Source organism: Corynebacterium jeikeium, from assembly GCF_000738175.1.
GTDB classification, from domain to species: domain Bacteria; phylum Actinomycetota; class Actinomycetes; order Mycobacteriales; family Mycobacteriaceae; genus Corynebacterium; species Corynebacterium jeikeium_C.
Genome location: NZ_JFCH01000050.1, coordinates 1 through 57,671, shown reverse-complemented (window position 1 = coordinate 57,671; position 57,671 = coordinate 1). Strand labels below are relative to the sequence as shown.

The 57,671-nt window shown below is 62.9% G+C and carries 46 protein-coding genes, 1 tRNA gene and 1 other RNA gene (1 of these 48 running past the window's edge); 23 read left to right on the top strand and 25 right to left on the bottom strand.

What is annotated here, in order from left to right; genetic code table 11:
- From JQ46_RS08080 to ftsE, 6 genes are all read right to left on the bottom strand, one after another.
- Positions 1–2,536, bottom strand: the 5' portion of a protein-coding gene (locus tag JQ46_RS08080) for a DEAD/DEAH box helicase family protein (RefSeq protein ID WP_034987082.1). 188 nt of this gene lie to the left of the window's left edge; the window shows 2,536 of its 2,724 coding nt (coding positions 1–2,536); its start codon is at positions 2,534–2,536; the stop codon falls past the left edge of the window.
- 107 nt (positions 2,537–2,643) lie between these two features.
- Positions 2,644–3,026: a transfer-messenger RNA gene (ssrA, locus tag JQ46_RS11115) on the bottom strand.
- Positions 3,027–3,093: 67 nt separating this feature from the next.
- Complete coding sequence (locus tag JQ46_RS08075; protein WP_034987110.1) at positions 3,094–4,068, bottom strand: hypothetical protein; 975 nt, start codon at positions 4,066–4,068, stop codon at positions 3,094–3,096.
- Positions 4,069–4,132: 64 nt separating this feature from the next.
- Positions 4,133–4,687 carry an SsrA-binding protein SmpB gene (smpB, locus tag JQ46_RS08070; protein ID WP_005294317.1) on the bottom strand — a complete coding sequence of 185 codons (555 nt, stop codon included), beginning with the start codon at positions 4,685–4,687 and terminating at the stop codon, positions 4,133–4,135.
- 85 nt (positions 4,688–4,772) lie between these two features.
- Entirely contained in the window at positions 4,773–5,675 is a 903-nt protein-coding gene (gene ftsX, locus JQ46_RS08065; protein ID WP_034987079.1) for a permease-like cell division protein FtsX, read from the bottom strand.
- Positions 5,676–5,729: 54 nt separating this feature from the next.
- Positions 5,730–6,419 (bottom strand): cell division ATP-binding protein FtsE, encoded by a 690-nt coding sequence (gene ftsE, locus JQ46_RS08060; RefSeq protein ID WP_034964874.1) that lies wholly within the window; start codon positions 6,417–6,419, stop codon positions 5,730–5,732.
- A gap of 175 nt (positions 6,420–6,594) precedes the next feature.
- Here ftsE and JQ46_RS08055 point away from each other — a divergent pair, with 175 nt between their 5' ends.
- On the top strand, positions 6,595–8,217 hold the full coding sequence (locus JQ46_RS08055; RefSeq protein ID WP_192817255.1) for an AbgT family transporter: 1,623 nt from the start codon (positions 6,595–6,597) through the stop codon (positions 8,215–8,217).
- 165 nt (positions 8,218–8,382) lie between these two features.
- Positions 8,383–11,859 (top strand): bifunctional proline dehydrogenase/L-glutamate gamma-semialdehyde dehydrogenase, encoded by a 3,477-nt coding sequence (locus tag JQ46_RS08050; protein ID WP_034987077.1) that lies wholly within the window; start codon positions 8,383–8,385, stop codon positions 11,857–11,859.
- Positions 11,860–11,948: 89 nt separating this feature from the next.
- Here the strand turns inward: JQ46_RS08050 and prfB are convergent, their stop codons facing one another.
- Positions 11,949–13,082 (bottom strand): peptide chain release factor 2, encoded by a 1,134-nt coding sequence (prfB, locus tag JQ46_RS08045; RefSeq protein ID WP_034987074.1) that lies wholly within the window; start codon positions 13,080–13,082, stop codon positions 11,949–11,951.
- Positions 13,083–13,112: 30 nt separating this feature from the next.
- Here prfB and JQ46_RS08040 point away from each other — a divergent pair, with 30 nt between their 5' ends.
- Positions 13,113–13,982: an inositol monophosphatase family protein gene (locus tag JQ46_RS08040; protein ID WP_034987071.1), complete on the top strand. Its 870-nt coding sequence runs from the start codon at positions 13,113–13,115 to the stop codon at positions 13,980–13,982.
- 95 nt (positions 13,983–14,077) lie between these two features.
- A complete protein-coding gene (hisN, locus tag JQ46_RS08035) occupies positions 14,078–14,944 on the top strand; it encodes a histidinol-phosphatase (protein ID WP_034987068.1) in 867 nt (288 codons plus the stop codon).
- 86 nt (positions 14,945–15,030) lie between these two features.
- On the opposite strand, the gene JQ46_RS08030 is transcribed toward hisN, so the two are convergent.
- Positions 15,031–16,554 carry an NAD-dependent succinate-semialdehyde dehydrogenase gene (locus tag JQ46_RS08030; RefSeq protein WP_034987065.1) on the bottom strand — a complete coding sequence of 508 codons (1,524 nt, stop codon included), beginning with the start codon at positions 16,552–16,554 and terminating at the stop codon, positions 15,031–15,033.
- Positions 16,555–16,669: 115 nt separating this feature from the next.
- Here JQ46_RS08030 and pgi point away from each other — a divergent pair, with 115 nt between their 5' ends.
- Entirely contained in the window at positions 16,670–18,367 is a 1,698-nt protein-coding gene (gene pgi / locus JQ46_RS08025) for a glucose-6-phosphate isomerase (protein ID WP_034987062.1), read from the top strand.
- Between the two features lie 378 nt (positions 18,368–18,745).
- Entirely contained in the window at positions 18,746–18,994 is a 249-nt protein-coding gene (locus tag JQ46_RS08020; protein ID WP_034987059.1) for a hypothetical protein, read from the top strand.
- A 360-nt stretch (positions 18,995–19,354) separates the two neighbouring features.
- Here the strand turns inward: JQ46_RS08020 and JQ46_RS08015 are convergent, their stop codons facing one another.
- The 4 genes from JQ46_RS08015 to JQ46_RS08000 all read right to left on the bottom strand — a co-directional run bounded on the left by JQ46_RS08015 (position 19,355) and on the right by JQ46_RS08000 (position 27,639).
- Positions 19,355–20,086, bottom strand: coding sequence for a hypothetical protein (locus JQ46_RS08015; RefSeq protein ID WP_034987056.1), 732 nt, complete (start codon positions 20,084–20,086; stop codon positions 19,355–19,357).
- A 112-nt stretch (positions 20,087–20,198) separates the two neighbouring features.
- Complete coding sequence (locus JQ46_RS08010; protein ID WP_034987053.1) at positions 20,199–20,999, bottom strand: hypothetical protein; 801 nt, start codon at positions 20,997–20,999, stop codon at positions 20,199–20,201.
- A gap of 777 nt (positions 21,000–21,776) precedes the next feature.
- On the bottom strand, positions 21,777–22,622 hold the full coding sequence (locus tag JQ46_RS08005; protein ID WP_034987050.1) for a DNA-formamidopyrimidine glycosylase family protein: 846 nt from the start codon (positions 22,620–22,622) through the stop codon (positions 21,777–21,779).
- The gene (locus JQ46_RS08000; RefSeq protein WP_034987048.1) at positions 22,615–27,639 is read right to left on the bottom strand and encodes a DEAD/DEAH box helicase; all 5,025 of its coding nucleotides are present in this window, start codon (positions 27,637–27,639) and stop codon (positions 22,615–22,617) included. Before JQ46_RS08000 ends, JQ46_RS08005 begins: the two co-directional genes overlap by 8 nt.
- A gap of 34 nt (positions 27,640–27,673) precedes the next feature.
- On the opposite strand from JQ46_RS08000, the gene JQ46_RS07995 reads away from it, so the two are divergent.
- The 5 genes from JQ46_RS07995 (at position 27,674) to JQ46_RS07975 (ending at position 32,015) form a co-directional block, all read left to right on the top strand.
- Entirely contained in the window at positions 27,674–28,438 is a 765-nt protein-coding gene (locus JQ46_RS07995; protein WP_034987045.1) for a 3'(2'),5'-bisphosphate nucleotidase CysQ, read from the top strand.
- Positions 28,439–28,455: 17 nt separating this feature from the next.
- Entirely contained in the window at positions 28,456–29,382 is a 927-nt protein-coding gene (locus tag JQ46_RS07990; protein ID WP_034987043.1) for a lipase family alpha/beta hydrolase, read from the top strand.
- Positions 29,372–30,382, top strand: coding sequence for an esterase/lipase family protein (locus JQ46_RS07985; RefSeq protein WP_034987039.1), 1,011 nt, complete (start codon positions 29,372–29,374; stop codon positions 30,380–30,382). The genes JQ46_RS07990 and JQ46_RS07985 overlap by 11 nt, the downstream gene beginning before the upstream one ends.
- A 121-nt stretch (positions 30,383–30,503) precedes the next feature.
- Positions 30,504–31,325, top strand: a complete 822-nt coding sequence (locus JQ46_RS07980; protein ID WP_034987036.1) for a thymidylate synthase — start codon at positions 30,504–30,506, stop codon at positions 31,323–31,325.
- A complete protein-coding gene (locus JQ46_RS07975) occupies positions 31,326–32,015 on the top strand; it encodes a dihydrofolate reductase (RefSeq protein ID WP_034987031.1) in 690 nt (229 codons plus the stop codon).
- Between the two features lie 32 nt (positions 32,016–32,047).
- On the opposite strand, the gene glnA is transcribed toward JQ46_RS07975, so the two are convergent.
- The 4 genes from glnA to JQ46_RS07955 all read right to left on the bottom strand — a co-directional run bounded on the left by glnA (position 32,048) and on the right by JQ46_RS07955 (position 35,747).
- Positions 32,048–33,484, bottom strand: a complete 1,437-nt coding sequence (glnA, locus tag JQ46_RS07970) for a type I glutamate--ammonia ligase (protein WP_034987029.1) — start codon at positions 33,482–33,484, stop codon at positions 32,048–32,050.
- A 15-nt stretch (positions 33,485–33,499) separates the two neighbouring features.
- Entirely contained in the window at positions 33,500–34,660 is a 1,161-nt protein-coding gene (locus JQ46_RS07965; RefSeq protein WP_034987027.1) for a tyramine oxidase subunit B, read from the bottom strand.
- A gap of 600 nt (positions 34,661–35,260) precedes the next feature.
- The gene (locus JQ46_RS07960) at positions 35,261–35,623 is read right to left on the bottom strand and encodes a hypothetical protein (protein ID WP_034987025.1); all 363 of its coding nucleotides are present in this window, start codon (positions 35,621–35,623) and stop codon (positions 35,261–35,263) included.
- 51 nt (positions 35,624–35,674) lie between these two features.
- Positions 35,675–35,747, bottom strand: a tRNA-Arg gene (locus JQ46_RS07955).
- A 164-nt stretch (positions 35,748–35,911) separates the two neighbouring features.
- Here JQ46_RS07955 and JQ46_RS07950 point away from each other — a divergent pair.
- Positions 35,912–37,441 carry a hypothetical protein gene (locus JQ46_RS07950; protein WP_034987022.1) on the top strand — a complete coding sequence of 510 codons (1,530 nt, stop codon included), beginning with the start codon at positions 35,912–35,914 and terminating at the stop codon, positions 37,439–37,441.
- Between the two features lie 12 nt (positions 37,442–37,453).
- Here JQ46_RS07950 and JQ46_RS07945 read toward each other — a convergent pair whose 3' ends face one another.
- Together JQ46_RS07945 and JQ46_RS07940 are read right to left on the bottom strand one after the other, a co-directional pair.
- Complete coding sequence (locus tag JQ46_RS07945; RefSeq protein ID WP_034987019.1) at positions 37,454–38,248, bottom strand: enoyl-CoA hydratase; 795 nt, start codon at positions 38,246–38,248, stop codon at positions 37,454–37,456.
- A gap of 67 nt (positions 38,249–38,315) precedes the next feature.
- On the bottom strand, positions 38,316–39,173 hold the full coding sequence (locus tag JQ46_RS07940) for an aldo/keto reductase (protein WP_034987015.1): 858 nt from the start codon (positions 39,171–39,173) through the stop codon (positions 38,316–38,318).
- 158 nt (positions 39,174–39,331) lie between these two features.
- Here JQ46_RS07940 and JQ46_RS07935 point away from each other — a divergent pair, with 158 nt between their 5' ends.
- From JQ46_RS07935 to JQ46_RS11520, 3 genes are read left to right on the top strand one after another with little or no spacing between them, the layout of a single operon-like run.
- Complete coding sequence (locus JQ46_RS07935) at positions 39,332–40,213, top strand: ABC transporter ATP-binding protein (protein WP_034987012.1); 882 nt, start codon at positions 39,332–39,334, stop codon at positions 40,211–40,213.
- Positions 40,210–41,160, top strand: a complete 951-nt coding sequence (locus JQ46_RS07930) for an ABC transporter permease (protein ID WP_237744784.1) — start codon at positions 40,210–40,212, stop codon at positions 41,158–41,160. The genes JQ46_RS07935 and JQ46_RS07930 overlap by 4 nt, the downstream gene beginning before the upstream one ends.
- Positions 41,157–41,420, top strand: coding sequence for a hypothetical protein (locus JQ46_RS11520; protein ID WP_237744783.1), 264 nt, complete (start codon positions 41,157–41,159; stop codon positions 41,418–41,420). Before JQ46_RS07930 ends, JQ46_RS11520 begins: the two co-directional genes overlap by 4 nt.
- Positions 41,421–41,471: 51 nt before the next feature.
- On the opposite strand, the gene JQ46_RS07925 is transcribed toward JQ46_RS11520, so the two are convergent.
- Complete coding sequence (locus tag JQ46_RS07925; RefSeq protein ID WP_034987009.1) at positions 41,472–41,831, bottom strand: FKBP-type peptidyl-prolyl cis-trans isomerase; 360 nt, start codon at positions 41,829–41,831, stop codon at positions 41,472–41,474.
- Positions 41,832–41,953: 122 nt separating this feature from the next.
- Positions 41,954–43,231, bottom strand: a complete 1,278-nt coding sequence (locus JQ46_RS07920; protein ID WP_034987007.1) for a citrate synthase — start codon at positions 43,229–43,231, stop codon at positions 41,954–41,956.
- A 361-nt stretch (positions 43,232–43,592) separates the two neighbouring features.
- On the opposite strand from JQ46_RS07920, the gene serC reads away from it, so the two are divergent.
- From serC to JQ46_RS07905, 3 genes are all read left to right on the top strand, one after another.
- Positions 43,593–44,750 (top strand): phosphoserine transaminase, encoded by a 1,158-nt coding sequence (gene serC, locus JQ46_RS07915; RefSeq protein WP_034987005.1) that lies wholly within the window; start codon positions 43,593–43,595, stop codon positions 44,748–44,750.
- Between the two features lie 136 nt (positions 44,751–44,886).
- On the top strand, positions 44,887–46,059 hold the full coding sequence (gene sepH / locus JQ46_RS07910) for a septation protein SepH (protein ID WP_034987105.1): 1,173 nt from the start codon (positions 44,887–44,889) through the stop codon (positions 46,057–46,059).
- Between the two features lie 21 nt (positions 46,060–46,080).
- On the top strand, positions 46,081–46,995 hold the full coding sequence (locus JQ46_RS07905) for a DUF6928 family protein (RefSeq protein ID WP_034987002.1): 915 nt from the start codon (positions 46,081–46,083) through the stop codon (positions 46,993–46,995).
- A 6-nt stretch (positions 46,996–47,001) separates the two neighbouring features.
- On the opposite strand, the gene JQ46_RS07900 is transcribed toward JQ46_RS07905, so the two are convergent.
- The 3 genes from JQ46_RS07900 to JQ46_RS07890 all read right to left on the bottom strand — a co-directional run bounded on the left by JQ46_RS07900 (position 47,002) and on the right by JQ46_RS07890 (position 50,334).
- Positions 47,002–47,883: a TrmH family RNA methyltransferase gene (locus JQ46_RS07900; protein WP_034986999.1), complete on the bottom strand. Its 882-nt coding sequence runs from the start codon at positions 47,881–47,883 to the stop codon at positions 47,002–47,004.
- A gap of 2 nt (positions 47,884–47,885) precedes the next feature.
- Positions 47,886–49,388 carry an NCS2 family permease gene (locus JQ46_RS07895; protein ID WP_034986987.1) on the bottom strand — a complete coding sequence of 501 codons (1,503 nt, stop codon included), beginning with the start codon at positions 49,386–49,388 and terminating at the stop codon, positions 47,886–47,888.
- A 202-nt stretch (positions 49,389–49,590) separates the two neighbouring features.
- Complete coding sequence (locus tag JQ46_RS07890; RefSeq protein WP_034986985.1) at positions 49,591–50,334, bottom strand: DUF3027 domain-containing protein; 744 nt, start codon at positions 50,332–50,334, stop codon at positions 49,591–49,593.
- 225 nt (positions 50,335–50,559) lie between these two features.
- Here JQ46_RS07890 and JQ46_RS07885 point away from each other — a divergent pair, with 225 nt between their 5' ends.
- Both JQ46_RS07885 and JQ46_RS07880 read left to right on the top strand, forming a co-directional pair.
- Complete coding sequence (locus tag JQ46_RS07885) at positions 50,560–51,255, top strand: glutaminyl-peptide cyclotransferase (RefSeq protein WP_237744782.1); 696 nt, start codon at positions 50,560–50,562, stop codon at positions 51,253–51,255.
- 72 nt (positions 51,256–51,327) lie between these two features.
- Entirely contained in the window at positions 51,328–51,921 is a 594-nt protein-coding gene (locus JQ46_RS07880; RefSeq protein WP_034986983.1) for a DUF2771 domain-containing protein, read from the top strand.
- 58 nt (positions 51,922–51,979) lie between these two features.
- Here the strand turns inward: JQ46_RS07880 and JQ46_RS07875 are convergent, their stop codons facing one another.
- The gene (locus tag JQ46_RS07875; RefSeq protein ID WP_034986981.1) at positions 51,980–52,363 is read right to left on the bottom strand and encodes a cold-shock protein; all 384 of its coding nucleotides are present in this window, start codon (positions 52,361–52,363) and stop codon (positions 51,980–51,982) included.
- A gap of 429 nt (positions 52,364–52,792) precedes the next feature.
- On the opposite strand from JQ46_RS07875, the gene JQ46_RS07870 reads away from it, so the two are divergent.
- On the top strand, positions 52,793–53,419 hold the full coding sequence (locus JQ46_RS07870; RefSeq protein ID WP_034986979.1) for a resuscitation-promoting factor Rpf1 domain-containing protein: 627 nt from the start codon (positions 52,793–52,795) through the stop codon (positions 53,417–53,419).
- 177 nt (positions 53,420–53,596) lie between these two features.
- On the opposite strand, the gene JQ46_RS07865 is transcribed toward JQ46_RS07870, so the two are convergent.
- Entirely contained in the window at positions 53,597–53,785 is a 189-nt protein-coding gene (locus tag JQ46_RS07865) for a hypothetical protein (protein WP_005294448.1), read from the bottom strand.
- Between the two features lie 180 nt (positions 53,786–53,965).
- Here JQ46_RS07865 and JQ46_RS07860 point away from each other — a divergent pair, with 180 nt between their 5' ends.
- A complete protein-coding gene (locus JQ46_RS07860; protein ID WP_034986977.1) occupies positions 53,966–56,557 on the top strand; it encodes a helicase-associated domain-containing protein in 2,592 nt (863 codons plus the stop codon).
- 125 nt (positions 56,558–56,682) lie between these two features.
- The coding region (locus JQ46_RS07855; RefSeq protein ID WP_034986974.1) for a helicase-associated domain-containing protein at positions 56,683–57,671 on the top strand (989 nt) is incomplete at its 3' end.

Sequence of the window (57,671 nt, the reverse complement as noted above, 5' to 3'; positions counted from 1 at the left end):
CGTTCTCCCGGCGCGTACCGAGCACGTCCGGCACCGACTGGGCACAAAAGATTCCACGGATGCGAACCTGATGCGCGGGCGCAATGAGGTAGCGCGCGTTGCGGACCTCCCCAGACAACTGAGTCATGGCGTCCGCAAAAAGCTTCCTTTCGGCGAAGGTTCCGCCGGACAGGCGTACATTCGCGCCGATGGCGCCTTCGTCGACGATGGCCATGAGGTTGCGGGTTTCGATCATTCCGAGGGCGCTCAGCGTGCGCACCAGAGCCGTGGCCTCGGCTTTCAGGCGCTTGGTGGTATCCGTCAGCTGCTGGACCTTCCGCGCGCGCAGCAAGGCCGCCGCACCGCCGAGCAGTGCGAGCACCCCGAAAGCCAGCCACTGTCCCCCGACAGGGAGGTGCGGCAGGACGCGCCCCACCGCCAGCCCGAACATGACCGCGAGGAAGAAGATGTAGCCCAAAATAACGTCCAGGTAAGGCACCACCCCGGCCGATGCGGGCTTTTCAACGTCGATGTGGAACTGCATCTCGTAGGGCTGGCCATCCGGCACATTCCCCATGTCTAGGGCTTCTAGCCACTGGTTGCGCATTAGGTCCCGACGGAAGGCCCGTGCCAGCATCTGTTCGTTGGCGGCATCGATGCTGCGATAGGCGCGCAGGGGTGGCTCAGCGAAGCAGCGGTCGAAACCGTTCTCGATCACCGGCGCATCGGCGCGCGGCGCGACGAAAGCCTCGAAGCGCTTCTGCAGCGAGCGCACGTCGTGTGAGCCCAGCACGTCCAGGGACTCCCCCGCGCCGATGTTTAGCGCCTGTGCCCCGCTCTGTGCCACCTGGTCGAGCCACGTCCCGCGCCCGGCACCTTGGCTCGGTTCGCACGTTGCGATGTGCCAGATATTCGCGGTCTTATCAGGAACGGTGGGATCTACCCGGATCACCCGGCCGCGCATCTGGTTCGTCAGCATAAACGCGCGCACGGAGCTGGCGATGATGAGCGCGTTGGCGCAGGGCGAATCCCACCCCTCCCCCAGCAAGGCGGCGGTGCCCACCAGGATCGTGAACAATCCCTCCTGGAAGGCGCGGGTAATGGCGGGCACAGACACCCTCGTGCCGCCGGAAAAGCGCACCTCCACATACTCGTCATTGAGGTCCTTGGCGGAGGCGACTTCCCCGTCGAGGTGCGCCGCGAAGCGCTTCACCCGATCCAGCGCCGAGCGCGGGATGACGACCACCGAGCCGCTGATGGCGGCGATTTTTGTGGTGCCGCCTACGCGCCGTCGCAGTGCTTCGAAAATGGGGATGACGCCCAGGTGGACCAGGGCATCGTCACTGCCCACGCTGGACAGGTAATCCCGCTGAACGTAATCCGCGAGGATCACCATGCGCAGATTTTCGGACATCGCGGAGACTTCTTCTTCGGCAATGTCACCGACGGCGCGGATCTTGCCCGCGGAGTGGGTGAGGATCCGATTGACCTTCTTCTCTCCCGTGACGGAAATCTTCCCTTTGTTGAGCAGGTTGTTGGCCCGCAGAGAGGAGGTCACCGTCGGGCTGGCGCGGAAGAAGTCGGGGTGGTCGATGACGAACTGAAGCCCCAGCTCGCCGGAGAGTTCCGGGCGCTTTTCGCTGAGTATCGCCTGGATATGCGGCGCTATCGGGTGCCCAGCAGCAGCGAGAAGGATTTTAAGGGCGTAGAGATTCTCTTCGTCGTCGAGGGCAATCTGCAGCTGTTCGTCCGTGAGTTGGCCGAGGTCCTCTGCCAGTTGCGCCAAGATGCCCTGCCGTTGCAGGTCCATTAGCACTTCGTTGCCACGCCGACGCAGCTCGGCGATTTCCTGTTCTTCTTCCCGACTGGGCTTTGTAACGTAGACGTAGTCCTGATGCGGGCACAGGTTACCGGCGGCCACGAGTTCCGGGGCGAAGATCTCCTCGTCGATAGGGCCGCATAGCTGTTCGTAGCGCTGCCATTCGCTGGGGGTGGAATCATAAGGCGGAGTGGCCGTGAGCGCGATGGTGTTGAGCACTGCTTTTCGGCGACCCAACTGATCCATGAAGGCTGTCAGGGCGCGGTGCCACTGGGAGCGCAGATGGTGCGCTTCGTCGAGGCACACCGTTCCGATGTCGCGAACCGCTTCGAGAATGTCGAGGTCCGCGAAGTCCTCTCCCGTTTCCTCGTCGAGCGCCTGAGTATATGCGGAGTACAGCGCCTGGTAGGTGATGACCGTGAGGAAGGCTGGGTTGTGTAGCGAGGTGGAACACCATTCCCGCGGGTTCGATGTGTCGTTGTGTTGAAAGTGCACCGCGAAACGGTCGATCCACTGGTCGCGGATGGTGATGGTGGGAGCCAGGATCAGGGCTGGTTGGCCGAGGCGGCAGATGAGTTCCAGTCCGAGAATCGTTTTGCCTGACCCGGGAGCGGCGACAATGTGGATGCGGTGATCCTGCTTCAGGTCACCGAAGCGTTCGAGGATGCGCTGCTGATACGGCCGGAAGGTCCCGGCAAAGCGCCAGCTGGGTTGCTGTTGTGTCTCGGGCGCTACCATGCGGGCAAGTCTAACCGATCAGGTGTTACGCATGAGGAGGCTTAACGCCACCTCCAGGTTCAGACACAGAGAAACCCCAGCTCATTTCTGAGCTGGGGTACTGCTTTTGGTGGAGTTGCCGGGAATTGAACCCGGGTCCTTTGCGACCTCGCCAGGGCTTCTCCGTGCGCAGTTCGCACGTGACCTCTGCTCGGCCCTCCAGCGCTCACGAACCAGCCTGGATGATGGGCCCAGTTGCTCGAAAGGTGTCCCACACGGCCCAAGCAACAAAGCCGTGCGGCAAGTCCCTTAAGTCGATGCCAGCTACCGGGTCAGGGACATACCCGGGCTGACAGACACGCGGTCGCTGTAATTAGGCAGCGAGGGCGTAGTCGCGCTGAGTGTTCTCGGCGCTTATAAATTCGCAGCGACGCTTGAAATCGGTGGTCGTCTGCCTTCACCGGCACGCTTCCCCTGGCTCAATGCACAAAGTCGAAACCAAATCAACCCCGTGATTCCTGCTGCGGAAACGCTCGTACAACAGGAAATCTAACCTTACACCCGCGTGTGGCGCTAATTCAAGAATCCGTCTGCTCACTGTCTGCCTGGTCCTCTTGCCACTTCGCCTTGCGTTCCTTGGATTTTTTGTTGTTCTTCACCGCCATCAGGCCGACCGCAATGCCAATCACCACTGGCACCCATACCTTGCTGTAATCCGCCATGAATTCCACCACGCGCATAATCGGCTCCATCCATTCGGGCATGTGCCAGTCCGGCCAAGGAATCGACGGCAGATTAATGTCCGGCCACGGAATCGACGGCAAGTTGATCTCCGGCCACGGGATCGATGGCAAGTTGATGTCCGGCCAAGGAATATTGATGTCCCAGTCCGGCAGGAAGCTCAATAGCCATGCAATCAACTTGGAAACCAACGGCCCCAGCACGATCACTGCCAGCGCCCAACCGCCTTTCCCCAGCCCGGTAATCAGCGGGTAGAACCAGCGCTTGAACGGCGACTCCTCCATCGCCTCCCAGCGCCTCGCCGCCCGCGAGCCTTCTGGCGGATCGAAGACCACCACCCCTTCGTCGTCCTTTACCTTGACCTCGATCATCCAGCTATCGAGGAAGTTCGAGGTCCACCCCAGGTACGGCGCGCTGAGCGTCATCTCACCGCCATATTTTCCAGCCTTAACGGTCGTCTCGCTTTTACCCAGGTCAATCTTTTGATTCTCGAGGCTCTTGTACCTTGCGATCGTTACCCCGTCGCGACGCACAAGCAACTGCCGATCCCTATCGAGGTCGTCTAGTTTCTCTGCCAGCTTCTTGTGGGACTTCTCGCTGTCTTCTTTTGTGGACGCCCCCTCGTCCCCCGCGGCATCTTCAGTTACCTCTTCCGCCTCCGGCGCGGCACTGTTTTCCGCGTCAGTTTTCTTATCGGACGCGGGGAAGTCCGGGTCGATTCTCCGCAGTGCATCCGGCTCGCCGATAAAGAGCTCAAGCAGCCCGAACTCGGGATGCTTAAGGGACCAATGCTCGACGTCGTCATTTTTCACACGCCCGAAAAGTATCAAAGCACAAACCCCCGTTCAATAGAGGTCCCCTATGTGTTACCGCACCCTAGCCCTGGATCCCCTTGATTCGCCGACCCATCTCGCGCGTGATCTCACGCTCTTCTGTACGGCGTTTGATGTCCTGGCGCTTGTCGTATTCCTGCTTACCGCGCGCCAGCGCCAGCTCGACCTTCAACTTGCCGGCAACGAAGTACAGCTGCAGCGGAACCAAAGTGTTGTTTCCGTCGCGAACCTTGCCCATAAGCGAGTCGATCTCCCGGCGGTGCAGCAGCAGCTTGCGGGTACGGCGGGGGCTGTGGTTCGTCCAGTGCCCCATGGAGTACTCCGGGATATGAAGTCCGCGCAGCCAGACTTCACCTTCATCAATGGTGGCGTAGGCGTCAACAAGAGAAGCCTTGCCCTCCCGCAAAGATTTAACTTCCGTACCCACCAGCACCACACCGCACTCGTAGGTATCGATGATGTGGTAATCGTGGCGCGCCTTGCGGTTGGTGGCAACGACGATCTGGCCAGTCCCCTTCTGACCTGTGCCCTTCTGGGCCTTGTTCTTTTTCCCCTTCGATTTCCCCGAATCGGTGGGAGTGCTCTTTTTTGCTGCCATGACAGCCACACACTACCACCGGGCGCTCCCCCGAGCGAAAATACTTAAGCGCGCTAACCAGCGCTGGCTTAGCGAGGGCGCAGTGCTAGTTCTTCACATACCAGCGCAAGGTGACCTGCGCGGTGATAGCTGCCACGACCACGCCGACCAGCACCACAAACGGCGCGGCCAGCCACAGGTCGCTGTTCGTCACGCGCGCCACCAGCTGCTGGTCGTACACGGCCTTCAGAGCGCGGTCTACCACCAGGATCTTCGCGGCGAACATGCCGCCCACCGCCAGCACCGCACCGATCAGGGCGGCCATCATGGCCTCCAGGACGAACGGAGCCTGGGTATACCAGCGTGAGGCACCAACCATGCGCATAATACTGATCTCACTGCGGCGCGAGTAGGCGGTGATCTGCACCATGTTCATGATCAGGAAGATTGCAGCGATGGCCTGCACCGCGGCAACGATAAAGGAAGCGTTGCGGATGGAGTCCAGGTTGCGCATCGCGGCCTCCAGATTGTCGCCCTGATCCACGATGTTCGTCACGGCCGGATTATCCCGCAGCGCGTCGATGGGCGCGGAGTTCTCCGGATCGGCCAGGCGCACGTGGAAGGCGGCGGGCAGCGCATCTTTCTCCGTCTGCTCCACCAGTTGCGGGTCAGAGTCGCCGAACAGCTCCACGAAACGCTCGTAGGACTGCTCCTTGTTACGGAAGGTCACGGACTTCACCGCCTCGTCGCCCTCCAGCTGCTGCTTAATCTCGGAGCACTCCGGGGAGGCACACGTTGGGTCGGAGCCCGAAATTTCGTCGTCGAGCTGCACCATTACCTCGATGCGGTCGAAGTAGATGTCCTTCGTCCGCTCCGTCATCGCGCTCAGCAGAAAGCCGGTGGCCAGCAGCGCCAGCGCGATGGAGGTGGTGATGATCATCGCGATCGTCATCGTCATGTTGCGGCGCAGGCCCGAAAACGCCTCGCGGAACACAAAGTTGGTCTTCATTAATGTTTCCCTACTGTTCCCTACTGATCCGTACTGTTCCCTTGCAGTTCCGCTTTAGTGGCCCACGCCGTACATACCGAGCTCGTCATCGCGCACAAGCTTGCCCTTCGACAGCTCGATCACGCGCTTACGCATGGAGTCCACCGCCACGTCGTCGTGGGTGGACATCACCACGGTCGTACCGTTCTGGTTAATGCGGTTGAGCAACATCATGATCTCTGATGAAGTATCGGGGTCCAGGTTGCCTGTCGGCTCGTCCGCCAGCAGGACCAAAGGCTTATTTACGGACGCCCGCGCGATCGCCACGCGCTGTTGTTCGCCACCCGACAGTTCGTGCGGGAAGCGGTTTTCCTTTCCGTCGAGACCAACGGTCTTCAACGCCGCAGGCACCAAGTGCTGAATTTCCGCGCGCTTCTTGCCGATGACCTCGAGGGCGAAGGCAACGTTGTCGAAGACAGTCTTCTTCGGCAGCAGGCGGAAGTCCTGGAAGACATAGCCAATGCGCTGGCGCAGCTTCGGCACATCCCGCCCCTTAATCTTGTTTACGTGGTAGCCGGCGACGTGCAAGTCCCCCGAATCTAGCTTTTCCTCGCGCAGAATGAGCTGCAGAAACGTGGACTTACCGGAGCCGGAGGGGCCGATAAGGAAGACGAACTCGCCCTTTTCGATGTCCAGGGTGATGTTGTCCAGGGCCGGCCGCCCGGAAGACAGATAGCTCTTGGTTACGTTTTCGAAGGTGATCACGAGCACACAGTGTAGCGAAACCAGTGAGGCAAAGATAGTCCAAAGTGACTGTTGTTACTTTTGCAACTTCTTGTGCCTTGGTTGGTTTTGGGCTTCTCCTGTCTCGAGGCACCCCAGAATGTAAAGTCGCAACCCAACCCGATTGAAGAGTTAGGCGTCAAGAAGAGAAAAGCCCATGAGCGACACGAAGAGCAAAGAAGAGACTACAAAGAGCAATCAGCCCGGGGGCTTCCTCGGATTCATCGAGAAAGTCGGCAACAAACTCCCCGACCCGTTTTGGCTCTTCGTCATACTCGGCGGGCTAGTCCTTGTTTCCAGCTTCATCTTCAACAAGCTTGGCCTCAGCGCCACGAACCCAGAAGACGGCAAGAAGGTAGAGATCGTCAACCTGCTGAGCTCCGAGGGGCTCAAGGAGATCCTTTCGGGCGTGGTGGACAACTACGTGACCTTCCCACCGCTGGGTCTGATTATTACAGTCATGCTGGGTGTGGCCGTGGCAGAGCACTCCGGCCTGATTAGCGCGGTGGTGCGCGCAACCGTCTCTAGGGTCGGGCCGACACTTCTGACCTTTGTTGTGGCCCTGGCAGGTGTGACGGGCTCTGTGGCCTCCGATGCGGTGTACGTGATCCTCATTCCGCTGGGCGCAGTGTCTTTCCGCGCAGTGGGTCGCTCCCCGATCGTCGGCGCGATGGTGGCCTTTGCCGCATCCTCAGCTGGGTTTAACTCCTCGCTGATCCTAAACATCACCGACGTGCTGCTGGGTGGCATCTCTACCTCGGCGGCTCAGATCGTGGACGACGAGTACTTCGTCTCTCCGCTGGCTAACTACTTCTTCGTAGCCGTCAGCGCGGCCGTGCTGGCGCTGATCATCACGGCGGTGACGGAGCTGTACATGAAAAAGCGCGCCCTAGACCTTGTTGACCACGACGAGATCGACTACTCGGAGGTCACCTTCAACACTGGCCGCGACGGCGATGACGAGCTCGCCGGAGACGTACCGCAGGAAAAGATCACCGCTGCACTGAAACTCGATGTTGACGAGGCGCGCGCACTAGGGACCACCGCTATCGTCGCCGTAATCATGACAGCCATCTACTTCGCGCTGCTGTTCGTGCCAGGATCGCCGCTTCAAGGCGAAGGCGGCGAAGTGATGTCCAGCCCGCTGATCACCGCAGTAGCCGTACCCATCGGCGCTGCCTTCCTGATCCTCGGCCTGGTTTACGGTCTGGGCATCAAGTCCATCACGAAGGCCAGCGACGTTCCGGAGTTCATGGCGCGCGGTTTGAAGACCCTGCTGCCAATGATGGTGCTATTTTTCGCCGTCTCCCAGTTCCTGGCCTGGTTCAAGGCATCCAACCTGGGCGCGTGGACCGCCATTAAGGGCGCAGAGCTTCTACAGAAGGCCGATCTTCCACCGCTGCTGCTTTTCGGCGCCTTCGTGATCCTGGTGGCGCTGGTGAACCTCTTCATCACTTCTGGTTCCGCCCAGTGGGCGCTGATGGCACCGATCGTCGTGCCGATGTTCATGTACGTCGGGTTCTCCCCCGAAGTCACCCAGATGCTGTTCCGTATCGGCGACTCTCCCTCGAACATCATCACCCCGATGAGCCCGTACTTCGCCCTGGCTCTGACCTTCCTGCAGCGCTACTACAAGAAGGCGGGCATCGGAACGCTGATGTCGCTGGCGCTGCCGTACTCCGTCGCCATGCTGGTTGGCTGGTTCCTATTCTTCGCCCTCTGGTGGATGATCGGCCTGCCACTCGGCCCCGGCACCCCGATGGACTACCCGGCGCCGTAGCGCCCTAGCCCCAGCGCTGGTTCTGGGCTGGCGCACAGCACAGGTTCAGCCCCCGTGGTAGCCCTGCCCAAGCCTTATCGTTAGTGTGGAAAATGTACCCTGCACACCGCTTGGCCAGGGTTCCACATTGCGCCTTGGCCAAGGATCTAAGAATTGAGGTCGGCGTTGAACAGCCAGGCTAATACTCCTTTACCCAATAGCTCCGATGTCGAAGCGGTAGTCACCAAGGCCATCCACCGCGCCGAGCAGTGGCTCGAGATCGAAGAGACCTCTGCTTCCACGAAGCAGTTGGCAGACATGGTGCACGATCCCGACGGCGTGGAATTCACCTTCGCCTTCGTTGACCGCGTGGCCCGCCCCGAGGACAACCACGTTTCGGCCAAGGAGTTCGCCAAGATCGCCAACCCGTTTAAGCGCACCGAGCCGGTGCCGGGGTTCATGAGCCTGGTCGATTCCATCCTGGTTACCGCCGGTTCTATCGCGGCCCCGCTGCTGCCGAATATCGTCATGCCGATCGCGCGCTCCTACCTGCGCGCCACCGTTGGCCACCTGGTGCTGGATGCGGAATCCAAGGCGCTGGACCGCATGCTGGACGACTACCGCGAAAAGGGCTTCCAGCTGAACCTCAACCTGCTGGGCGAGGCCGTGCTCGGCGAGGCTGAGGCGCAACGCCGCCTGGATAACACCCTCGACCTGCTGAAGAACCCACGGGTGGACTACGTTTCCGTCAAGGCCTCCTCCGTGGTCAGCCAGCTGAACCACTGGGATTTCGAGGGCTCCATCGAACGCCTGAAGGATCGCCTGCGCCCGCTGTACCGCCAGGCTATGAAGCGCGACCCTCACCCCTTCATCAACCTGGACATGGAGGAGTACAAGGACCTCCACCTGACCCTTAAGCTGTTCACCGAGCTACTGGACGAGGAAGAGTTCCAGAGCCTGGAGGCCGGCATCGTTCTGCAGGCTTACCTGCCCGACACCTTCGACGCGCTAAAGGAGCTGGCGGAGTTCGCCGCGCAACGCCGTGCCAAGGGCGGGGCCAAGATCAAGGTGCGCCTGGTGAAAGGCGCCAACCTCTCCATGGAGCGCGTGGATTCTGAGGTTCACGACTGGCCGCAGGCTCCCTACCTGACGAAGGCGGAGGTGGACGCCAACTACATCCGCCTGCTGGATTGGGTACTGCAGCCCGAGCACGCAGATAACCTGCGCATCGGCGTGGCCTCGCACAACCTGTACCACCTGGCGCTCGCCCACGAGCTGTCCGTCGCCCGCAACGTGGAGCACCAGCTGGACGCTGAGATGCTGCAAGGCATGTCCCCCGCACAGTCCGCGGCCGTGCGCGAAGTCACGGGCAATATGATCCTGTACACCCCGGTGGTCAAGAAGGAAGACTTCGACGTAGCCATCAGCTACCTGGTGCGCCGCCTGGAGGAAAACGGTGCGAAGCAGAACTTCCTCTATGCACTGTTCACCCCGGAGGACGACGAGACCGACGTCACCGGCATGACCCCGATGCAGGGTCAGGAGCTGCGCTTCCGCAACTCCGTGCGCGACCGCTGGGAGACCTTCGCCGGTTCGCGTCGAACCCAGAACCGCCTAGAGGAAGAGGCCGAGAAGAAGGGCTGCCAGTCCGACGGCCTGCCCGGCAACTTCGTCAACGAGCCCGACACCGACCCGACGCTGCCCGCCAACCGCGAATGGGCACTGCAGATCGTCGATCCGTCGAGCGATCCTGGCCCCGCCCAGACCCCGGAGGTTACTGACCCTGCGGTTATTGACGCCGCCGTCGCCCGTTGCCGCGAGGCTTCCGCACAGTGGTCGCAGAAGACCGGTTGGGAGCGTGCAGAGCTGTTGGACCAGGCGGCAGATGCCCTGGCCAACAATCGTTCGAAGCTGATCTCGGCTGCAGTGTTCGAGGCGGGTAAAACCGTCGCCGAGACCGACCCCGAGGTTTCCGAGGCCATCGACTTCGCCCGCTACTACGCAGAGAGTGCCCGCCAGCTGGACCACGTGCGCGGCTCGGTGTTCACCCCGTACAAGTCTGTGGTGATTACCCCGCCGTGGAACTTCCCTATCGCCATCCCACTAGGCGGCATTTTCGCCGCGCTGGCTGCCGGTTCCTGCGCGATCATCAAGCCCGCGCCGCAGGTACTGCGCATCGCAGAGGTCTTCATGGAAATTCTGCGTGAGGCTGGCATTTCCGAGGACCTGGTACAGCTGGTCAACGCCGACGAGGCCGAAGCCGGCAAGCGCCTGGTGAGCCACCCGGATGTCGAGTCCGTGATCCTGACCGGCGCTTCCGAGACCGCGAAGCTGTTCCGCGGCTGGAAGCCGCGCATGGTCATTAACGCGGAGACCTCCGGCAAGAACGCGATCATCGTCACCCCGGCGGCGGACCCGGATCTGGCGGTGGCGGATATCTTCAAGTCTGCGTATGGCCACGCGGGCCAGAAGTGCTCTGCCGCCTCGCTGATCATCACCGTCGGTTCGATCGGCAAGTCCAAGCGCTTCATCAACCAGCTGGTCGATGCGGTGCGTTCCATGAAGGTCGGCCCGGGCTCCGACATCTCCACCTTTATGAACGGCGTGATCGAGGAGCCGGGCGACAAGCTGCTGCGCGGCCTGACCGAGTTGGAGAAGGGCGAGAAGTGGCTGGTCAAGCCCCGCAAGCTCAATGACGAAGGCACCCTGTGGTCCCCTGGCCTGCGCGATAACGTGAAGCCGGGCAGCTGGTTCCACACCCACGAGTGCTTCGGCCCGGTGGCGGGCATCATGCACGCAGAGACCCTGGACGAGGCCATCGAGTGGCAAAACTCCACGGGCTTCGGCCTGACTGGCGGCATCCACACCATCGACGTGGAAGAAACCGCTTACTGGCGCGAGCGCGTGGAGGTCGGCAACGCCTACGTGGAGCGCGGGATCACGGGCGCTATCGTGCAGCGTCAGTCCTTCGGCGGCTGGAAGAACTCCGCCCTGGGCAGCGGCGCGAAGGCCGGTGGCCCGAACTACGTCGCCCAGCAGGGCGTGTGGACCGAGGGCGACCTGAGCGAGCTGGCAGCGGGCACCCTGCCAACACACATCACACAGCTACTGCGCGAGATCCGCGGCCTGGGTTCCCCTGCCCTGTCCAAGGACGATCACGTGTGGCTGCGCCGCGCTGCGGAGTCGGATGCCTACGCGATGTCTACCGAGTTCGGCGTTGAGCACGACAAGACGGCCCTGGTTGTGGAGTCCAACGTGTTCCGCTACAAGCCGCTGCTCGAGCCGCTGCGCGTCCGCGTTTCCGAGGGCGCCAACCCGCGCGACCTGCTGCGCCTAAAGCTGGCCTCTGCTGCTACGGGCACGGAGCTGGATATTTCCGCCAACCCGGAGGTTGCCCGCGAGTGGGGCGAGCTCGGCGAGCAGATGCGTACTTCCTCCGACCGCGACTTTGCCGAGGAAATCGCCATCGCCCAGTCCGTGCGCGTCCGCTCGTTGGGCGAAGCCCCGGATGAGTTCTACGAGGCCGCTGCGAAGTCCGGCTCCGTGATCCTGGATCAGGATGTACTGCCCGATGGCCGCCGCGAGCTGCTGCCGCTGCTACTCGAGCAGGCGATCTCCACCACGGAGCACCGCTTCGGCTACATCCACGGCCTCACGCCTTAAGTCGCAGCGCTGAGCCTGGCCGGGCGCGTAGCCCTGGCTCGGCCGCCAGCCCGGTCGCGGCCCGGCGCGCTCGCGTACAGCTCGGCGCGCTAGGCCTGCGCTTCCTGCTGCTGCGCCATGCGCCAGCGGATGCCGGCCTCCAGGAAGCCGTCGAGGTCACCATCCAGCACCTTGCTGGGGTCGTTGACCTCGACGTTCGTGCGCAGGTCCTTCACCATTTGGTACGGGTGCAGTACGTAGTTGCGCATCTGGTTACCCCAGGAGTTAGAGCCGTCGCCCTTTAGCGCGTCCATCTCGGCCTGCTCTTCTTGACGCTTACGCTCCAGCAGCTTCGCCTGCAGCACCCGCATGGCGGATGCCTTGTTCTGAATCTGCGATTTTTCGTTCTGGCACGTCACCACAATGCCGGTGGGCACGTGGGTCAGGCGTACCGCCGAGTCGGTGGTGTTCACCGACTGCCCGCCGGGGCCAGAGGAGCGGTAGACGTCCACGCGCACGTCGTTTTCGTCAATGTCGATGTGGTCGGTCTTCTCCACCACTGGCAGCACCTCCACCTCGGCAAACGAGGTCTGGCGCCGCCCCTGGTTGTCGAAGGGGGAAATGCGCACCAGGCGGTGGGTTCCCTGCTCCACGGAGAGGGTGCCGTACATGTATTCGCCGTGGATGACGATGGTCGCGGACTTAATGCCGGCTTCCTCGGCGTAGGAGATGTCGTAGACCTCCACCTTGTGTCCGGCCTTCTCGGCCCAGCGGGTGTACATGCGCAACAGCATCTCTGCCCAGTCGGCAGCATCCACGCCACCGGCGGCACTGCGGATGTTCAGCACAGCTTCGCGCTCGTCGTACTCCCCCGACAGCATCGTCGTGACCTCGAGCGATTCGATTTCCTGGCGCAGCTCCTCGCGCTCCGCGTCGGCCAACTGCACGGCTTCCTGGGCGGCATCCGGGTCGTCCCCGGCTTCCTCCTCAGCCATGTCGTAAAGCACCGGCAGGTCATCTAGGCGTTGGCGCAGCCCCGTGACCTTCTTCAGCTTCGCCTGTACGCGGGAGAGTTCGGAAGTCACCTGCTGCGCGTGGTCCGGGTCGTCCCACAGTGAGGGATCGGCGGACTTTTCCTCCAGCTCGCGGGCGCGGTCGCCCAGCTCGTCGAGGTCCAGCACCTTCTCGATGGTGGTAAGGGTGCCGTCCAGGTCGCTTAGGTCTGCAGAAACTTCCGGTTGCATAATGCGCAAGTCTACCCGGCGGCATGCACAATGGAATGTATGGCTACTAACGGTTCTGATTCTTCTTCCCCGATCCCAGAGGACATGCTGAACGCGATCATCAAGACGTTCATCGTGGCGCATGTCGACGATTCCGACCACCACCTAGCTCAGGCATTGGTCTATAACGCGGGCCGACTTGCATGGCGTATGCGCCAGACGGGTCTGGATACGGAGCAGAAGACGTCCGTCAGCGATGTCGTGACCGCTGCGGATCGCGCAGCCGAGAAGTTCATCGCCGACGCATTGCGCGCCATCCGCCCCGAGGATGGACTGTTGGGCGAGGAGGGCACCGCCGTGGAGTCGAAGTCCGGTCGCACCTGGGTGATCGACCCGGTTGATGGCACGTACAACTTCACTACTGGTTCGGATTATTGGTGCTCGGCCCTGGCTCTGGTCGAGGGTTCCCCCGATGATCCGGACGCCCTGTTGTTCGGTGCCGTTCATCGCCCGGCGATGGGCTACACGTGGTTTGGTGGCCCGGATATTCCTACTACTCGTGACGCCGCCGAGATCAGCCTGCCGAACACCACCGCGGAACTGACCTGCCTGGGCGGCTACCTGCATCCCACTGACATCGCGGACGCCACCCGGTTGACCAGCTGGAAGGCCGTAAGCACGCAGTTTGCCACGTTGCGCATGCTGGGGTCTGCGTCCATCGATCTAGCCTGCGTGGCCGGTGGCGAGCTCGGCTGCTGGATGCAGCACAGCGTGGCCAGCTGGGACTGGCTGCCTGGGCGTGCTTTGGTGGAGGGCGCTGGGGGCGTCGCTAAGAAGGAAGAAAAAGACGGCACCACCTGGTTCATTGCCGGGGCGCCCGACGCGGTAGAGCAGGCCGTGAAGGCGCTGCGTGAAGCCTAGCGAGAAGGCCGCACCTCCCGCCCCTTGCCCCACTAGTCACACTAGCCACATTCTTCCCGTAGCTTTACGTGCGCCACGGGGTTATCATGTGTGTCATGACGGACTCGGTTTCCCCCTATGCAGATGACCTGACTCTGGCGCTGTCGCTGGCTGATGCGGCTGACGCGATCACCATGGCGCGGTTCGAGGCAAATGACCTAAGCGTTGAATCGAAACCCGACCTCACGCCGGTGAGCGACGCGGACACCGCCGTGGAGAAGGAACTGCGGGAACTCATCGCCGCACACCACCCGGAGGACGCACTGCTGGGCGAGGAATTCGGCGGCGACGTCACCTTCACCGGGCGACAGTGGGTCATCGACCCCATCGACGGCACCAAGAACTTCGTGCGTGGGGTCCCCGTGTGGGCCACGCTGATCAGCCTGCTCGTGGACGGCAAGCCCGTAGTGGGGGTTGTCTCCGCGCCCGCGCTGGGGCGCCGCTGGTGGGCCGCCGAGGGATCCGGCGCATGGCGACTGTTTAACACCCCGGCGAGCGTCGCCACCGCCGCCTCCGGAAGCGGCGGTGACACAGGCAACGCCGACGGCGGGGTGCCGTCGGTGGGTGCCCGCCGCCTGGAGGTGTCGAAGGTCGCGCAGGTCGCGGACTCCTCGATTGCGATTTCCTCCCTATCCGGCTGGGCGGACTGCGGCAAGCGCGAGCAGCTGATCAACCTGACGGATTCCGCGTGGCGCCTGCGCGGATACGGCGACTTCTGGTCCTACATGCTGGTCGCCGAGGGCGCGGTGGACATCGCCGCCGAGCCAGAAGTAAGCCTCTGGGATCTGGCGGCGCTGGCGCCGATCATCACTGAGGCCGGCGGGCGCTTCACCTCCCTGGACGGCCAGGACGGCCCGCACGGCGGATCTGCCGTCGCCACCAACGGCCTGCTGCACGAGGCCACGCTCCGCGCCCTCGACTAGCACGCCGGCCTAGCACCGAACTGCTGCCCGCGCCGCAGCTTCAGCACACTGACCTAGCGCTAACCGAGCCTGACCCTAGCCGGAACCTAGACGTCGAGCGCCAGGTATACGGTGTCGAGGTACTCCTCGATTCCCTCGAAGCCACCTTCGCGGCCCAGGCCGGACTGCTTCACGCCGCCGAACGGAGCCGATGCATCCGATAGCGCGCCACGGTTCACGCCGACCATGCCGGCCTCCATGCGCTCGGCGAAACGCAGAGTCTTCTTCATATCCTCGCCTATCACATAGCCAGCCAGGCCGAAGATGGTGTCGTTGGCGACCTTCAGGGCTTCCTCATCGCTGGAGACGCGCTGCACGGCCGCAACGGGGCCGAAGATCTCCTGGTTAGCGATCTCAAACTGTGGCGTCACGCCCGCAAGCACCGTGGCGGGATACCAAAAACCATTCGGATCCAGGTCGGGGTGCGTCTCCCCCAGCTTCTCCAAGGCCTCGTTACCGCCGAGGGCGACGTGCGCACCCTCCTCGACGGCCTTGGCCACCATGTCGCGCACTCCATCGCGCTGCTCCTGGCTAACCAGCGGCCCCATGGTCGTCTTCGGGTCGGTGCCCGGCCCCATCACGAACTCGCTCATCTTCTGCACCAGCCCAGCCTCGAACTCCTCGGCCAGTGACTCGTGAACAATGAAGCGGTTCGCGGCCACACATACCTGGCCTGCTCCACGCATCTTCGCCGCAATGGCCTGCTCCACGGCCTTGTCCACGTCAGCGTGCTCCAACACAACGAAAGGCGCGTTACCGCCGAGCTCCAGCGAAGTGCGGATCGTCTTCTGCGCCGCAGTGGCAGCCAGCGCCTGCCCGACCTCCGTGGAACCGGTGAAAGTCAGCTTGCGCAGACGATCATCGTCCAACAGGGCCGACACGCGGCGTGCCGAAGACGTCGGCAGCACCTGGAACACACCATCTGGAATGCCCGCGATGCGCCCCAGCTCCGCGAAGTAAAGCATCGTCAGCGGGGTCAGCTGCGCCGGCTTGGCAATCACGGTGCAGCCCGCCGCCAGCGCTGGCGCCAGCTTGCGGGTCACCATCGCCAGCGGGAAATTCCACGGCGTGATCGCCAGCACCGGCCCCACCGGACGGTGCGTGGTCACGATGCGCCCAGTACCCGCCGGAGCCACGCGATACTCGCCAGCGATAGCCGCTGCCCGCTCGCTGAACCAGCGCAGATACTCGGCGGCGTAGGTCACCTCACCCTTGGAATCCGGCAGCGCGCGCCCCAGCTCCAGGGACTGCAGAGCCGCCAGCTGATCCGCGTGCTCGTGCACCAGGTCGAACAGCCGACGCAGAAGCTCGGAACGCTCCCGCGGGGTGGATTCGGCCCAGTCCGCCTGAACCTCCACGGCCTTATCCATGGCCTCCCGCGCATCATCCTCTGTCGCCGCGGCGACATCCGCGAAGGGCTTCCCCGTGGCGGCGTCAATAACCGAAATAGTTTCACCGGCAGACCCGGCGCGCCAGGCCCCACCTAAGAACAACCCCGTGGGCACCTCGAAGGAAAGCCCCGCGGCCTGAAGAGTAGTGCTGAATTCAGAAGGAATGTTGAGTGAAGTCATACACCCACATATACGCGTCTTTCGGAAGCAGGCTTGCAGACCGCCACGAGCCTGCACCTTTTCCACTACCGTGGAAAGTGATAATTACAGCGACGAAAGGAGCCCAGCTGTGCCTATGCCACAACAACGCGAAGCCGCACATAAGACACGGGAATGGAAGAAGCTCACCGAATATGCCGACGCAACGCGCGGCACCCAACTGCGAGAGCTCTTCACCGAACAGCCGGGACGTTCCAGCGACATGACCTACAACATAGGCCCGCTGCACGTAGACCTGTCGAAAAACCTCATCGACGAGCGCGGACTGCGCCTGCTGCTGGACCTGGCGCGCGCCCGTGGCCTGGAGGACTACCGCAGCGCCATGTTCGACGGCGAGCACATCAACACCACCGAGGACCGTGCCGTCCTGCACACCGCGCTGCGTATTCCGGTCGACCGGGAGTTCAGCATCCCAGTCGGAGCCGACGAGACGCAGGACGTGGCCGCCGACGTGCACGCAGTGCTGGGCCGCATGCGCGACTTCGCCAAGGCGCTCCGCTCCGGCTCCTGGCAGGGCGTGACCGGGCACACCATCAAGCACGTAGTAAACATCGGCATTGGCGGCTCCGACCTGGGGCCGGCAATGGCCGCACAGGCGCTGCGCCCCTACATGACGGCCGGCATTACGCCGCACTTCATCTCCAACATCGACCCGGCGGACGTGGCCGGCACCCTCGACGGGCTGGATCCCGAATCCACCCTTTTCGTCATCGCCTCCAAGACCTTCACCACCTCGGAGACTCTAGCCAACGCCCACGCCGCGCGCCGCTGGCTGCTGCGCAACCTCGCCGATGAGGGCGTGGACGTCGAGGGGGAGGACGCCATCCGCGACATCACCGCCAAGCACTTCGTGGCCGTCTCCACCGCCGCAGAGAAGGTGCAGGAATTCGGCATCGACACGAAGAACATGTTCGAGTTCTGGGACTGGGTAGGCGGCCGCTACTCTGTAGACTCCGCCATTGGCCTGTCGCTGATGGCCGCCATTGGACCGCAGGACTTCATGCGCTTCCTGGAAGGCTTCCACGAGGTAGACGACCACTTCCGCACCGAGCCGCTGGAAATGAACATTCCGGTGCTGATGGGCATGCTGGGCGTGTGGTATACCGACTTCCTGGGTGCGCAGTCGCACGCGGTGCTGCCGTATTCCGAGGACATGGCGCGCTTCCCCGCCTACCTGCAGCAGCTGACGATGGAATCCAACGGAAAGTCCGTGCAGCTGGACGGCAGCCCGGTGGAGGTTCCATCCGGCGAGATCTACTGGGGCGAGCCCGGCACCAACGGTCAGCACGCCTTCTTCCAGCTGCTGCACCAGGGCACGCACCTGGTGCCGGCTGACTTCATTGGCTTCGTCAACCCGCATGACGATGCCGTTGCCACCGATGGAACCACCAGCATGCACGACATGTTGATGTCCAACTTCTTCGCCCAGACCCGCGTGCTGGCCTTCGGCAAGAACGCCGAAGAGTTGAAGGAGGAGGGTGTGGCCCCCGAGCTGATCCAGCACAAGGTGATGCCCGGTAACCGCCCGACCACCACCATCCTGGCCAACAAGCTGACCCCGAAGACGCTAGGTGCGCTGATCGCACTGTACGAGCACATTGTCTTCGTTCAAGGCGTGATCTGGGGCATCAACAGCTTTGACCAGTGGGGTGTGGAGCTCGGCAAGAAGCAGGCAAACGCGCTGTTGCCTGCGGTTACTGGCGCTGAGCGTAGTGACGCCGGTGACTCCTCCACCGACGACCTCATCGCCTACTACCGCCAGCACCGGGGCTAGCGGTTCACGCCGAAAGCTAACGCTGGGGAGGGCGCCGAGGCTAGCTGCTGTCGAGGCGAGCGGGCGCCGGTTTCTGAGCAAATGTCGCTAGAACGAGAATACGTTATTTAAACACATTTTCATCTATGCATAATGCCTGGTCAGAGAGTTTCGCGCGCCCTACGATTTAAAAACCGCCCGACGTATTCCCGTTCTAACGACATTTGCGCCCGAACTTTCACCGAAAGCTGTCAGTCGCAGCGTCGATCCAGCGCCAATCGCGCCTAAATCCGCCCCGAAGGCTAACGCTGGGGCCCGGTGATCGATTTCACTTACGAAACCCGCTTCCCCCATAGCTGGTTTTTGACTGCACGAATTCTCCAGAAAGGAACACTCCCCATGAAGATTCGCAAGCCCCTGGCAGTAGGCATCGCAGCGGCATCGATCTCCGCAGGCGTAGCTGCGCCGGCCCAGGCGGAGGCAACCACGCCGCAGACTGCGCAGGTGGCGCAGGCTGCCAATCCCGAACCGTACAACCCCATTACAGGCTCCCTGAGGATGGCACCCGTCTTTCTAGCTTCTCCCATAGTTCTTCCAGCCGTTCTGCTGTACGGGATTTGGGTTCGCCTGAACCCCGGCCTCGGTTAGGCCAGACTGCCTCTATCCCCGGCTCGTCCGGCCCGCCCCTGCCCCGGCTCGTCCGGCCTGCCCCGGCCCCGGCTCGTCCGGCCCTAGAATGTCGGAAACGTTGCACTTCCGTAAGGCAAATGTCGGAAAACTTGCAAAACGTTCTTGCAAACTATTTCCACCTACATATAAGGGCTGGTCAGGAGGATTTGGAGGCGGAACAGGTGGCGTCGATAAAAAAGAAATGCAACATTTCCGACATTTTGTCTTTGGCCGAGCGAATTCTAGATAACGAAACTAAGGCTCCCCGCTGATGCGGGGAGCCTTAGTGCGTTTAAACGGAGTTAGCCGTTCAGAGCAGGGATCCGTTCAGCGATCAGACTAGAACAGGCCCTTGGTCGGCTTGTGCATAACGTCGGTGGTGGTGACCTCACGGGAGTCGACGTTCTGGTCGTTAGAGGTGGACTTGTCCTCCTCCAGGCGACCGGTCTGGGTTACGGTGATGTAGTTCTCCAGGCGCCCCAGCTTGGTCTTGCCATCGCCGAAGTTCAGGTTCGCCAGCAGCTTAGACTCGCCCGGGTTGACCGGGTTGGAGAGGGTGACCTCGAAGCTGCGGACGGACTTTTCCTTGTCGAAGCCCAGGTCACGGGTGTATGCACCGTTAAACCAGCCCGGGGTGATCAGGCGGTCAACACCCTTCGGCCCCTTCTCAGTGTGCACGTCAATGCGGAAAGTGGTGGCCGGGAAGTCCTGGTAGTAGATCTCGGAGCCAACGTTCTTGGCAGAGATGGAGACCAGGCCTGCGAAGCCAGCGGACTTGCCAGCAGCGACGCGGATCTCCGGTTTCAGGTCGTACTTCTCGCCGGACTTCTCAGCCTCGTCCTTAGCGGGCTTCTCGGCTTCGTCAGTGGACGGCTTTTCGTCCTCGGCAGCCGGAGCTTCGTCAGCCTCGTCAGCGGAAGCGTCAGAGGCGTCCGCGTTCTCAGCGACAGCAACGTCCTGGTTGAAGCCAGGGTCAACAACTTCATCAGCGAAAGCGTTGCCAGCGCCCGCGAAGGCGGTGGTCACGCCAATGGCAGCAGCGAGGGTCAGGGAAGCTGCGTTCTTCTTCATGTGAGGGGTTCCTTACTTGGTAGGGGCGGGTGAAGGGGACATAGCCTGCGAAAGCTAGATAGAGGTGCTTCAGCCCCTTCGAACCTGCTGGATATTCTGCGAGAAAGGGGGTTTATGCCTCGGCGTTCTCAGCCGGCTTTGCTTCGTCAGCCGGCTTCTCGGCGGGCTTGTCAGCCGGCTTGTCGGCCGGCTTCTCAGCGTCCTCCGGCTTTGCCGGGACAGCGGAATCAGCCGGGTTGCCGTACAGCTTCACGTTGACCTGGTTCTTGATCGGGGTCAGCGCGGACCACGGGGTCGGGGTGGACCAGGTGCCGTTGGCCTTGCAGAACTGCTGGGTGCCGGTCATGTTGATGGTGCGGAAGCCGTAGGTGGCCTCGCCGGTGTGGCCGGCCGGGACGTCGTACGGGCCGACGGTCTGGCCAACATTCCAGCTCAGGGAGTAGGAGGCCTCCGCGCCGATGGTCTTTGCCAGCTCGTAGGCGATGCCAACGCTGCCCTTGGCATCCTTGGCAGAGCCTTCGCCGCCCAGGTTGACGCTGGTGGTCTCCGTGCGATCGCCCTTGATGCTGATGGAGATGGTCTGAGTCTTGGACAGCTCCTGCGTCAGCGGGATGGTGTTCTTCGACTGGTTGGTGGCAGAGATGGTGCCAGCCGGGGTGAACTTGTCGTCGACCTTGTAGACGACGGTGCGGTAGTCCTCACCGGAGTTGCATACCGGGTGCGGGTTCAGGATGTTGGCCTTGATGTGGTCGCTACCGTGGGTGGTGTTGACGATCGGCAGGGTCGGGTTGAGCTTCGGGGTCTCCGGGTAGTGCTCTTCCTTGGTGATGGCGGATGCGGGAGATGCGACGGCTGCCGCAACGATGACGGCCGCAGCAGCTGCGCTTGCGCCGTTCTTCCACAGGTTCTTCATGTTTTGTGCTCCTCTTGCACGCCACTGGCCGAAAAGGTGCACGAGCTGGATGTCTTCCGGCTCACGCGGACTAGGGCGCGTTGGTGATGCTGCGAGAATGTGCGCCGCCAGCCCAAGGGTTCTGCGAGATTTCGGCCAGGTGACTTTGGGTTTGAATCCGGTCTTAGGGGTGCCCTCTCCCGGGTGCTGCGCGACGAATTGCGAGAGCCGCGGTACACCCAGGCTCTGAGTGACGGAATTTAACTCTAGACCCTCAAAGCAAGGAATTGTTCGACAGTTTTGTGTCACCATGCACCGGATTCAACCCAGGGTTCACCAACAATTAAGCCGCAGTTCACCAAAGGATCCTTAGTCAACCCTTAAAGGATCACGCAACCACCGTCGAAACAGAATTCACCCTCCTGCAACCAGCCCCAGACCACCTACTTAGGTAACCCTTGCCCCGACCACTGAAAAACCCTGGAAGACTCAACGGTCACTTCACCCGAACATTCCCACCCTTAGAAAATAAGAATAGCCGACTCTTTTGCTGACAAAATGTGTAGAAAGTCGCCCATTTCTAACATGCACGAACCAGGTCTACGTGAACTTTAGGTAAACTCTCGCGACCTGCACTTTTCCTCGCGCCACGAACATAAACCACCCCCGTTCAGGGGAGTCATGGGCGCTAGCTTTAACCGTCTCGCCAGCGAGCTCACTAGCGAGCCGCCCGGTGAACTCACCCGCAAGCTCCCCGCCCCGCCGCTGTCCAGCTTTTAACCTGCCTCAGCAAGAATCTCAACGCTCCTGGCAGCTCGGGCACCACCAGATGATCCGCTCCAATTCCGCCGAATCCAAATCCGGATCCCCGCCAGCCCAGCGTCCTCCCAGCGTCGCCTGCTGAATCGCCGCCCCGCACCGCCGGCACGCCTTGCCCGCACGCCCAAACACCCAGTTTCCCTGCCCGGCCCGTCGGTCGCCGGTGAAGACGCGGTGCGGCTCAACGCGGTTGTCCCACATCACTCTTCGCGCCAGGTCTATTGTTCTTGTGACGCCCACTTCTCCCACCTGCCTCACCTTCACCTCCGGGTGCATTCCCACTAGGAACATCACCTCGGCGCGGTATTCGTTGCCAATCCCAGCTACGTTTTTCTGGTCCAGCAGCGCGGCGCCCAATGTTCTTTCCGGCCGTTGCATGATCCGCGCAATGACTTCTTCCCTGCCGCCAGACTCCCAATCTTCTGCCAGGATGTCCGGCCCCAGGTGCGCGATAACCTGCGGGTAGTCCGCGAACTTGAACACCCGCACGAAACCGAGGTCGTGCCCCACGATCTCGATCTCCTTGCCGCCGACGTGCTGGGGGCTAAAGCGCAGCACGATGCGTGCGCTATAGCCAGGTCTGCGCCAACGCTGCCCCGCGCGGTGGATCGCCCACACTCCCTCCATCTTCAGGTGCGTGTGGATCACCCGGTCGCCAATGTGCATGAATAGGTGCTTGCCGTAGGGCCACACTCGTCTGACTTCTTCGCCGTTGAAGCTCTCCGTGGCAAAGCGGGGCACCCGAATGTCGGTATGACGCACCGTCCGGCCCGTCATCCATTGCAGGCGGTTGGAAAGCTGGAGTACGGAGTCACCCTCAGGCACGGATGCTCAGCCCCTTCGGAGTCAGGCGTGCGCCGGCGGCCACCCAATCTGTCGTGGAGATGTCCATCACTGAGGAACCGTTGACTTTCTCGATGGTCACGGGGCTCAACCGTCCGGCGCGGATAGCTTCCTTGAGTGTCCTGACCACTAAATCGATCTGCTGGGCTGGGGCGCCGAGTTCGGCAGACGTGGCGTCACCAAAAACGGGCCGAGCAAAAAGAACCACGTTCTTACCACCGCGAGAGACATACGCCTCGGCACGACCAGTGGCAATGACGATCATCGCACCGGCGGTGCGCGTGGGTGCCATACCTTCTGCAGCCGAGTGTGAGACCTCCGGCCAGGGCAGCGTGGAGCCGAACGGGTTCGCGGGGTCCAGCACGGAAAGCAGCTGAGGCGCATTGTGGGATGTGGCCAGTTCGCCTGCGCCAGTGCCAACGCCAGCACCCGACCTGGCACCGCCGAGCCCGTTTTCGCGCCCGTCCTGCGCCCGCCGGAGCTGGGAAATTACATCCCGTGGGGCGAACTGCGCCCCGCCCAGGCCTTCGACGATGTAGCCGCGCAATACTTCGCCGGAATCCTCCCAGGCACTCAGCGTCCGATACGCCTCGGCGAAGCCACCGGCGGCTTTTTCCGCTACGACCGCCCCACGGGTGACCACGGCGTAGCGGTCGATCCAAGCTTCGGAGCGCACCAGGGCCAGCTCCGCGGCGTCGGCAGGGGCTTCTAGCTCCCCTGCAACACCAACCCCAGTGCCGTACACCGCCGACCAGCGCCCCGGCACCGAGGAGTGCGCGTTCAGCGTCAACCGCGCTGCTCGCGCAAATCCGCTGCGCCCCATCCGCACCCGGCGCGCCGACCCGCGCCCCCGGTTTCGCCTGGGCGCGCGGTGAGCCTGCTTGCCCGTGGTGCCGGCCTCTGCCAGCCGTGCCCGCAAGGCTGCGAAACTATCGGGTGAAACCAAACCGGCATCGAAGAGCTCCCACAGCGCCGCATCGACCTCCGCGTGCTCCGCTCCCGTCGCCGTCTGCAGCTCGGCCGCCAGAAACGCGCCACCATGCTGCAGGTGCTCGAGGATCTGTGTGGCAACCATGCCCAAGGTGGTCGCTGTTTCTTTATGGACGCCACGCTCCAGCCCCTCCCCGCCTTCCAGCAGGTACTCGGCCATGCCCGCGGGTATGAAACTCACCCAGGCATCCTTGGCACCGGCCTGCCCGGCACCGACCGCGAGCACCTCGCCGGTACTGAGCAACTCGTCCAGGTCGCCTGGCTGATAGTCCGGGATGCGCGCGGGCAGCACCAGGGTTTCCCACGCGCTGGCGGGGATCGGCACCCCGGCGAGTTGTTCCAGGGCGCTGGCAAGTTCCTCACGCTGCATCTGGCCCAGGCCGTGCCAGTCGGCTAGGAACTGTGCGTAGGTTTGCTGGGTCACTGGCTCCAGCGATCCTCGCGCGGCGGCGAGGGTTGCCGACCGGAGGCGGCGGAGCATCCCCGTGTCCACGTACTGGATCTCCTCCTGCGCATCCGCGCTGGTGGGTGCAGGGGCGCCACCAGTGTCGCTAGGACCATCAGGCCCGCTGAAAGAATCACCAAGGTAGACAAAGTGCCCCGCACTCAAGCGGCGCTGGTTGCCCTTGCTGCGCGTGCCCTGTGAGCCCTGCGTCCCCTCAGCCCAGCGAGCCAACAGCGCGTCGGCGGTCGCGCGCCCCAGGCCGAACTCAGCGGCGGCCTCGGCGGCGGTCGTGGGCCCGCGGTTCTTCATCCACCGCAGCAACAGTTGGTCGATGGCATTGTCCACCTGATCCACCTGTTCGGCGGCAATGGCCACACCGGGCGGCACGGGCACGCCCAGGCCGTCGCGCAGCAGGGGCATGTCCTCGACCGCGCCGAGTTTCAACTGCCCGCCGAAGTGCACCTCCAGCAGGCGCGTGGGAACCAACTCCCGCAGCTGCGCGAGACTATCCTCCACCGTCCCAGCCCAGGGTTCGATGCGCTCGCGCACGCCGTCCAGGCTCAGCGGCCCGAGGGCGCGCAGCATATCCACGGCTTGCTCCACGCTCGTAGCCTGTCGCCCCTCGGCCAGCCACTGGGCGGCGTCCACCACCCGGCGGACCGCAGCCGGGTCCAGGGCCATGCCCTCCTCCCGGGTGCCCAGCACCTTTGCCAGCAACGCGGGATCCACGGCCAGGGCGGCGGCGCGCTCGGCAGAATCGCCCTCGTACATGAACGCGCTGGTGTAGGTGAAAAGCAGCGATTCGGCAAACGCGCTCGGGGCCTCCGTGGTGACCTCTGCCAAGCGCACGCCCCGCTGCCCCAGATTCGCCACCAGGGCTTTCAGAAAGTCCAGGTTGTAGACGTCGTGCACGCACTCACGCATGGTCTCCACCATCACCGGAAACTCCGGATGATCCCGGGCAACATCCAGCAGCTGGGCGGCACGCTGGCGTTGCTGCCACAGCGGCTGGCGCTTGCCTGGGTTGCGGCGCGGTAGCAGCAGAGCCCGGGCGGCGCACTCGCGGAAGCGAGCCGCAAACAACGCGGAGGAGCCGACCTCCTCCATCACATCCCCCAGTGTCGCTTCCGCCCGCTCTGCACCGCTGTACCCCTCCCCCAGCAGCAGCTCCATCCCCGGCGGCTCGTCCGAATACGGCAAACGCAGCACCATGCCGTCGTCTCCGGCCACGGCCATCGCATCAATCCCCGTCCGGCGGTTCAGCTCCGCCCCCAGCGCCAGCGCCCAGGGCGCATTCACCCCGCGGCCGAAGGGAGTGTGCACCACCACGCGCCAGTCGCCGATGTCATCGCGGAAGCGCTCGATCAGCACGGTTCTCTCATCCGGGATGATCCCGGCGGTTTCCTTTTGCTCCTGGTAGTAGGCATCCAGGTTGGTGCGAGTGTGGGCGTCCAAAAAATCGGCCGAGCGAATGTCCGCCAACGTGCCAGAGCCCCAAGTACGGCGATGCTCGCCGATGGCCTGGCCGAGTTCCACAGGGCGGCCTGCAGCGTCGCCCACCCAGAACGGCAGACGACCGGTGTGGCCGGCGGCGGGCGCAACAATCACCTGGTCACGATTGATTTCCAGGATGCGCCAGCTGCTCGCGCCCAGGGTGAATACGTCGCCGACGCGAGACTCGTAGACCATCTCCTCGTCCAGTTCACCGACTCGCCGCGCGCCGTCGTTTTCCCCGGCGGCCAGGAACACTCCGAACATGCCGCGGTCCGGGATGGTTCCGCCGCTGGTCACGGCCAGGCGTTGCGCTCCGGGCCGGGCCTCCAGGGTGCCGGCCATGGGGTCGTAGATCGCGCGAGCCTTCAGATCCGCGAAGTCGGTGGATGGGTAGCGGCCGCTGATCATCTCGATCACGCCGTCGAAGGCCTCGCGCGGCAGCGTGGCATAGGGATGCGCGCGGCGAACGACGCGCCACCACTCCTCGACGTCCAGCAAACCCGCGCTAGCCTGCACGCTCGCCGCCACCGTTTGCTGCGCCAGCACGTCCAGCGCATTATGCACCACCTGCAGCGGCTCTAACTCCCCCTTCAGCAGCCGATCCACCACAACCACCGCGGCCTCGGCGTCCTGCTTATGCAGCGGGTAGATCGTCGCGCGGCTGGTCGCGCCCACGGTGTGCCCGGCGCGGCCACACCGCTGCACCGCCGAAGCCACCGACGGCGGCGCCCCGACCTGCACCACATGATCCACCAGCCCCATGTCGATACCCAGCTCTAGGGAGCTCGTCGCCACCACGCAGCGCAGCTCGCCGGACTTCAGCGCCGCCTCAATATCAGCGCGCTCGTCCTTGGAAACCGATCCGTGGTGCGCCCGCGCGACACCCGCCCCGTCCATCCCCTGCACAGCGTCGGACTGCGCCATCAGCTGCGCCGGGTCGCGCCTGGTCGGGGCGGCCAGTGCGTCGGGATCGTGCTCCTTAGCCCATTCCTCGTTCAACGCCCCGGTCAGCCTCTCCGCCGCGCGCCGGGAATTCACGAACACCAGCGTCGAGCGGTTCTCCATCACCTGCCGGTAGATCGCGCGTTGTACGTGCGGCCACACGCTCTTCTGCTGCGGCAGTGCAGATTCCTTATCCACCCCGCTCGCCACGCGCGCGCCCGACCCGGCTTGGGTGCTGCCGCCCACCCCTTCGCCGATGAGGCTAGGGCCGAGCAGTGCCTCGTCTATCGGTTCTTCTGTTTCTTTTTCTGACGCCCCCTCCGAATCCGCAACCTCATACTCCGCCAACGCGACGTCTTCTGTCGATGGAGGATCCTGGAAGTCCTCCACCACGCTGGTCACCTGCACATCCCAAGACTTCGGCTGCTCGGGGTTCACCACCGTCACCGGGCGATCGCCTCCCAAAAAGCTGGCGACCTTATCCACGGGGTTCACCGTCGCCGACAGGCCGATGCGCTGCACCGCCTGACCCGTCAGCATCTCCAACCTCTCCAGCGACAGCGCCAGGTGCGTGCCGCGCTTCGTGCCGGCCACTGCGTGCACCTCGTCCACGATCACGGTGTCCACATTCGCCAGCGTGGCTGCCGCCTTGCTGGTCAGCATCAGGTACAGCGACTCGGGCGTGGTCACCAGAATCTCCGGCGGGTTGCGCAACAGCTTGGATCGCTCCGACTGCGGGGTGTCCCCGCTGCGCACGCCCACTCGCACCGGGGCGGCAGTCTCCCCCATCGCGTCAGCCACCCGGGCAATGCCAGCCAGCGGAGCCGCCAGATTTCGGCTGACGTCCACGCCCAGTGCTTTCAGCGGGGAGATGTACAGCACCTTGGTGGGACTGGACTTTTCCGGCGTGGGGGCGTCATTAAAAAAAGATCCCCCAGAAAGTCGTGACAGCGACCATAAAAAAGCCGCCAGGGTTTTACCCGACCCCGTCGGCGCCACCACTAAAGCATTCTGACCTGCGGAGATAGCCCGCCACGCCTGCGTTTGCACAATCGTCGGCTCGGCGAAAACGTCTCGGAACCACGCTGCAACGGGGGCATAAAAGGAATCCAGCGGGTCATCAGCCATGTGACCATTTAAACAGACCGCTAAAGTATGAACTATGACGGCTGAACTCAATGATGCGACGCTGGCCCAGAGACTCGCGCAGGGCACCGGAGAGATCCTCAAAGGCGTAAGGAACGTAGGTCTGCTCCGCGGCACCGAGCTGGGCAAGGCCGGCGACGCGCTGGCGCAGGACTGGATCGCCCGCTCCCTCATACAACACCGCCCGAACGATGCAATGCTCTCCGAAGAGGCCGAGGACGACCTTGCACGCCTGGACAACTCGCGCGTGTGGATCATCGACCCGCTCGATGGAACCCGGGAGTACGCCGGTGGCCGCCAGGACTGGGCCGTGCACATCGCGCTGGTGGAAAACCGCAAGATCGTCGAGGCCGCCGTGGGCATGCCAGATCTGGGTCGCGTGTTCAGCAGTTCGGAAGTCCGCGCAGTCGCGGGAGCACGCACGAACCGCCTGGTGATCAGCCAAAACACCACCCCGGCGATCGCCGAGTTCATCGCCGAGGATCTGGGTATGGAGCTGGTGACCATGGGATCCTGCGGAGCTAAAGCCGTCTCCGTGATCCTGGGCGATAACGATGTCTACGTCCACGCCGGTGGCCAGTACGAGTGGGATAACGCCGCCCCGGTCGGCATTGCCCAGGCCGCTGGCCTGCACACCTCCCGCCTGGATGGCACCGACCTGTGCTACAACTGCGAGTCGCCGTACCTGCCGGACCTGGTGATCTCCCGCCCCGACATGGCCGACGAGATCCTAGCCTCCGCCGCGAAGTTCCACGACAAGCACGGCGCTTACTCTCTGTAGTCTGCACCTAGCACTGCATGCTTCCTTTTTCCTTCTTGACGCCCCGTCCGGCCTCCCGCGCGCAGCTAGAGCCGGATGCGGACATTCCCGCCACGCTGCAGGGGCGCTACGTTATCGGCGCGCCCGCCAATAATCCGCGGAAGGAGCTTACGGAGGAGCACCCCTGCCCCCTGGTGTTTATCCACGGCACAACGGATAACACTTTTCGCTGGCAGAAAGCCGCAACATATTTCGCCGCCCAGGGTTACTCTGTGTGGGCTTTTAACTACGGCCAGCCGGAGGAAGGCCGCCCGGCGATCCCGGGCGTGTTTGCCGTGAACGACATCAACGAATCCGCCCTGGAGATCGCGGCGACGATTGATTACATCCTGGAAGTCACCGGCGCCAGCAAGGTGGATCTGGTGGGGCACTCCCAGGGTGGGCTGCACATCAAGAAGTACATTGCGGAACACGGCGGGCAGGATACGGTTCGCCGCGCGGTGGGTGTGGCCGCGACGTATCACGGCACGACGATAGCTGGGATGTCCTCGATCCTGCAGAACCTGGTGGACCGCAACCCGGAGTTCGCGGATCTGGTGGCGGGTAAGGCGGCGATTCAGCAGCTGAAAAGCTCGGAGTTCATTAGTCGGCTCAACGAGCTGCCGGATACCCACCCGAACGTGATGTACACGAATATCTTCACCTCGAAGGATCTGACAGCCACGCCGAACTCCACGTCTCAGCTGGAATCCATCGGTGGGGCGGACGTGGCCGAGGCGGAAGTCGGCGAGGTCTGCGGGCTGCTACTTCCGCCGGGGCATGCGTCGCTGCCGGAAAACGAGCACATCATTGGCCTCATCGAGTGGGGTTTGACGCGCGAGCAGGGGGATCACACGCCTGTGCATTCTGGATGTAATGGCGGACAGCGTTGGAAGTTGGGCTATCGTTTCTTCCATGAAAGCTAAAACTCTCGCTAAGGGGCGGGCTCGCCGCCCCATCCTCGCCGGCGCTGCAGCGCTGAGCGTTTCCCTCTCTACCCTCTCTTCCTTCACCCCTTCTGCCCTAGCTGCTGATGGCGATGTTTCTAGCGCTATTTCGGACGCCGCAGTCCCCGCCGGTTTAGAAGGCAACCATGTGGCCAAGGCCCCTGTGAACAACCCCACCTGTGTGCCATCCCCGGAGCACCCGAACCCCGTCGTCTTCATCCACGGCACATCCGATAACTCCACGCGCTGGCAGAAGGCCGCCAATGCTCTATCCAAGGAGGGTTTCTGCACGTGGGCCTTCAACTACGGCAAGCCCACGGACGGCAAACCAAACCTGCTGGGGCGCTACGCCATGGTGGACATCGACGATTCCGCCAAGGAGATCGCTTCGACCATCGACTACATCCTGTCCGTGACAGGCGCGGAGAAGGTCGACCTGGTGGGGCACTCCCAGGGTGGGTTGCACTTGAAGAAGTACATCGCGGAGAACGGCGGTGGCGAGAAGGTCGGCCGTGCGGTTGGTGTGGCCCCGACCTACCACGGCACCACGCTGGCCGGTATGGATAAGATGCTGCGCCCAATCGTCGAGCGGAACCCGAAGCTTGCAGAGTCCGCTGCGGGCAAGGCAGGCGTGCAGCAGCTAGTCGGCTCAGAACTGATCGATCGCCTGAACCAGCTGCCGGATACCGACAAGCGCGTGCAGTACACCAACCTCTACTCCGCTGCCGATACCACCGCCACGCCGAATAAGACCTCCATGCTGGAGCCGGTCGACGGCGCGGACGTAGCGAACGTGGAGGTAGGCGCTGCCTGCAAGCTCCCCATTCCGCCGGCGCACGCTGCCTTGCCCAAGCACGATCCAACTATCGGGCTGATCCTGTGGGGTCTGACCCGCGAGGCGGGCGACCACACGCCGGCCACCGAGCACTGCTCTAACCCGGCGCGCGGATCCGCTGGCGGATCCACTGCCGGTTCCTAGTCTCGGCTTGTCCATAGCCAGGCTTGCCAGCCCCGCAGGTGCCACCGCTTGGTTGCCGACGTAGACTGTGTGGGACTTTTGAACCTAAGGACCTAAAAGCTTGAAAGGAAGGCGGCGAGCAGTGGCACCCCAGCAGCAGCCGAGTTCCATCCCCACCCCATACGAGGATCTTCTGCGAGAGATCCTCGAGACCGGCACCCCTAAGGGCGACCGCACGGGAACCGGCACCACCAGCCTTTTTGGCCGTCAGATCCGCTATGACCTCTCCGCAGGCTTCCCGTTGATCACCACCAAGTCGGTACACGTGAAGTCCGTGGTGGGTGAACTGCTGTGGTTTCTCCGCGGCGATTCCAACGTGCGTTGGCTGCAGGAAAACGGCATTCGCATCTGGAACGAATGGGCCGACGAGAACGGTGACCTGGGCCCGGTCTACGGCGTGCAGTGGCGCAGCTGGCCGACCCCGAACGGTCAGCACATCGACCAGATCGCCGGCGCGTTGGAGACTTTGCGGACTAACCCGGACTCGCGCCGCAATATCGTCAGTGCCTGGAACGTATCAGAACTGGACAACATGGCCCTGCCGCCATGCCACCTGCTGTTCCAGCTGTACGTGGCCGACGGCAAGCTGAGCTGCCAGCTGTACCAGCGCAGCGCGGACATGTTCCTGGGTGTGCCGTTTAACATCGCCAGCTACTCGCTGCTGACCCACATGTTTGCCCAGCAGGCGGGCCTGGAGGTCGGCGAGTTCATCTGGACCGGCGGTGATTGCCACATCTACGACAACCACGTGGAGCAGGTTAAGCTGCAGCTTTCCCGCGATCCCCGCCCCTACCCGCAGCTGCAGTTGAACAAGGCTGCGGACATGTTTTCTTACAACTTTTCCGATATCGAGTTCACCGGCTACGACCCACATCCGGTGATCAAGGCGAAGGTGGCCGTATAAATGACTTCCAACAACCAACCCCATCGCCCCACCGGCTACGAGCCGGGCGACTACCCGGAGCTCACCGCCGCTGCGGTCAGCTATGCCCTGGAGGCCAAGGGGATCTCCCGTGATCAGGTGGAGATCGGCATGATCTGGGCCCAAACCACCGCCGGCGTGATCGGCGATGGAGCGGACATGCCCTGGTATCTGCCGGAGGACCTGAAGCACTTCAAGAACGCCACCACCGGCTACCCCGTCGTCATGGGGCGCACCTCCTGGGAAGCACTCGACGATGGATTCCGCCCGCTGCCGGGGCGCACGAACTATGTGATCACTCGGCAGGATGATTATGACGCCCCCGGTGGCATCATCGAGCCTTCGATCCCCAGCGCGCTGGCCAACGCCGCGGAGCAGATCCTCAACGAGTTGAAAGACAGCGCCGCAGACGAGCGCACTCCCACCGTGTGGGTCCTGGGTGGCGGTCAGGTGTACGCACAGTGCATGCCTGTGGCCGATCGCATCGTCATCACGGAGATCGACATGGAGGCCCCCGAGCGCTTCCAGGTGTACGCACCTCTGATCCCCACCGAAGAATTTGAAGAGCACGCCGAGGAGTGGCAGGAATCGCTAAAGGGCCACCCGGTCGACCAAGAAGTCGATCCCGAGCGGCCCCTGCGTTACCGCTTCTGCACCTGGACGCGGCGCTAATTAACTAGCTCCGCGCCGTAGCGCGCAGCTAGTTAAACGCTGTAGTACAGTTCGAACTCCTTCGGGCTTGGTCCCTGGCGCAGCGGCTGGATCTCCAGCTCGTACTTCAGGCGCACATAGGCCTGCAGGAAGTCCTCGTCGAAAACTCCCCCGGCGGTCAGGAACTCGTGGTCTTCCTCCATGGCCGAAAGGGCGGCCTCCAGCGAGTGCGGCACCTTCGGTACCTTCTTCGCCTCCTCAGGCGGCAACTCGTAGAGGTCCTTATCCGTCGGCTCACCCGGCTCGATGCGGTTCAGAATGCCGTCCAGCCCCGCCATCAGCTGGGCTGCGAAACCCAGGTAGGGGTTCGAGGACGGATCCGGCGCACGGAACTCAATACGCTTGGCCGCAGGGCTATCACCGGTCAGCGGAATGCGGATGGCCGCCGAGCGGTTGGACTGCGAATAGGCCAAGTTGACGGGTGCCTCGAAGCCGGAATATAGGCGTCGATAAGAGTTAACGGTGGGGTTCGTAAAGGCGAGCACCGCCGGGGCGTGGTGCAACAGACCACCGATGTAATAACGTGCCATGTCGGACAGGCCCGCATAGCCCGTTTCGTCGTAGAACAGCGGCTTGCCGTCCTTCCACAGCGACTGGTGGGCGTGCATGCCGCAACCACCATCGCCGGCCAGCGGCTTCGGCATGAAGGTGGCGGTCTTGCGGTGCTGCTCGGCGGTGTTCTTCACCACGTACTTGAAAGTCTGCAGGTCGTCTGCGGCGGCCAGCAGGGTATCGAAGCGATAGTTAACTTCCTGGATGCCGCCGGTGGCGACCTCGTGGTGGAAGCGCTCGATCTCGAAGCCGACCTTCTCCAGGTTGTACGCAATATCGTCGCGCACCGGGATGGTCTTGTCGTACGGGGCGACCGGGAAGTAGCCGTCGTTGATGCGAATCTGGTTACCGCGATTCGGCGAGCCGTCCATCATCGTCTCCTCGCCGGAGCGCCACCACCCCTCGTCCGAATCCACGCGGTGGAAGGACATGTTGGTGTCGGAGGCGTATTGGACGGAATCGAAGACGTAGAACTCCGCCTCCGCACCGATCGAGCAGGTGTCCGCCACACCAGTTTCCTTAAGGTAGTTTTCCGCCTTGCGCGCAATGGTGCGCGGGTCGCGGCGGTACGGCTGGCGGGTCAACGGATCCTGCACGAAGAACTGCATGTTCAGCGTGGGGTGATCGCGGAACGGATCCACGTAGGCAGTCGTCGGGTCCGGAATCAGCGCCATGTCCGACTTATCCACGGTGGAGAAGCCGGGGATGGAGGAGCCGTCGAAGGCGAAGCCGTCCTCCGCCGCCTTGGGGGTTAGCTCGCGTGCCGGGACAGTCAGCCCATGTTCCAGGCCGAACATGTTGGTAAATCGAATGTCCAGGTAGCGAATGCTTTCCGACTTAATGAAGTCGATGACCTGGTCGATGTTTTTGAACTCCATGGTTCGTTCAGGCTCCTAGGTCAGCTCCGGGGTATCCCAGAGATTCAGTTTGGTGCCGATGCCCTTCTCCAGGGCGTTTTCATACACCTCGGTAGCCCAGGAAACGTCCTCGACGGGCATGCCGCCGATGGAGTAGAAGAAGATCTGCTCGTCGTTCTCGCGGCCCGGAGCCTTACCCGCAGCGATGGCACCGATGTTGTGCAGCTTCTCCTTCGGCAGGGTGCCTTCCTCGACCATGTCCCACCAGCGGTTGCCGGGGATTCCCAGCAGGCGCTCGTAGGTGACGTCCGGGCCGTTTTCCTGGAACCATTCCTTGTACAGGCCGTCGTAGTCCAGCACCAGGTTGGATTCTTCGGACTTGATGAAGTCGTCATCGAAGCGGGCCGCTGCGGGGCACAGCACCAGCGCGCCGGGCTTGAGCCACTCGCGCTTGAAGTACGGGAAGGCCTGCGGGCCGTCCGGGGAGGTGGAGGTGCCGGCGATTAGGATGTCGCTGCCCTCGATGGCCTCCTGCTCGCTGTCGACGACCTGTACGTCCAGGTCCTCGAAGCGGTCGCGGATCCACTGTGCTGCCTTTTCGGTGGAACCGGCGCTGCGCCCCTTGATCTTCACGGTCTTGATGCTGGGGCGCTGGGTGATGGAGGAGGCCAGGATGGTGCGGGACATGACGCCCGGTCCGATGATTCCTACGGTCTCTGCGTTCTCTACGGCGAGGTGCTTGACGCCCACAGCCGGAACCGCACCAGTGCGGTACGCGGACAGCAGGTTGGCCGACATGATGGCCTTCGGAGCGCCGGTGACGGCATCGTTGAGGACGAACACGTGGATGGAGCGCGGCAGGCCGTTGGCGCGGTTCTCCGCGTTGGAGCCGTACCACTTCACGCCGGCACCCTTGAACCGGCCGCCAAGGTAGGCGGGCATAGCCATGAAGCGACGGTCGGGGCCGTTGGCGGGCATGCCCTCGTGCTCGGGGTTGTCGGGGAAGTTGACCTGGGCGCCGTGGGAGTTTCCGGAAGCGCCGGCCATGCGGTAGTCGCCCTTATCCAGAAGGATCAGGGTTTCTTCCATGACGTCGACACAGCGAGCAGAGTCCGTCACCCCCGCTTCAATCATGTCGGGCTCGGAAAGCCACAGGAAGTTGATGCTGGTGTCGGTGGAGCCGGTGGACTGAGTCATCGGCGAAATCTCTCCTCGAAGAATCTCGATTAGTTGTATCTGAAATTTTCTCGATCAAAAAATGCGCTGGGTGCTAGCCGCAAGCGCTGTACGCTCCGGTTTTCGGAAATCGATACATCTTCAACGATACAAACCTGCGCGAATATTTTAATGAAAAAAAGTTTTCAATACGGTCACGCAGACCTATGAGTCTGGCAAACCCCCTGGGCTTCACATAAATAATTAAGCAAATAATTCGCCTAGCTTCCTACCCCCATATGGGTATTTGGCCAGAGAAATCAGTTGACTACGCGGCCGCGGTAGCCACTTCCGACTGATGGAACACCAGCGGACGCGGCCTATCGAGCCCCGCGCCCGCGCGGCGCAGCTGCGCAGGATTGGTGGGATCCACGCTGCGGATGGTCAAGTGTTCCGTGTGACGACTTGGTTCCACAGCGCGAGCGGTCGGACGATATGAGGTGCGAGAGTCAATCAATGTCATGCCACAAAGCCGTCACAGTTAGCCCTCAGACGTTTTCCGCCCCTTTATCGCTACAACTAGCGCCACAATGTAAGACACGATCGCACCCACAAAACTGAGCAGACAAAGCACTTCAGATATTAGTTTCGCTCGGCGCCCGACAAGCACCGTGAACATAGATTTCGTGTCTTCTTCGACATCGGTGAAATCCACCAGAAAAAGCCTGTTAGAACCAAGAACGCGCTGACGATAATGAAAGCCCAAGACTCTCGCCAGCCGAACACCTTGTGCGACACCCCCGAAGAATCCTCCACGTCAATACGCACTGGAATCTTCCAAAGAACGTAGAGCCCGCCGGCGAACACAAACGAAAGGGGGATAGTCACGAAGATGTACCACCCAAGGGCGCCGAAGAGCATGCGCCCCAACGCGAGGAACGCCGCCGACCCGAGGGCCATCACTAGAGCTAGGAAGGTGTCTAACTGAAACCCTTTCAGATTCATACTCACCGAGCTTAACTAAATTCCACACCCCTTAGGGAGGCAAAACAAAAGCGCCCCAGAGAGGAATCGAACCTCCGACACCGGCTTTAGGAGAGCCGTGCTCTATCCACTGAGCTACTAGGGCAATTGCACGAGCCGTGCGAGGTACATAATACAAGCCCACGAACGCTCCCCGTTAACCAGCCCTTTTGGTCACCGCACCCCAGTCCCCCAGCGCACCGAAACGTGTGGGCGTCCGTACCAAAGAACCCCCACACCGCACCCGCCACGAGGCTACGATTAGGAAGCATGGGCGAAGCAGTATCTAAAGATACCTACACACCGAAACAACGCACCCGCTTCCGCGAGCGTCTCAACGCCGAGCTGGAGGTCTTCGACAAGCACCTGCAGAGCGCAGAGTTCATCAACCAGGGCACCATCGGCCTGGAGCTAGAGATGAACCTCGTCGGCGACGACATGCAGCCCAAGCGCTGCAACGTCGGCGTTCTGGAGAAGCTGGAAGAAACCCACCCGGGCGAATACCAGTCCGAGATCGGCTCCTTCAACGTGGAGATGAACCATCCCCCGCTGGCCATCACCGGCCGCGGGTTGGAACAGCTACAAGAAGGCCTCGACGAGCGCCTCCGCGCGGTGCAGAAAGCCGCCAAAGAACTCGGCTCCCACGCCGTCATGATCGGCACCCTTCCGACCCTGACCACCGACTTCCTCAGCGATCCTGCCTGGATCACCGACGAGAACCGCTACAAGGCTCTCAACAACGCCATCCTCGAATCCCGCGGCGAGCTGGTCCGCATCGAACTCGAAGGCGCCCTACCCGGCCGGGTACTCGGCACCGTCGACTCCTATAGCCACGACTTCGAGGACATCGCCCCGGAATCCGCCTGCACATCTATGCAGCTGCACCTGCAGGTCGCGCCGAACCTCTTCGCCAACGCCTGGAACGCCTCCCAGGCCATCGCGGGCGTACAGGCGGCGCTCAGCGCCAACTCCCCACTGTTCGTCGGCCATAAGCTCTGGCACGAATCGCGCATCCCCGTCTTCGAGCAGGCCATCGACACACGCACGGCGGAGCTCGTCAACCAGGGCGTGCGCCCGCGCGTGTGGTTCGGCGAACGGTGGATCACCAGCGTGTTCGACCTCTTCGAGGAAAACGGACGCTACTTCTCCCCTCTCCTACCGGAGGATCGCCTGGAGGCCGGCACGCCCATCATGTCCGGTGACAGCCCCGGCCTGCACTACATGAACCTGCACAACGGCACGATCTGGCGCTGGAACCGCCCGATCTATGACCCGAACCTGGAGCTCTCCCACATCCGCGTCGAAAACCGCCTGCTACCCGCCGGCCCCACCACCGCCGACATCGTCGCGGACGCCGCCTTCTACTACGGGCTCGTCAAATTCTTGGGCACGCAAAATCGCCCCGTATGGTCGCGGCTTTCTTTTGAGGACGCCCACAGTAACTTCCTCACCGGCGCCCGCGAAGGGCTGCGCGCCAGCATGCGCTGGCCACGTGTAGGAACTGTGCCGGTCCGAGAGTTGATTACCGAGCACCTACTCGACCAAGCACGCGAGGGGTTGGGCTTGCTGGACGTGGATTCCGAACTGATCGACACATACCTGGGGATCATCGAAGGCCGCGCCCGCAGCGGACAAAACGGTGCAACCTGGCAGCTGGATACCTTGAACCGGCTGGCTCCGAACAGCGAACCGGATTCCGCGGAGCGCACAGAGGCGCTGGCCACCATGATGCAGCGCTACATTGCCCACCAGGCCACTGGCCAGCCGGTGCATACCTGGTCGGTGGAAGGGCGCGACTAGAACGGCTGGGATTTAGCGACCTCTGAACTGCGGCTCGCGTTTCTCGGCACGAGCCCGGCGCGCCTCCTGCACGTCCTCGCTGGCCCAGACGTCCACCATCATCTGCTGCAGCTCCGCATCCGCGTGCATGTCGGGACTGTTGAACACGCGCTTTGAATGTTCCATGGACAGCGGAGCCTGGCGCGCCACCCGATGCGCGAGGGCGGTGGCGTTGGGGGTGGCGTCATCAAGAACCACAGAAAAACCCGTTGCCTGGGCTTGTTCGGCACCTACCCGGGCGCCCGCCAAGAACACGTTGCGGGCCAGCGCGCCGCCCAACAGTTCGCGGGCTCGGGCGTGGGTCCACAGATCCAGGGCGAAGCCGTGCTCGGCGATAGGTACCCAGCAGGCACCCTCGTCGGCGAATACGCGCAGGTCGCAAGCCAAAGCGATCTGGCAGCCCGCGCCGACCGCCGGGCCGTGAACATCCGCAATGACCGGCACCGGGGTGGTCTGGATGGCCGAGAGCATGTCCTCCATGGCGGACCAAAAATCATCGGCATACACACCACCCGAGAGGTCCGCCCCGGCGCAGAAGACAGGCCCCTCGCCGCGAATCAAAATGGCGCGCACCCCGGCGGCAGTGTGGGCGCGGACGGCCTCGGCGACGGCGGTGGCGATGGCTGCGTTGAGGGCGTTGCGCTTCTCCGGTCGGTTTAGGGTGATCACGCCGACCTGAAGGGCGGCGGAATTGCCGGAACCGTCGGCATTGCTCGCTTTGCCTGCCCCGACGGTCTCTAGATGAGTGATGACGTGCCCTGCGCTCATGGCTAGCAATGTACCGCAGGGGCGGTGCCATACGCGGGTGTTTCGCGGTAACCCGCGCGGAGTTTCCCTAGCCCTCCAGGCCGGCGTGGAAGGTCAGCGGGTCGCCGCCGATGCGGCCATCCTCCACGTCCAGAGCCTCGATGGCGGCGACCTCGTCGGCGGAAAGCTCAAAGCCGAAAACGTCGAAGTTCTGGCGCACGCGCTCCACCTTGGAGGAACGCGGGATCACCACGTCGCCACGCTGGATGTGCCAGCGGATGATGGCCTGCGCTACGCTCACGCCGTGCTCAGCGGCGATCTTCGCGATGGTCGGGTCGGTCAGGTTCTGCCCCTGCCCCAACGGCGACCATGCCTCGGTGACGATCCCGCGGTCGCGGTTGTCAGCGCGCTGCTCGGCCTGGCTAAAGCCCGGGTGGATCTCGATCTGGTTCACGGCCGGGGTGTGGCCCGACTGCTTCAGGGCATCCAGCGCCTCGGGGTAAAAGTTGCACACGCCGATACTGGTCGCGCCGCCCGCCTGCTGGATCTCCGCCATAGAGTCGTATGCCTGCACGAACTTGTCGGCCTGCGGGCACGGCCAGTGCAGCAGGTACAGATCCACATAGTCCATCCCCAGCTTCTTCTGAGATTCCGCGAATGCTTCCTTACCACGCGCCTGGTCGGCGTTCCACAGCTTGGTGGTGATGAACAGCTCCTCGCGCTGCACATCCCCGGCCTTCACCGCGTCGGCTACGGCGCGCCCGACGGCCTCCTCATTACCGTAGATCGCGGCGGTATCGATGTGGCGGTAACCGGTCTCGATCGCGGCGCGCACCGATGTGTATGTGTCCTCGTCGCTCAACTGCCACACGCCCAGCCCCAGCTGCGGAATGGTCTTGCCGTCATTCATGTCGATGGTCGGTACTGCATTGTTCTTTCCGCTCATGGCCTCTTTTGTACGCCACTTAGCTCGTTCTCGCGACGGCGCTGTTAAAAACTTCTTCGCCGACCTAATGCTTTCGCATGTGAGACAATAACCGGGATCCTTCTCTTTCGACTAAGGATTCAAACCAACAAGATCCACGCAAAATCCACAAGGGATGTATGGAAGCTCTCTATATCAACAACCTCAATAAGAGTTACGGGGACCACCACGTCCTCCACGACATGACGCTCCAGGTACAGCCTGGTGAGATGTACGGTTTCGTCGGCTCCAACGGTGCCGGCAAGTCCACCACCATGCGGATCGCACTGGGAGTGCTCGCGGCGGACAGCGGCGAGGTGCTCATGGGCGATCGGCCGATCGACGATGACCTGCGCCGCCGTATTGGATACATGCCGGAAGAGCGCGGCCTGTACGCGAAGGAGAAGATCGGTGACCAGTTGCGCTTCTTCGCCCGCCTTCACGGCCTGAGCGACAAAGCCGCCGGGAAGAATGCGGACGGTCTGCTGGAACAGCTCGGCCTAGCCGAGCGCTCGGACGACAAGCTGGAGGAGCTGTCACTGGGTAACCAGCAGCGCGTCCAGCTGGCAGCCTCGCTGATCCACGATCCGGAGTTGCTGATCCTGGACGAGCCTTTCTCCGGCCTGGACCCCGTAGCCGTGAACGTCATGAGCGACCTGCTTGTCGAGCGCTGCAACGCCGGCGTGCCGGTGCTGTTCAGCTCCCACCAGCTGGATCTGGTGCAGCGCCTGTGCGACCGCGTGGGCATCATCGCCAAGGGACGCATGAAGGCCGAGGGCACCGTCGACGAGCTGCGTACTCGCGGCCCCATCGTCTACGAGGTGCGCACTCCGGCGCGCGGCTGGTACCCCCAGGGCACCCGTTTGGTAGAGGACTTTGGCGAGGGCGTGCTGCTCGAGGCCGAAACTACGGACCTGGATCAGCAGATCCTGCAGGCTGCGATGGCTGTCGGCCCGGTCCACTCATTCTCCCGCCGTATCCCGCACCTTGCAGAGCTCTTCCAGGAGGTCGTCGAATCATGAGTTATTCTTCCCCGAACACCATCGCCACCGTCGCCAAGCGCGAGATCCAGGTGGCCTCCCGCAGCAAGGCGATCATGTTTTCCTTGATTGTCGTCATCGCCGTCATGCTCATCGGCGTGTTTGCCGGCGCATGGTTCGCCAACAAGGACGACGGTAACGAAACCCCGAAGCTCGGCCTTGTGGGGATTGAGAAGGAGTTTATTGACGCCGCCCCAGCCTCCACCGAAGGTGCCTCAGAGGGGACTGAAGGTTCCGGTGGCGTGGAGGCGGAAACCGTGGCCTCCCGCGATGAGGCTTCCTCTAAGGTGACTGACGAGGACCTCGATGCAGCCCTGGTGAAAACTGATTCGGGCTACGAATTGCTCGCGGAAGGAAAGCCCGACCCCGCGATCCTCAGCACCGTTAGCGCTGCGATCAATGCACACGCGCAATCCGAAGCGCTGAACAAGGTGGGCGTTTCCCCCGAAGAGTTCGCCAACGCCACGCCCTCCGTGCAGCTGGAGACCGTGGACTTAAAGGCAGATGACGCGATGGAGGCCAACGGGCCGCAGATTGTCACCGCCATGGTCGGCGTGATGCTGATGGCCTACTTCATCATCCTCTTCGCCGCGAACGTCGGCGGGCGCATCACAGAGGAGAAGTCCTCGCGCGTGGTGGAGATCATCCTGGCTTCCGCCCGCCCGATGGATTTCCTGGCTGGCAAGATCATCGGCAATACCGTCTTCGGTTTCATCGGCACCGCAATCATTCTGGTCATCGGTGCGGTCGCAGTGTCCGTCTCCGGGCTGTTGGGGGATGTGGACTTCGACTACACAGTGGTGGCTCTGATGCTGCTGGCCTTCTGCATCGGCATGCTGTTCTTCGGCAGCCTGTACGCGGCAGCGGGCTCTCTGGTTTCCCGTACGGAGGATCTGCAGTCCACCCAGGCTCCGATCCTGCTGGTATGACCTACGCCCCACTGTTCGGCCTGAGCAACATGGAATCGACGTTCATGCAGGTTCTGGGCTGGGTGCCACCGTTTAGCCTGACGGTCGCCCCGATGAACATGGCGGCGGGCACAATGAACCTGCCGCAGGTTCTGCTGAGCTTCCTGGTTGCCGCTATCACGACGGTTCTGGTGATTCTGCTGGTGGCCCGCGTCTACCGCAATTCCATCCTGAACAACGGCAAGAAGATGAGCTGGGCCAAGGCGCTGAAGGGCGCCTAGTCGCCCAAGTTCACGGCGATCAGGCGCCCTAGTTTAAGGCGATCGAGCGCCTTAGTTCACGGCGATCAGGTCAATAATAAAGACCAGCGTACGGCCAGATAGTTGATGCCCCATGCCGGCCGGGCCGTACGCCTTCTCCGGGGGAATGGTCAGCTTGCGGCGACCGCCGGCGCGCATGCCCGGGATGCCCTCCTGCCAGCCCTCGATCAGGCCGGACAGGGGGAATTCGATGGACTCGCCCCGATCCCAGGAAGAGTCGAACTCCTCGCCAGTCTCGAAGTCCACTCCCACGTAGTGCACCTCCACCATGCCACCCGGCACGGCCTCTGCACCCTCGCCGATCACCAGGTCTTCAATCACCAGGTCCTTCGGTGCGGGGCCATTCGAGAGGTCGATCTGCGGTTTACTCATGGGGGAAGTCTCCTTTGAAAACTGATAGCTTCTCGAAGCTCCACCCTAGCAAAACGCGAAACACCCCCTTGGGGGCATACGCATTGCGTAGCTGAACCCAAGGGGGCGTCACCAAAAAGGTTTTAGAGCTTGCGCGCACCCTCGCCGGTGTAGATCTGACGCGGACGGTTGATCTTCGCGGTCGGATCATTGACCTGCTCCAGGTAGTGAGCGATCCAGCCCGGCAGGCGGCCCATGGCGAACAGGACGGTGAAGAAGTCCGTCGGGAAGCCCATGGCGCGGTAGATCAGGCCGGTGTAGAAGTCAACGTTCGGGTAGAGCTTGCGGGAGATGAAGTAATCATCAGCCAGCGCGATCTCTTCCAGCTTCATAGCCAGATCCAGCAGGTGGTCACCACCCAGGTGATCCAGAATCTCGTGTGCGGACTCCTTGACGATGGCCGCGCGCGGGTCGTAGTTCTTGTAGACGCGGTGGCCGAAGCCCATCAGCTTAACGCCCGGCTCCTTGTTCTTCACGCGGTTCATGAAGTCGGTAGCGTCGCCACCGTTAGCGTGGATCTCCTCCAGCATCTCCAGAACGGCCTGGTTAGCGCCGCCGTGCAGCGGGCCGGACAGTGCGTTGATGCCTGCGGCGATGGAGACGAACATGTTGGCCTGGGAAGAACCAACCATGCGGACGGTGGAGGTGGAGCAGTTCTGCTCGTGGTCAGCGTGCAGGATCAGCAGCTTGTCCAGAGCCTTGGTGACCACCGGGTCGTCCTCGAAAGGCTCGGTCGGGTAGCCGAACATCTGGCGCAGGAAGTTCTGGCGCGCATTCATGGAGTTATCCGGGTACATGTACGGCTTACCCTTGGAAGCGCGGTAAGCGTAAGCAGCCAGCATCGGCACCTTCGCCATCAGGCGGTAGGTGTTCAGCTTCTGGTGATCCGGATTCAGCGGGTCCAGGGAGTCCTGGTAGTAGGTGGACAGAATATTCAGGGAGGAAGCCAGAACGCTCATCGGGTGAGCGTCGCGCGGGAACACGCGGAACTGTGCCTTGAAGTCCTCATCCAGCAGGGTGTGGTTGCGGATGTTGGTGTTGAACTCCTCTGCCTGCTCCTTGTTCGGCAGCTCACCGTTGATCAGCAGGTAGGAAACCTCATTGAAGGTTGCGTTGTTAGCCAGGTCGGCGATGTCGTAGCCGCGGTAACGCAGGATGCCGTTTGCACCGTCGATGTAGGTGATAGCGGACTTGGTGGAACCGGTGTTCACGTAGCCGGGATCCAGGGTGGTCAAGCCGGTTTCTGCCAGCATCTTACCCAGTGCAACACCGTCGTTACCTTCGGTGGCGTGGACAATGTCCATCTCGTACTCTCCACCTGGGTAGTGGAGAACGGCCTTGTCCTGATTATCAGTAGCCATTGACATCCCTTTCTGAAATGTTCACGTGCCTGCCCGCAGCGAATGTTGTAGCGATTACTTTTGGTAGAAGCTTGCGCCGGCACCGATGGAGCGGAACACAGATTCACGGTTTCATTTGTAAATTGTAGCCGCTTTAGGACTTCCCCGTATGGCGTTACTTGCATAGCAAAGCCGACGGGGGGATACGGCACACTGTAGTGCCTATGTGACGCGCACGACAGACTGCCTGGCTTAAGCGGGGGTGAAACACAGCTCCACCACCCACGATTCTTATATTTTTGACACCTTTAGGCCAAGTCGTCAGCGTGAAGGTCTACCCTATAGAGTCAAGCGCAAAAAATACGAGCGATCAGAGGGAAAGATGAACGCACCTGCCAACGACCAAAACACCCTGCCCACCATCCCCGCGGAGTTCATTCCCGCCGATGGCCGCTTCGGCTGTGGCCCGTCCAAGGTTCGCCCAGCCCAGCTGCAGGCCATCCAGGACAACGCCGCAATTCTGGGTACCTCTCACCGCCAGGCTGGTGTGAAGGACGTCGTCGGTTCCGTACGCGAGGGGCTGTCCCAGCTGTTTAACCTGCCGGAGGGCTACGAGATCGTTCTCTCCCTGGGTGGCGCCACCGCTTTCTGGGATGCCGCTTCCTTCGGCCTGATCCGCAATAAGTCCGCGCACCTGACCTACGGCGAGTTCTCCTCCAAGTTCGCCAGCGTCTCCAAGAAGGCTCCGTGGCTGGACGAGCCGCAGATCGTCGCGGGCGAGCCGGGCACCGCTCCGTCCCCGAGCGAGCTGGATGGAACCGATGCCGATCTGATCGGCTGGGCGCACAACGAGACCTCCACCGGCGCGATGGTTCCGGTCACCCGTCCGCAGGCCGCTTCGGACGACACCCTGGTCGCCATCGACGCAACCTCCGGCGCCGGCGGCCTGCCCGTCGACCTCAACGAGGCCGACGTCTACTACTTCAGCCCGCAGAAGTGCTTCGCCTCTGACGGTGGCTTGTGGCTGGCAGCCTTCTCCCCCGCCGCCCTGGAGCGCGTGGAAGAGATCGCCGCTTCCGACCGCTACATCCCGGCCTTCCTGGATCTGAAGACCGCCGTGGATAACTCCTGCAAGAACCAGACCTACAACACCCCGGCCGTCGCTACCCTGCTGATGCTGGACGACCAGGTGAAGTGGATGAACGCCAACGGTGGCCTGGACGGCATGGTGGCTCGCACCACCGAGTCCTCCAAGACCCTGTACAGCTGGGCCGATGCCCGCGCAGAGGCCACCCCGTTTGTGCAGGATGCGGATGCCCGCTCCCTCGTTGTCGGCACCATCGACTTTGACGAGAACATCGATGCCGCCAAGATCGCCAAGATCCTGCGCGCCAACGGCATTCTGGATACCGAGCCTTACCGCAAGCTGGGCCGTAACCAACTGCGTATCGGCATGTTCCCGGCCATCGACCCGGAGGACGTCAAGAAGCTGACCGGCGCCATCGACTTCATCCTCGACGGCGGCCACGCAGCCAAGTAGCCCATTTTCTGGCTACTGTTTCGCCTTCGGCTAGCTACTGAATCTACTCACCCTCCAACCGTGCTTTTAGCTAAGGTTGGAGGGTGATGTTAATAACACCGCCGTCATTTGCCGCACCATCCGTCAGGAGGCCACGTTGCAAGAGCTGAAATTTGTCGTCGCCGATAGCGATGCCTCGTCGCTCGTGCTGCGCGCCGTTGACCCCGCCGTCGGCGGCCCCATCGCCGAGTACTTTCTGCCCGTCACCGACGAGTTGCGCTCTTTTCTTAGTGACGCCCCCACGGCCAGCGCGGACAGCGCTTCCGTAGAAGCCGAAGGCGATGCTCGTTCCGGAGCATCCGAAGATTCCGACTCTGGCACCACCAGCACGCCCAGCCCTGGCGGCTCTACCGATACCGCCACGGATCCCGCAGAGGCACACCGGGAGGAGGAGCAAGCGGCAACCCGCGCTGAGGAGGAAGCGGTGGAGGCCGAGGTGGCGTCACTGTTCCAGGGTCGCGGACAGGATCGCCCCAACGCGCGTCCGCACCGCACTCGGATTTCGATGTCCCCGCGCGTGATCCAGGACCGCATCCGCCACGGTGCCACCGTCGCCGAGCTGGCGGACGAGGCGGACACGGACGAGTCGCGCATCGAACCCTACGCCTGGCCGATCCTGCAGGAGCGCGCACGCATCGCAGAGCTCGCGCACGCGGCGCTGCCAGTGAACGGGGATGGCGTATCGAACCAACCGCTGTGGGAGGTTCTGGCCACTGCTCTGGCGGCGCACGGGGAGTCTCTTTCGGACGCCGAATGGGATGCCTACCAAAACTCCACCAAGCAGTGGATCGTCACCGTGTCTTGGGAAAAGGACGCGGCCGGGCGAACCAACACGCACGTCGCGGAGTTCATCATCGAGCTGCGCGGCTCGGAAAAGGCACTGGCGCACCCACACAACAGCATCGCCGGCGACCTGGTGAACCCGCGCTACGGACAGCCGGTACGCAGCGTTTCCCCGGTGACACCCCTGCTGCACCCAACGCAGGCTCCCGAGGAACAGTACTGGGAGGACGACCAGGCCGAGCTGAACCAGCAGAGCAACCGATCTGACGAGATCGGCGCTCCCGGGGTTCCCGGGACTCCGGCCGCGCAGGCCACTCCCCCCGCCGGCGACGATTCCCCTGCGGAGCGAGGCGACCGCGGCGATAATGAATTCCTAATGCACCCTGACGCTAAGGTCGCGAAGCCGAAGCGTAAGCGCAAGGCCGTCACTCCGCACTGGGAGGACGTCCTGTTGGGTGTGCGCACCAACCCCAAGAAAAAGAACTAGGCGATAGAAGGAGCCACAGCTGTGACCCTGGTGACCCTTTGGTTTGTGAACGCTGCCAACCCCAGCACCGTGGTGAACCAGGAGCATAAGGTCGATCGTGGCTTCGCCCGCAAGTACCTGGCACAGCTGAACCCGGCCTGGCCGCTGACGCACATCGGCGACTTCGACATGACCCGCAGCGCGACCCCCGGCACCGATGAGTTCTACATCGGCGGCTACCCGGGGCTATCCGTGGTGCAAACGGTAATCCCCGACCTACGGAAGCTCTCCGAACTACCGGAGCGCTACCGCACGCTGGTCAGCGCGGCTGACGTGTATGCCTCCTGCGTGGTGGCAGACCTGGAAACCGCAGCCTCGACGAAGCCCGGTGACGGTGGGGATCCAGCCTCCAAGGAGGTCGACGAAACCTTCGGGGGCTTCGCCCACTGGTCCGGCGGCCAACTCAAGCGCTCTTTCTGCGCCACTCGCGAGACGGTGTTCGAGGACATTGGGCTGCCCGGCGAGTTCGAGGCTGACTACTGGGCCGGCAACACCGAGGCCAGCGGCATCCAACTGCCTTTCATCCCCGCGGAGCTGGCAGCCGCGGCCATCGAGGCCTGGCTCGGCTTTACGGTCTCCGCCTCCGGCCCGGCACTGCCCATTGCAGCTTTCGCCGTAGACGGTCGCCCAGAGGCGAAGTCCTCCGAGTACGACGGTCTAACGCATGGGCGCACCACACCGGACGACATGGTCTCCGTCTACGACGATGAGCAAGGCTACGACGATTACGCTGCCCCGTCCCGCGAGAGCGAACCCAGCGGCGCGGAGGTAGCCAAGAACGTTCTGAACTCCCTGGGTCAGGGGGCGCGCAAGGGGCTTTCCGCTGGGCTGAAGGGGCTGCGCGGGGCCTCCAAAAAGATCGGCGACGAGGTGCGCCGCCGCAGCCGCGGGGAGTAAACCCGCCTAGCGCACTGCCTCGTAGAAGGCGATGGCCGCCGCCGTGGCCACGTTCAGCGAATCGGTTCCGTGGGCCATTGGGATGCTGGCGCGCACATCCGCGGCGCGCATGGCGTGCTCCGTCAGGCCAGGCCCCTCCGCGCCGACCATGACCGCCACCTTCTTCCCCCGTCCGCGGGCTGCTTCCGTGGCCTCGCGGAGCGTGATATCTCCCGCTGGCGTGAGCGCCACCACCTCGTAGCCGCGCCTTTGCAGCAGCGTCAGATCCCGCTGCCAGGTGGTCGTCGCACCGGGGAATTTCGCCCACGGCAGGCGCAGCACGTGCCCCATGGAGACGCGCACGCTGCGCCGATACAGCGGATCGGCGGTGGCCGCGCCGAACAGCACGGCATCCACGTTGAGCCCCGCTGCGTTGCGGAAGATGGAGCCGATATTCTCGTGGTCCCCCACGCCCTCCAGCACGGCGATTACGCCGCTGGCTTCGGGGGTTTCCTCCACGTGATCCAGCACTGCCTCCACAGCGCTGGTTCCGGCAGCCCCTGTGCCAGCACTCGTCGGCAGCCGATCCGCCGACGCAACCAGCCCCCTGTGCATATCGAAACCCGCGACCTCCTTCAAGACCTCGCGGGACACCTCAAACACGGAGAAGGTGGCGTCATCACCAGAAAGAGAACGAGACAGCTCCTCCTCGATCGCCCGCAGCTTCCCCGGGAACCCCACGACAGCGCGGGTTGGATAGGGGCTCGCGAGCAGGCGCGGGACGACCAATGTGCCCTCGGCGATGATCAGCTGCTCGCCGGACTTCTTGTCGGAAGCGTTGAGGTTCCGAAAGTCGTCCAGGCGCGGGTCGCGCGGGTCATCGATCCGGATGGGCGAAAGGTCTGCCATGGCTAGCCTCGCAGCAGATCCATCACCGGGTCGGCGGCGAAGTAGACCACAAACATCGCAGCCACCAGGTACAGCAGCGGGTGGACCTTCTTTGCACGGCCGCCGACCAGCGCCATCACGACGTAAGTAATAAAGCCCACGCCGATGCCATTGGCGATCGAGTAGGTAAACGGCATGACCACGATGGTCAAGAAGGCGGGCAGGGCGATGTCGAAGCGCGTGAAGTCAATGTCCTTAATCTGCGCCATCATCATCGCACCCACGATCACCAGAACCGGGGCGGCAGCCTCGATCGGCACAACCTCGTATAGAGGTGTGAAGAACATCGCCAGAATGAACAGCAGGCCGGTAACCACGTTGGCCAGACCCGTGCGGGCGCCGTCGGCGATGCCCGCCGCGGAGTCCACGAATACGGTGTTCGAAGAACCAGAGACCGAGCCACCGACGATCGCGCCGCCGCCCTCAACGATCAGGGCCGTGCGCAGGTTCGGCAGACGATCTTCCTCATCCATCAGCTGAGCCTGCTTACCCAGGGCGGTCATGGTTCCCATAGCGTCGAAGAAGTTGGCCAATACCAGGGTGAAGATCAACATGCAGGCTGCCAGCACGCCCACGCGGGTGAAAGCACCGAACAGATCCACGGCGCCGACCAGGGAAAGGTCCGGCATGCCGCCCAGAGAATCCGGGCTCTGCGGTACCGCCAGGTTCCAGCCTTCGGGGTTCGGCTCGCCGTCAACGACGGACGGGCCGGTGTGGGTGAGCGCCTCCACGATCATGGCGATGATCGTGTTGGCGACGATACCGATGAATAGGCCGCCGCGAACGTTGCGGACCACCAGGGTGCCGCAGATCAGCAGGCCAAGGACGAAGACGAACGTGGGCCAGGAAGCAATGGAGCCGTTGATACCCAGGCCAACAGGGACGGTAGTGCCCGCGGCGTCCGGAATGCGGCGGACGAAGCCAGAGTCCACCAAGCCGATCATCGCAATGAACAGGCCAATACCCACGCCGATGGCTGCCTTCAGCGAGCTCGGGATGGAGTTAAACACTGCCTCACGGAAGCCCGTGATGGCCAGCAGCACGATGACAACACCGTCGATGACCACCAGGCCCATGGCTTCCGGCCAGGTCAGCCCCTCTGTGCCGACGAAGGTGACCGCCACCAGGGTGTTAATACCCAGACCAGCGGCGATGCCGAAGGGATAGCGGGCGATGATGCCGAAGGCGATGGTCATAACACCCGCCGCCAAGGCGGTAACCGCGGCCACGCGGGCGGTGCCCAGCTCGTCGCCGTTGATGTCCGCGCTGGTGCCTAGAATCAGCGGGTTTAGGATGATGATGTAGGCCATCGCGAAGAACGTGACCACACCACCGCGGACCTCGGTGCCCACCGTCGAGCGGCGCTCCGAAATGTGGAAATAGCGGTCTAGGAAGCCACGATCCTGCGGTTCCCCAGATTCTGTCTTGGCGGCCTTGGCGGCCTTGGCGGCCTGTGCATCTGCCATGCGGAATTCTCCCCTACCTGTTCGGTGTGAGCGCGGAAGCTACCCTTCAGCAGAACCGTAGGCAGCCACCACAATTTGAAACGTCAAGTTATAAGTAACCACCCCGCGGGGCATTAATGCAACTATTAGGTACCCGTTCTGGCACCCCAAGAGCGCCAGGGCTAGCGAGGTCTAGCCGGGCCGGCTGGGGCCGACGCCCTATCTATTCGAAGCGCGAGAAGCCTTCGTCGACGTACACACCGTAATTGTTGGTGCCCTCCCCGAGCTCCTCGCCGATGGATTCCTCCACCGTCGCCGAGTGCGCACCGCAGCCATAGTCCCGTTGCACCACGCGCCCGTCGGCGGAGTATTCGTTCGCGCACACGCCCACACCGTTTTCCACGTTGTCGAATGGCAAGTAGAACGCGCAGGTTTCGCACTGCAGGTCTGCCTTCTTCGCAAACTCGGAGCGCGGCCCGTAGTTCCCCTCGCGCCAGCGCTTGCAGGCTTGGCGTAGCCCCTCGTGTGAAAGTGTGTTGCCCGCCTGCGGGTTTCGCAGGAAGCCATCGCCGTCCTGCAGCTTGGCCCACGCGGTCAGCCGCTCGTCATCCCTGCGCGGAGGGAGCGTATCGCCCGGCCCCAAGTCGCCTGGCTGCACGCGGTCCTCGTAGGGCACCCACTCCGGGGCCAGCGAGGCATGCTTGCCGGCCTGCAGACTGACCTCGTTAATGGTGAGCACCCCACTGCCCGGCACCGTCACCAGCACCACGACCCACTCCCAGCCGCGGTAGCCGGGCACTCGGCTGGCGTAGCGGTAAATCCCCAAACCCTCGCCGTCTGTTGCGATGCCGAGGGCCTTCCCCACCTCGTCGCCGCCTACCTCTTCCACCGCGGCGCGGGCTGTTTCCTTAGCCTCCGCCGAAAAAAGAATCGGATCTGCCTTTTTCTTCTTACTCACTTGAACCATTATGCCTGCCGCCCACTCACTGTGATGCATGATGGTTGCATGTTCTCTTATCGACGCCACCCTCACGCATCCCTCCCCCAGCCCCGCAAGGGGCGGGTCACTTCCCAGGTGCTCGCAGCTGTCGGAGCTGCGGCTGTGGCGTGTGCGTTATCGGCGTGCGGTGGCGACGACGGGGCGTCCGCAATAAAACCAGGGACTACAGCTAAAGAGTACGGCGATGCACCAATGCTCGAGGCCACGGTGGACGAGGTGCACCCGTGGGACCAGGCCGCGTTTACCCAGGGGCTAGAAACGGCCGACGACGGGCGACTGCTGGTCGGCACGGGACTGTACGGCGAATCGCAGATCTATTACACGGACCTGGAAGGCGAGAAGACAGACGAACAGAGCCTAAGCAAGGACCTGTTCGGCGAGGGTGTGGCCATTCACGGTGATACTGTGTGGCAGCTGACGTGGAAGGAACACACCGCGATCAAGCGCGATGCCCGCACGCTCGAGGAGATTGACCAGGCCGACTACGAGACCGAGGGCTGGGGCCTGTGCTCCCAGCAGGATCGGCTGGTGATGAGCGACGGCACGGGAACGCTGACCTTCCGCGACCCCGAGACCTTCGCCAAAACCGGCTCCGTGGAGGTGGAGGGCACCGACCAACTCAACGAACTGGAGTGCACCGCCGACGGCAAGGTATGGGCCAACGTGTGGCAGACCGACACGATCCTGGAGATCGACCCGGAGGACGGGAAGGTCACACATGTCGTGGACACCGCCGGGCTGTTCCCCGCGGCACAGCGAGACGGCGCGGACGTGCTGAATGGCATCGCGGTCGTGCCGGGCAGCTCTCCAAACGACCGACGCTTCTACCTGACCGGCAAGCTGTGGGACGAGATGTACGAGGTGCGCTTTAAAGAGCCGCAGGGCTAAGAAAGCGCAGCGAGGCACAGTGGGGCACTGAGGGTTAGGGCTTGTCCGGCCAGTGAATTAGGATCGGGAAGCGTGAGCGAGCAAGAGAAAACCAGTCCGAAGCCTTCCGGCAAGCCCGCGCCGAAGCTATCCAAGAAGCAGCAGCGCAAGCGCGCCCAGCGCAAGCAGCTGATGACGATGGGGGCAATCGTCGCCCTCGTGGTGGTGGTCATCGGCGGCGTGCTGCTCTACAACCGCTGGCAGGACGGGAAGATCGAAACGCTGCCGCAGGATCAACGCATCATTGCCGTGGTCGATGGCGAAGAGCACGAGATCGCCCCTTACTCCGTCTGCCAGCTAGACGATCCGGACTGTAAGCCTTCTGAGCCCTACAAGTTGCAGGTGGGGGACGCCGAAAAGATAACGCTGAAGCCGCCGGAGGATGTGTACGACCACGACTGGTCGCTGCTGCAGATCTTCGACGAGCCGGGCGCTAACCAAGACAACTACTACAAGAGCTACGAGCGTGAGGAGGTCACGCTGGATCTCGAGGCTTCCGTGAAGACCGACGATGGGAGAACCCCTCAGCTCAAGATCTTGGAGCTGCACTCTATGCTGGTCGGCTTGGACGACAACGACGAGCAAACCCCCTACGCAACCATCTGGTCGATCGAGATCGCCCAGTAGCTCCCCTTTACTAAGGGGGTGCGAGGGGGTTTGTCTTAAGAAGTGTGGAGTGCGACCGCTAGTTGTCGAGCTCGCGCGCGATGGTACGCAGGATCTCCGCCACCTGGCGGGCCTCCTTGCGCTCTGGGCGGCGACCGGACTGCAGCACGGGCAGCACACTGCTATCGAGCAGCGTGATCGTATCCTGCACCATCTGGTGGAGCTGCTCGGGGTTGTACTTGTGCTGCGCACGACGGGGGCCGTTATCCAGCACCGTCATGGTGTGAACCTGCGGTCCACGGCGACCAGCAATGAACTCGTACTCGATGCGCTGGCCCTTGACCAGTTCGGTGACGCCGTCGGGCAGCACCTGGGAACCGACGTAGACGTCTTCGTCCCCAGGGTTGCTGACGAAGCCGTAGCCGCGGTCTGCGTCGTACCACTTCACTTTTCCGGTTGGCATGGGATCACCCTATTCCTTGAAGTCAATAGAATGACCTAGGTTAGCGAGAATGCTAAGGCAGAGCAAATCTCACTCGCTAGTCACACCAACCACAGGCGTTACACAACAAATGTGATCTTCGTCACATTACGAAATTATAACAGAATGGATTCATTCCTATAAATTCCAGGTCAATAAGCGTTTCAGGAAGCCGCCTTAACGTTACATAAGTTTCAAACCTTGCAAGAAACGTGACACAAACGTGACAAACCAGTACGGTAGCCCATGACCTTAAGGCGAACGAGCAAACGGCTCGACGTCACAAAAGCAAGAAGATCACTGAACTTAAAGGATCGAAGAGATCCCAAAAGACCAAGAGATCTTCGAGAGATAACGAAACAAAAGGCGCCATAACTCAAGACAAGGCGCCCGAAGGGAAACTCAGCAAACATGGCACGTCACGCAAAGACCAGCTCTTTCACCACCGCAGCCCGCCTTTCCGTCGCAGGCGTAGCAGTTGCAGCTACCTCTGCACTGCTGGCACCGACCGCTTCCGCAGCACCGGATTCCGACTGGGATCGCCTGGCTCAGTGTGAGTCCGGCGGCAACTGGTCCATCAACACCGGCAACGGCTACCACGGTGGCCTGCAGTTCAGCCCGTCCACCTGGGCTGGTTACGGCGGTAAGCAGTATGCACCTTACGCATACCAGGCCACTCGTGAGCAGCAGATCGCCGTCGCAGAGCGCGTTCTGGCTGGCCAGGGCTGGGGCGCATGGCCGTCTTGCTCCGCCAAGCTGGGCCTGAACTCCAAGCCGACCCAGCGCAACGTCTCCGCAAAGCCGAAGGCAAAGCCGGCCGCACCGGCTCCGGTTGTGCAGAAGGCCGCCCGCGACCTGTCCCGCAACTCCAATGCTCTGGCTGTAGACAAGTTCTACGATGAACTGGTGAAGCGCATCGAGGCGCTCGGCTTCTCCGTGCCGAAGGAAGTGACCGACTACTACAAGGCCAACAAGCACTCCCTGAACCACACCTACAAGCAGTACTCCGCTCAGCTGAAGGCTGTTCTGCCTCACTAAGATCAGGCCTAGCTAAAAGCCGGGTCGGCACACAGTGACGTGCCGACCCGGCTTTTGTTCGTGGGCGCAGACTAGGCACTCGAAAGGCGTCCACGAGGCACGTATCAGGCAGTCGCAAACGAAAGGTGGCGCGCTTCCCCGTGCGGGGAGGCGCGCCACCTAGTTTGTCAGTCCAGTTTACTTGTTAATAACAGTGAACGAGTGCACGTACGGAAGCTCGGAAGCATCGACGGGGAACTCGATGTCACCGTAGGGGCTCAGGGCACCCGCGGTATCAGCCACCAGCTCGGTAACAGCGTGACGGCCCTCTGGAATATCGGTCGGCCAGCCTGCGTCGACATAGCCCTTCTTCTCAACGTTAGCCATAGTTGTATCTTTGCACATCGCCAAGGAAAAGGACACACGAAGTGGCGATTTCCACCCACATCCCCACCCGTTCCACCGCATTTCTCCATGTCCCAAACCACTACTCGACGATCCTCCGCCTGCCCCGTGCCCTGTACCGCACCCCAAGAACACTAAGTTTCCAGCTAAAATAGGGCGATTATGCATCACAACTCCGCGAACTCCACCGCTGATGGCAGCTCCCCTGCTTCCCTCCGCAGCGAGTTTCCCTCCTACGGGGACTGGCTGTTCGGGCAGACGGACGAAGCACTCGCGGATCTGCTGTCTCGCCTGCTGGCTTCCAACCCCACCACCTTCGTGGAGAACCTCACCGGCAACAACGCTGCGCTCGATAACCTCTCCGCTGCAGTGTCCACCCCGGGGCGCAGCCGCCACACTGAGTTGTTCGCGGATTCCCCCGATCCGGCGCTGCTCCACCTGAACTCCCTTGAGCTCGCGGTCTGCCACGCGGCCTGCGAGCTCGATGCAGTGCACCATCCGCGCACGGTGGCGGAGCTCGTCGACATGCTTGCCGAGCTCTTTGACATCGCCGGCACTCCCGACACACAGCGCCCCAACGAAGAAGAGATCTGCGCTGCCGTGCAATCCCTCTGCCATTGGGGTCTGGTGTTCGGCCCGGACTTCGCACTCCCCCACCCCGATCTGCCCGGCGCGACGACGCGTCTGAAGATTCCGCCTCATCTGCCGCGCATGTTCGAGCCATCCACGGAACAGCTCTGGCGGCTGGTCGATTCCACCCGCTGCCCCATCCCCACCAGCGAGCTTCCGCAGGTCGTGGACGAGCTTCCGCCCCGCCAGCGCCGCCTGCTTTCCACTCTCGCCGCCGGGGGTGGGGTGGGGCATTCGACCTCCCTGCACGAGGGTGCGGACCCATCCAAACCCCTGCCCACCCTGGTGCGCCGGGGAATCTTGGATCAGCTGGACGATACGACAGCTCGCCTAACGGGTCGCGTGCAACAACTGCTGCGTGGCACGCTGATCGCCGACCCGGGTGGGCGCTTCACCACCGCACCCCAGGTCGGCACCGATGCTTCGGGCGTTGCCGCCACTGACCCCACCGACCGCACCACCAACTCCCGCGCCGACGACGCTGGCGCGGCCCAGGCCGTCCAGCTGATCCAGGATCTCGGCCACCTCATCGAGGATCTCGGCCGCAACCCGATCGTCCCCCTCTCCTCTGGCGGCATCGGCACCCGCGAGGTCAATAAGGTCGCCCGCCGCCGTGACGAGCCCGCCGAGACCACCCTGCACCTGCTGACGTGGCTCGCCCACGCGAACCTCATCGGCCGTGGTCGGGCTACTCCCACCCCAGCCGGCCAGCCCGCGCGCGATTACTGGGCGCCCACGGAGCTCGCCCTCGACTTCCTGGAGGCATCCCCCGCCACCGCCTGGGCGATCCTGCTAGTCGGCTGGGCTGGCAGCGCCTATGCCCCGTGGTTGGTCGACGAGCCCGACGTCCGCCCCTTCGAGGCCGGTACGGCATCCCACGCCGCCCGCGGCCTGCGCCGAACCTTCCCGTCACTGTTCGCTGGTATTGGCTCTTTTGGTAGTGACGCCCCCACGCCCCAGCCAGCCGAAATTCAACGAGAACTCTGGCGCGTGCGACCCGGCGAGGCCTGGCGCACCACGCACACCGCCTGGAATGCGGTGTGGGAGGAGGCTAAAGAGGTCGGCGTGTTGGCGTCATTAAGAAGAGACACCGTGCCCACCCGGGCGATGGGCGCGCTGCGCGACGTGCTGAGCGGCAGAACAAACCCTGCGGCAAACCCCGTGGCGGATCTGGCCGACGCGCTGGCAGAGATTCTGCCTGCCCCAGTGGAGCAGCTGATTGTGCAGGCAGACCACACGATCATGGCGCCGGGACTGCTGCGTCCGGCCGACCAGGCGATGCTGGCGAAGTTCAGTGATCAGGAATCCGGGGGCATGGCCAGCGTCTGGCGAATGTCCAAGGAATCCGTGGAGCGGGCACTGCGGGCGGGGCTTGGCGCCGCCGAGATCGAGGAGTTTTTGGAAGACCGCGCACTGGGCGGGGCGGAGAACGTCCCGCAGGCGCTGCGCTACATGCTCCACGATGCGGAGCGCAGCCTCTCACAGGCGACAGCCGGGGTGGCGCAGATGTATCTGAGTGTGACAGAGCCCGAGGCGCTGGACCGAATCCTGGCGCTGCCAGATATCGACGGGCTGCGGTTGCGGAAGATCGCGCCGACGGTGGCGGTTTCTGCAGCACAGCTATCGTTTGTGACCGATCGGCTGGAGGCCATGGGCGTGCAGCTGCGCCTGGAGGGCGGGCAGGCGCACGCGGACGCCCCAGTGCTGTCGCGGGTGGCCACGCCCAAGCGCGAGGGGCTGCGCGCGAGCCTGCGCTCGGACCCGCACATGGGGCCAGATGAAGAGGCGGGCGCGGACTCCCAAGTGATTGCCAGCGCCATCGAGGGCTTCCGGCGCAGCCATGACAATGCGGATCGGGCCGACGCCAGCGCTACGGGCGCAGGGACAGGCCAGCACGGCGACACCCGCGTGGTGCACACCGCCGAGGAGATGATGGCCGCGATCTCACGGGCGTATTCCGCCGGCACCACCGTGCGGATCAGCTACGTAAACAACGAAGGCAAGCAAACCAGCGACCAGGTCTCAATCGTCATGATTCGCCCATCCACCATCGCTGTGGTCTCCGAGATCAGCGGGGAAAGCTTTACCGTGCAGCCGCACCGCCTCAGCAGCGTGGAGTACTAGCGCACCACAGCAGAGCTGCTGTGGGCGACCACTGTGCGACCACAGGGCGACTACAGTAGAAGGTTGTCCCAAAGACAAGACAAACCTAGAGCAACCCCCGACACCTTGTGAGGAGTATCCAGCTAGTGAGCATCGGCACCGGCCCCCTGATCGTCCAATCGGACAAGACTGTGCTGCTGGAAATCGACCACGAACAGGCGCAGGAGGCGCGCACCGCGCTGGCACCGTTCGCGGAACTGGAGCGCGCGCCGGAACACGTGCACACCTACCGCATCACCCCGCTGGCGCTGTGGAACGCCCGCGCCGCAGGGCACGACGCGGAGCAGGTCATGGACGTGCTGGAAACCTACTCGCGGTTCCCCGTCCCGCAACCGCTGCTCATCGACATTGCCGACACGATGGATCGCTACGGGCGGCTGAAGCTCATCAAACACCCCGCCCACGGGCTCGTGCTAGAGACGACGGACAGGGCTGTGTTGACGGAGATCCGGCGTCACAAAAAGATCAAGCCCATGTTGGGCGCAGACATCGACGAGGACTCGATCGTTGTGCACCCTTCCGAGCGCGGCAGGCTCAAGCAAGAACTGCTGAAGGTCGGCTGGCCCGCAGAGGACCTGGCGGGATACGTCGACGGCGAGGCACACCCCATCGAGCTGTCGCAGGAACACGAAGAATGGCAGCTGCGCGACTACCAGGAGATGGCGGCCGATAGCTTCTGGGAAGGCGGCTCGGGCGTGGTAGTGCTGCCGTGTGGTGCGGGAAAGACGATGGTCGGCGCGGCCTCGATGGCCAAGGCAAAGGCCACCACCCTGATCCTGGTGACGAACACCGTCGCGGGCAGGCAGTGGAAGGACGAGCTAGTGCGCCGCACCTCCCTGACGGAGGATGAAATCGGCGAATACTCCGGAGAGAAGAAGGAGATCCGCCCCGTGACCATCGCCACCTACCAAGTGGTCACGCGCAAGTCGAAGGGCGAATACCGGGCGCTGGAGCTGTTCGACTCCCGCGACTGGGGCTTAATCATTTACGACGAGGTTCACCTGCTGCCTGCCCCGGTGTTCCGCATGACCTCCGACCTGCAGTCTCGCCGCCGTCTGGGGCTCACCGCCACCCT

Coding starts and splice junctions, on each gene's coding strand:
- smpB (WP_005294317.1), bottom strand. CDS start 4,687: ATGGCAGCAAAAAAGAGCACTCCCACCGATTCGGGGAAATCGAAGGGG.
- ftsX (WP_034987079.1), bottom strand. CDS start 5,675: ATGAAGACCAACTTTGTGTTCCGCGAGGCGTTTTCGGGCCTGCGCCGC.
- JQ46_RS08055 (WP_192817255.1), top strand. CDS start 6,595: ATGAGCGACACGAAGAGCAAAGAAGAGACTACAAAGAGCAATCAGCCC.
- prfB (WP_034987074.1), bottom strand. CDS start 13,082: ATGCAACCGGAAGTTTCTGCAGACCTAAGCGACCTGGACGGCACCCTT.
- JQ46_RS08040 (WP_034987071.1), top strand. CDS start 13,113: ATGGAATGTATGGCTACTAACGGTTCTGATTCTTCTTCCCCGATCCCA.
- hisN (WP_034987068.1), top strand. CDS start 14,078: ATGACGGACTCGGTTTCCCCCTATGCAGATGACCTGACTCTGGCGCTG.
- JQ46_RS08030 (WP_034987065.1), bottom strand. CDS start 16,554: ATGACTTCACTCAACATTCCTTCTGAATTCAGCACTACTCTTCAGGCC.
- pgi (WP_034987062.1), top strand. CDS start 16,670: ATGCCACAACAACGCGAAGCCGCACATAAGACACGGGAATGGAAGAAG.
- JQ46_RS08020 (WP_034987059.1), top strand. CDS start 18,746: ATGAAGATTCGCAAGCCCCTGGCAGTAGGCATCGCAGCGGCATCGATC.
- JQ46_RS08015 (WP_034987056.1), bottom strand. CDS start 20,086: ATGAAGAAGAACGCAGCTTCCCTGACCCTCGCTGCTGCCATTGGCGTG.
- JQ46_RS08010 (WP_034987053.1), bottom strand. CDS start 20,999: ATGAAGAACCTGTGGAAGAACGGCGCAAGCGCAGCTGCTGCGGCCGTC.
- JQ46_RS08000 (WP_034987048.1), bottom strand. CDS start 27,639: ATGGCTGATGACCCGCTGGATTCCTTTTATGCCCCCGTTGCAGCGTGG.
- JQ46_RS07995 (WP_034987045.1), top strand. CDS start 27,674: ATGACGGCTGAACTCAATGATGCGACGCTGGCCCAGAGACTCGCGCAG.
- JQ46_RS07990 (WP_034987043.1), top strand. CDS start 28,456: ATGCTTCCTTTTTCCTTCTTGACGCCCCGTCCGGCCTCCCGCGCGCAG.
- JQ46_RS07985 (WP_034987039.1), top strand. CDS start 29,372: ATGAAAGCTAAAACTCTCGCTAAGGGGCGGGCTCGCCGCCCCATCCTC.
- JQ46_RS07975 (WP_034987031.1), top strand. CDS start 31,326: ATGACTTCCAACAACCAACCCCATCGCCCCACCGGCTACGAGCCGGGC.
- glnA (WP_034987029.1), bottom strand. CDS start 33,484: ATGGAGTTCAAAAACATCGACCAGGTCATCGACTTCATTAAGTCGGAA.
- JQ46_RS07965 (WP_034987027.1), bottom strand. CDS start 34,660: ATGACTCAGTCCACCGGCTCCACCGACACCAGCATCAACTTCCTGTGG.
- JQ46_RS07960 (WP_034987025.1), bottom strand. CDS start 35,623: ATGAATCTGAAAGGGTTTCAGTTAGACACCTTCCTAGCTCTAGTGATG.
- JQ46_RS07950 (WP_034987022.1), top strand. CDS start 35,912: ATGGGCGAAGCAGTATCTAAAGATACCTACACACCGAAACAACGCACC.
- JQ46_RS07945 (WP_034987019.1), bottom strand. CDS start 38,248: ATGAGCGCAGGGCACGTCATCACTCATCTAGAGACCGTCGGGGCAGGC.
- JQ46_RS07940 (WP_034987015.1), bottom strand. CDS start 39,173: ATGAGCGGAAAGAACAATGCAGTACCGACCATCGACATGAATGACGGC.
- JQ46_RS07935 (WP_034987012.1), top strand. CDS start 39,332: ATGGAAGCTCTCTATATCAACAACCTCAATAAGAGTTACGGGGACCAC.
- JQ46_RS07930 (WP_237744784.1), top strand. CDS start 40,210: ATGAGTTATTCTTCCCCGAACACCATCGCCACCGTCGCCAAGCGCGAG.
- JQ46_RS11520 (WP_237744783.1), top strand. CDS start 41,157: ATGACCTACGCCCCACTGTTCGGCCTGAGCAACATGGAATCGACGTTC.
- JQ46_RS07925 (WP_034987009.1), bottom strand. CDS start 41,831: ATGAGTAAACCGCAGATCGACCTCTCGAATGGCCCCGCACCGAAGGAC.
- JQ46_RS07920 (WP_034987007.1), bottom strand. CDS start 43,231: ATGGCTACTGATAATCAGGACAAGGCCGTTCTCCACTACCCAGGTGGA.
- serC (WP_034987005.1), top strand. CDS start 43,593: ATGAACGCACCTGCCAACGACCAAAACACCCTGCCCACCATCCCCGCG.
- JQ46_RS07900 (WP_034986999.1), bottom strand. CDS start 47,883: ATGGCAGACCTTTCGCCCATCCGGATCGATGACCCGCGCGACCCGCGC.
- JQ46_RS07895 (WP_034986987.1), bottom strand. CDS start 49,388: ATGGCAGATGCACAGGCCGCCAAGGCCGCCAAGGCCGCCAAGACAGAA.
- JQ46_RS07890 (WP_034986985.1), bottom strand. CDS start 50,334: ATGGTTCAAGTGAGTAAGAAGAAAAAGGCAGATCCGATTCTTTTTTCG.
- JQ46_RS07885 (WP_237744782.1), top strand. CDS start 50,560: ATGCTCGAGGCCACGGTGGACGAGGTGCACCCGTGGGACCAGGCCGCG.
- JQ46_RS07875 (WP_034986981.1), bottom strand. CDS start 52,363: ATGCCAACCGGAAAAGTGAAGTGGTACGACGCAGACCGCGGCTACGGC.
- JQ46_RS07870 (WP_034986979.1), top strand. CDS start 52,793: ATGGCACGTCACGCAAAGACCAGCTCTTTCACCACCGCAGCCCGCCTT.
- JQ46_RS07865 (WP_005294448.1), bottom strand. CDS start 53,785: ATGGCTAACGTTGAGAAGAAGGGCTATGTCGACGCAGGCTGGCCGACC.
- JQ46_RS07860 (WP_034986977.1), top strand. CDS start 53,966: ATGCATCACAACTCCGCGAACTCCACCGCTGATGGCAGCTCCCCTGCT.